The sequence below is a fragment of the Nocardia carnea NBRC 14403 genome (genome assembly GCF_000308515.1).
GTDB lineage: Bacteria > Actinomycetota > Actinomycetes > Mycobacteriales > Mycobacteriaceae > Nocardia > Nocardia carnea.
In genome coordinates this window covers 1-57,671 of the sequence record NZ_BAFV01000071.1, presented here as the reverse complement: position 1 = coordinate 57,671, position 57,671 = coordinate 1, and the positions used below count along the sequence as shown (strand labels likewise).

The following is a 57,671-nucleotide window of genomic DNA, read 5'->3' as shown; positions in this document are numbered from 1 at the left end:
ATCACCGAGGGTGGACAGTTCCCAGTCGACCACCGCGCGCACCCGGCCGGGGTCGGCCGAGTCGAGAATGGTGTTGTCGATACGGAAGTCGCCGTGCACGATCGAGGCCGCCGATTCCGCGGGTACTGCGTCCACCAGTGCCGCGTGCAGGGCCGCGACATCGGCGAGTTCACGGGTTTTGACCCGCTCCCATTGGGAGGCCCACAGATTCACCTGACGGGTGAGAAACCCTGCGGGCCGGCCGAACTTTTCCAGCCCCACCGCCGCGGGATCCACCGCGTGCAACTCGGCGAGTACCCGCACCAGCTCCGCAACGGCAGCACTCACCTGCTCATCACTGAGCGCGGCGAGGTCGTCCTGGTCGCGGATCACGGTCCCGTCGACGAATTCGACGACCGTCATCGGTGCGCCCAGCGCGGTACCTTCCGCGTCGAACGCGATCGTTTTCGCCACAGGTACCGCAGAGGTCTGTAGCGCGTCGGTCACCGTGTATTCGCGGGCCATATCGTGTGCCGACGGGGTGAGTCCTGATACAGGTGGGCGGCGGACCACCCATCGCGATACGTCGTCGGCTGCGGTAAAGGTCAGATTCGACCGGCCACCGCTGATCAGCTCCACCCGCAGGTCACCGCGCACCTCGATCCCCTGCGCGCGCAGGTACCGCTCGAGTGCGGCGACATCCATACCCGGTAGGTTCATTCGCTGTCCCGCAGCGCGCGTTTGGCGGCACCGACCGTGCGTTTGGCGATCGCCCACCGATGCACCTCCGAGGGGCCGTCGTAGATACGGAACGGGCGCACCTCACGCGAGAGCCGCGCCAGTGGCAGGTCACCGGAAACCCCGAGACCGCCGCACATCTGCATACTGCGGTCGACTATCCGGAAGATCGCCTCGGCCGCGTAGGTCTTCGCGATCGAGGTGGCGTTACCGGCGGATTCGCCACGGTCGAGTTCCCAGCAGGCGCGGGTGAGCAGGGCACGGGTGGCGGCGATATCGATCTCGTTGTCGGCGACCATTTTCTGGACCATGCCGAGATCGCCTAGTTTCGATCCGAATCCTTCACGCCGGGCCACCTGGGCCACCGCCACATCGTGACCCCGGCGGGCGGCACCCAGCCAGCGCATCACATGTGTCATCCGGGCCGGTCCGAGGCGCACCTGAGCGTATTCGAAACCCCGGTCGACCTCGCCCAGGACCGCCGAGTCCGGGACCAGCAGATCCACGAAGAACACTTCGCAATGGCCGCCGACCATCGACCGGTCCAGCGTGTCGAGATGACGTCCCACCCGGATACCCGGGGTATCGGCCGGGGCCAGGAACATCGTCGCACCGCCCCGCTCCCCCGGTTCGCCCGAGGTGCGCGCCATGATGATGAAAAAACCAGCACCGTCCGCGCCGGTGATGAACAATTTGGTGCCGTTGATCCGCCAGCCGCCTTCGGCCCGGACCGCGCGGGTGGTCAGCGCGGAGGGATCCGACCCGGCGCCGGGGGCGGGCTCGGTCATGGCGAACGCCGAACGCACGTCGCCGTGCGCGAGCGGTGCGAGGTACTGCGCCTTCTGCTCCGGGTTCGCGATATGCGCGAGCATATGTACATTGCCCTCGTCCGGCGCGGCGATATTCAGTGCCGTCGGACCGAACAGGGAATAGCCGGCTTCCTCGAAGACCGGCGCCCGGTCCGACATCCCCAGACCGTGCCCGCCGTACTCGACCGGCGCGTGCGGCGCGAACACTCCCGCGTCCCGCGCCGCCTGCTGCAACTCCACCCGGAACTTGTCACCGCCCGCCGCGGCGATATCACCGTCGTGCGCGTCCTCGAGTGGAACGACATGTTCACGAACGAAGCTACGGGTCCGATCGACGAGTGCTTGCACCTCGCCGGGAAGGGACAGATCGATCGCCACGGGTCGGCTCCTCCATCTCGTTTGCCGAACGCTCGCTCGGCCACCAACATGCAAGCAGAGTGACATGCCTCCATTTACGTTGTCAATCGCAGGTCAGACAGGAGAGCCAACGTTCAGATAAGCTGAACAATATGCGTAAATCGATCGGGGATCGGCACAACGCCGGGGCGAGAGTACGGCAGGCGAGGGTCGCGGCAGGTCTCTCGCTGCGGGCGGCCGCACAACAGCTGGAGATCAGCCCAGCCACCCTCAGCGCCGTGGAGAACGGTAAAACCGGCATATCCATCCCGCGACTACACGCGCTGGCGACAGTTCTCGGCACCACCGTGTCCTGGCTGGTCGGCGAACACGAATCGCCCACCGGCGGAAAACTCCGACCGCGTGACCGGCTCGGGTCTCCGGTCGAACCGGGCACCGAGTCGCCCAACGCTTGGCGGAAGTTCCCGCCACTGGACATCGACCCGGTACTCGCCGCGGCGATCTCCGCCTTCGTCGAAACCGGCTACCACGGTGCGACCATGCGTTCGATCGCACGCCGCGCCGGAATGAGCGTGCCCGGCGTCTACCACCACTACCGCGACAAACAACAACTGCTGGTACGAGCGCTCGACCTGACCATGAACGAACTGCACTGGCGGGTACGCGCGGCACGGCGCGACGCGAACACCGGACGCGACCGCGTATCCCACGTCGTCGAAGCGCTCGCCCTCTTCCACACCCACCACCGCGAACTCGCGTTCATCGGAGCAAGCGAAATGCGCAGCCTGACTCGAGACAATCGGCGACGGATCACCCACTCCCGCAACGAACTCCAGTACATCCTCGACGAGGACATCGACACAGCCCTGAACGAGGCGAACCTGACCACCGCCCGAGCGCGAGTCGCGGGCCGGGCCATCACGACAATGTGCACCTCACTACCACAATGGTTCCGGCTCGAAGGGCCCGCAACACCCGAACAGATCGCTATCGAGTACGCGGATTTCGCCCTCGCCCTACTCGGAATTCGAGCGCTTGGAGCCGAAGACCGTCCCGGACTGTCGCTGTCACAGCTCCGTCGCACCATACAGCGGTGAGCACAGAGAACCCGCTTCATAGGTTCGTTCGCCGTAGATATCGTCCAGCCGACCGCGGGACCGCAGTCGATGCCGATGGTGACCGAGCATCAGGGATTCCCATCGAGCCGGCGATGCAGAGGTGAAGTCGCGGTGCGGTCCGGCCGCTTTCATGGCCTCTATCGGGATCGAGGGGATCAGCCCCCGCACCTTCAAGGTCACGACCACGGTGGTCGACCCGCGGGCGTCGTTCCCGCTGGATCTGGCCTGTGGCCGACCATATGCGCACCGATGCCGGAAATCGCCGATCCCGACCACGCACCGCGGCCCGGGGTCGGTGTCCAGGTCGATTCCGTGCCCCCCCGACGCGCAGGAGTGCCACCATGGGGAGAGCACACTCGGTTCGGAGGCGGTCATGACACTAACAGGCAGCGCGGCGTCCACACGACCCCATCATGAGGTCGATATCTCCAGTTACAAGTTCTGGGAAAAGGATTTCGACGGCCGGGAGGCGGCGTTCGCCCGGTTGCGCGGGGCCGAGGGCCTCACCTGGCATGCCCCGCCGGATTCCCTGATCTTCGCCGATCCCGATCCGGGTTTCTGGGCTGTCACCCGGTACCGGGATATCGTGCAGGTCAGCCGGAACCCGGAGATCTTCTCCTCGGAAGACGGCACGACCCTGGGGTATATGCCGCCCGATGTCGAATACAGCACCAAATTCTTCATCGCCCTGGATGCGCCCCGGCACACCCGTTACCGGAAACTGATCAGTTCGGCGTTCACTCCGCGCCAGATCCAGCGGGTGGAAGAGCAGGTCCGCGCCAATGCCACGCGGATCGTCGACGATTTCGTCGCCGATCTGCGGACCGGTGAAACCCTCGATTTCGTCGACGCGGTATCCCGGAAACTGCCCATGCAAACGATTTCGCAGATGATCGGCATCCCCGAGGCCGACCGCGAGGCGGTCGCGTTCGCCACCGAAGCCCTGTTCGGCACCACCGACCTCGAGTACACCAGCCTCGAGGAGCGCGCCGAGTTCTTCTACAAGCAGATCGGCATCCTCCACTCCGCCGGCACCGACCTGGCCCGGCGGCGCCGTGCGGAACCGCACAACGACCTCATGACCGCGATGATCGCCGCCGAAGTCGACGGGCATCGCCTCAGCGATGAGGATATCGGCGCGTTCATGGTGCTGATCTCCGCCGCCGGCAACGACACCACCAAACAGACCACCTCCCATGCCTTCAAAGCGCTTGTGGAGCATCCGAGCCAAGTGGACCGGCTGCGCGAGGATCTCGACGGGCGTATGAACACCGCGATCGAGGAGTTCATCCGCTGGGGCAGCGTCGTGGTGCACTTCGCTCGCCGGGCGACCCGCGATACCGAGATCGCCGGAACCCCGATTGCGGCAGGTGAGAAGGTCGTGATGTTCTACAGTTCCGCCAACCGCGACGAGTCGGCGTTCGACAATCCGCACGCGTTCGACGTCACCCGCGACCCGAACCACCACGCCGGCTTCGGTGGCGGCGGCCCTCACCACTGCCTCGGCGCCTGGCTGGCCCGCATGGAATTGAAGCATTTGTTCCGGGAGCTGATCACCAAGGTTCCGCCGGTCGAACTCGGTGAACCCGAATACGGGCACAGCGCACTCATCCACGGCATCAAACGCATGCCGGTCCGGCTGGCCACCCCCTGACCCGTGGTTTCGGTGGCCCGGTCGGTGAGGGCCGCTTCACCGACCCGATCGCGCTGATCGCCGAGGGCGTGGATTCGACCGAGACACCTCGGTCGAACCGCCGCCCATATGTTCCGAGCTCACTTCCCTTGCGCTCGAACACGCCCAACACGCAGCCCCCGCGATCACGCACCTGAGGTGGGAAGACACCGGCCTGACCGCCGTCCGCCGGCGTACGGGCACCCCCGGGCAGCGTCTGGCCGCCGAACTCGCCGAATCCACCGCCCACCTGCTGGCCGATCTCGCGGTCACCACGATCCGGCAATGCGACGCCTACGACTGCGTGATCTGGTTCCTGCCCACCAACCCGCGCCGGCGCTGGTGCTCGGCCGCTCTCTGCGGCAACCGTATGCGCGTGGCCCGGCACTACCAGCGCCGTAGATCCGAGAAACTCCGGACACCTTCGACCCACTGCCGCGGATAGTGCCGTCAAGCGGAATGAAGCGTTATCACCGTGATTTCACTGGGCGCGAAGATACGGAAAGGAGGGCCCCAGAAACCCGAGCCCCGGCTGGTGTACAGCTGTGTCCGTTCGCCGTGCCGGCTCAACCCGTGAACGGTGGGTTGATCGAGGCGGACCAGGTAGTTGAACGGCCAGATCTGCCCACCGTGGGTATGGCCGGCGATCTGGAGGTCGACACCGGCGGCCGCGGACTCGACAACCTGCTTCGGTTGATGCGCGAGCATGAGCACCGGCAGCCCGGGATCGACTCCCGCCAAGGCATTTTCGAAGTCCGCGCCGTGACCAGTCAGTTTCGCCGACTTCGCAGTGGCGTCGTCGACGCCCGCAAGGACGAGGCGGTCGCCGCCGCGCTCGACGACAATATGCTCGTTGTGCAGAGTTTTCCAGCCGATCGACTCCATGTGGTCGAGCCAGCCCTGCGCCTCTCCGAGGTACTCGTGGTTGCCGGTGACATAGACCCGGGCGAGCCCGGCCTCCATGGTGCCGAGCGGGGCCGCCTGCCCACGTCGTAGCGCCACGGGGCCATCGGCGATATCACCGACATGGGCCACGATATCGGGACGTAGTTCGTTCACGGCCGCAGCGACACCGAGCGACCACGTCGTCCGGTTGATCGGACCGAAATGGGTATCGGTGACGGCGACGACCCGGGTGCCGTCCAGGCCAGGGCCGAGTCGCGGCAGGGTGACGTCCACATGCTTTATCCGAGGAATTCGCATCGCCTCCCGGTTGCCCCAGATCAGGAGAGCTACGGTGACGAGAACGACCGCTGTGGCCACCGACCGTGAGCGAACCGGGTCCTCGACGCCTACGAACGCGAGTACGAGCCGCGCGATGGTGCCGATCACCGACCACGCGAAGAGCACCCACACAATTCCCAGGATGGAGTCGCCGATCATGCCTGCCCAGTCGAGATGGCGGCGGCCGTGGCTCAGTACCAGCGTCACGGGTAGAACCACGAGGGTTATCACGAAGGCCGCTGTTCCCAGTGCGACCACGGGTGCCGGCCACCGAGTTCCGGACATCACCAGCGTCCACCACGGGACAGCGAAGAGGACCAGCAGCACGGCGACGATCGTCGCCGTGACCGCGAGTGCCCGCACGGGCCCGGATGAGGTACGCGAATCCGATCGGATCGCCGTATCCGGCGACGGAGTGCTCACCACCTCGATACTAATTCAGTTCTCGAGGTGCTCCGTCGATGTCAGCGAAGTCGCTCGGCAAGCCGGGACAGCAATGGCCGCTGGCCGGTGGTCAGCTTATCGTGCGCGGTGGTCAGATCGAACCATTCGACCCGATCGACCTCGGGGAAAGCGCGGTACTCGCCGGACCGCGGCGGCCACTCCATCTCGAATGTCCCCGGCACCACCCGAGCCGGATCGAGCTCGCCCTCGACCGCCCACACCGTGACCTGCTTCTTACTCCGACCGCTGCCGTACCGCACTTCACCCAACGCGATCCACTCCCCGTCGGGCACCGGCATACCCAACTCCTCGTCGAATTCGCGGGCCGCGGCGGCGCGAGCCTCCTCGGTCGCCGGTTCGTACTCCCCCTTGGGAATCGACCACGCCCCCGAATCCTTACGCGCCCACAGCGGCCCGCCCATATGCCCCAGCAGCACGTGCACCTCGGGCGCACGACGAAACAGCAGAACTCCAGCGCTGTACTTCATGGCGTGAAGTTTGCCCGAATACCTCCCGGCAAGCCGAACCACGGTCGGTGGCGGAAGCTTCAGCCACCATCCATGTCCGCCGGGCCGCCGCTGCTCGCGCCGGCCGGCGGCCGCGGGCACAGAATCAGGCCGATCGGAAACGTTTCTCGTTCGGTTACCGCGGCGGATGATCGCACCACGGTCTTGCCCCGTATTCGGAGGGAATATCCATGACGACAGCCGCGACCTCGGCCGATATCTTCACCGCCGAATGGCGGGACTGGCATCGGCAGCAGGAAACGAACCTGGCCGATCCGCACGGCTTCCTGGCCGTCACCGGCCTGCACTGGGTCACGGTGGCACCGCAGCGTTTCCCCGATGCACCGGGTATCTGGTCCACCGGACCCGGCGGGGTCAGGGTGGTCCTCGGCGACGACGAGGAGCTGCTGATCGAGGGGAATGCGGTCCGTGGCGACCATCGCTTCGGCGTCATCCCGGAACGGGGCGGGATCAACGCGGTCTGGGGTGACGCCGTGATCGAGGTCGCCACACGCGGCGGGCACGATATCGTCCGTCCGCGGCATCCGGACAACCCGTTGCGCACCGGTTTCCGCGGCACCCCGGCCTATGCTCCTGACCCGAAGTGGGTGCTCGGAGGACGGTACACCGCTTTCGCAGAGCCACGGCCCACCACGGTGGGCGCCGCGGTGGAAGGGCTCGAGCACGTCTACGACGCGCCCGGGCAGATCGAGTTCGAGGTGGGCGGGCACGAACTGCGGCTCACCGCGTTTCCCGGGAAGGCGGCGGGGCACCTGACGGTGCTGTTCACCGATGCGACCTCCGGTGTGACGACCTACGCCGCCAACCGTGTATTGCAGCTCCCGCCACCCGCTGCCGACGGCACGGTGACCCTGGACTTCAACCGCGCGGTCAACCTGCCCTGCGCGTACACCGATCTCGCGACCTGCCCACTACCGCCGGCCGAGAACCGGCTGCCGGTCGCGATCGAGGCAGGCGAGAAGATCCCCTACGAGCGCGGCTGAATCCGATGGGCGCCCGCGAACCGTCGATCAGGAAACTCTCGCTGCTCACCCCCGGTAACTATCCCGACGGGGATCCCGCTGCCGGGCTCGAGGACACTCTGCGGCTGTTCGAGTACGGCGAACGCCTCGGTATCGACGGGGCCTGGATCCGGCAGCGGCATCTGGAGCACGGCGTGGGGTCGGCGGCGGTGTTCCTGGCCGCCGCCGCCCAGCGCACCAGCCGGGTCGAGCTGGGGACCGCCGTGATCCCCGTCGGCTACGAGAGCCCCTTCCGGCTGGCCGAGGACCTGTCGATGGCCGATGTGCTGTCCGGTGGGCGGCTGCAACCCGGTTTCAGCGCGGGTACCCCGCCGCACGCAGACCTGATCGGTGATCTCGTCTTCGACGGCGACTGGCGCACCTACGACCTGTCCTACGGACGGATCGCCCGCCTGATGGACAATCTGCGCGGCAACTATCTGGGCGGCCCGGATACGGTGATCCATTCCCCCGGTAACAGCCAACGCCCCCGCCTGCAACCGCACAGCCCCGGGTTGATCGACCGGCTCTGGTACGGCGGCGGCAGCACCCGCTCGGTGCGCTGGGCCGGGGAGACCGGCCTCAACCTGCTCATCGGGAACATCGTATTCGGCGAACACAGCGACGATTTCGCCACCACCCAGCTGAGTTTGCTCGACGAGTACCGCCGCCGCATCGATTCGTCCCGGCCGGCCAGGGTGGCGGTCGGCCGGGTAATCGCCCCCTTCGACAGCGCCGGCCGCGCGACCCGGGAGCGCTACCGGCAGTATGCGGCCGCCCGGCACGACCGGACCCTCGCTCCGCAAGGCGAGCGGCGAATCCTGTTCGCCTCGGATCTGGCCGGTCCCGCCGAGCAGATAGTCGAACGCTTACGCACCGATCCGGTGCTCGCCCACACCACCGAACTGCGCCTCGAACTGCCCTACGAATTCCATCGCGACGACTACGAGCAGATCCTGCACGACACCGTCGAACTCATCGCCCCCGCTCTCGGCTGGAAACGCGCGGGAACGAACCCCCGTCCGGACCTCCCGGCCACGCAGCCGGGCAGAAACGAATCACGCTGAGCCAATGCCGTGAGCGCCCAGTCGAATCAACTTATGTTTCTACGTCGGAAGCCCTCGATACCGACGGAAAGTATGCGGCCCAGTGCGTAGGAACAAGCGCTACACCCTTCTCGCGGCAGGTTTGGCCGCCGTGGTCCTGCTCACCGGTTGCTCGGCCGGCGGGAACGGCGGAACCCCGGTGGACGGCGGCGAATTCATCAGCGGCCTGTATCTGGAACCACGCGGGCTGGACCCGCACCGGCAGACCTTCTGGGAGACCTACCGGGTCTCCCGCAATATCTTCGAACCGCTCGTCGGGGAAGACCTGACCGCCACGACAGGTGTACCCGGCCTGGTTCCGGTGCTGGCAACGAAATGGGAGCACAGTGCCGGTGGTCGCGTCTGGAATTTCCAGCTCCGCGAAGGTGTCACTTTCCACGACGACTCCCCGTTCGACGCGGCCGCGTTGGACAAGAATGTCCGGCGGGTCTGGGATCGCTCCTACGAGTTCTTCGACGAGGAGAGCGCGGGCCGGGTACAGGTGTGGTTCGACAATCTTCGTGCTGCCCGCCCCACCGGTACACACAGCTACACCTTCGAATTCGACAAGCCCTTCCTCGGCTTCCCGCGCATCCTGGCGCAATCCATGTACACACTTCCCATCGGGAACCCGGCGGTGTGGGAAAAGTACGGGAACAACGGATTCGCCGAACATCCCGAAGGCACCGGCCCGTACCGGTTCGAATCCCGCGCGATCGGCGATCGCATCGTGCTGCAACGCAATCCCGGCTACTGGGGTACTCGACCGCGCCTGGATACGCTGACCTTCCGGGTGATTCCCAACAACCAGACCCGGGTCGCCTCCCTGCTGAACGGTGAAGTGGACCTGGTCAGCTACGTCCCGCCCGACGATGTCGAATCCCTGGAGAACGCGGGCTTCGACGTCCCCGCGGGCACCGGCGCCGAACTCGTGTACTTCTCCTTCAACCGGAAAAATCCCGTATTCGACGACGCCCGCGTACGCAAGGCTCTCATCCACGGTTTGAACCGGGATGCCCTGGCGAAAGAGGTCTACAACGGGTATGCCACACCCCAGTATTCGTTCCTGCCGCCGGGCAACGAAGCCTTCGACCCGGCGGTGCGGGATTTCCCCTACGACCCGGACCGCGCCCGGCGGCTGCTCGCCGAAGCAGGTTACGGCCCCGGGGAACTCCGGTTCGGCCTCGTCATCGATGTGGCGAACGAGAATGTGGGCCAATGGCTGCAAGCTCATCTGAAGGAGATCGGCGTCGAGGTCGATATCGTCAGCCTCGACCGCGTCAACTACTCGTCGCGCATCCGCAACCCGCAACCGGGCGACGGCCTGAGTATCGACGAGTTCGGTGAGACGAACGCCGAATGGCTGCACAACGGGTACACCGGTTTACAGAACCGCGGCTTGGACCCGGCCGAACATCCTCAGGTGACCGCGGCCATCGAAACAGCCCTGCACGCTCCCGACGAGGGTGCGCGGATCGGGTTGTGGAAACAGGCCGAGCAGAAGCTGCGGAACGAGGCCCTGGTGATTCCCGCAGTGAACCTGAACCGCTACTACGCGACCGGTCCGAACGTGGAAGGTTTCGTGTTCCCGGCCACGAACTGGTACGACCTTTCCCCGGTCTGGTTATCGGGTACCCGATGAACCGGTTGCGTCATATCGGGTTGCGGGTCCTCAATGTGCTGCCCATCCTGTTCCTCGTTTCGGTGCTGGCATTCCTGCTCGGCGCGCTCACCCCGGGCGACCCGGTGGATCAGTTCGCTCTGCGGTTCACACCCCAACAGCTCGACGACCTGCGTGCCACCTACGGGCTGGACCGCCCGCTGTGGGAGCAGTACTTCGTCTGGCTGAAGAATCTCGCCGCCGACGGCGGCGGATTGTCGCTGACCCTGGGTACGCCGGTATTCGATATCCTCGTCTCGCCCTTCCTCAACACGCTGATACTCACCGTCGCCGGGACCGTGGTGTGCGTGGTGTTCGGCACGCTGATCGGCGCTGTCGCCGGGATCTGGCACGGCACCTGGGTGGATCGCGCGGTGATGCTGGTAGCCCAGATCGGCAGCAATCTCTCGGTGTACTGGTTCGGGCTGGTGCTGATCAGCGTGTTCGCCCTGCAACTGGGCTGGCTACCCGTGGGCGGGATGCAGTCCCGCGGCGGCGGTGGATTCGGCGATCTCCTGCAGCATCTGGTGCTGCCCGCGATATCGGCCGCACTGATCTCCATGCTGGTACTGGCCCGGTTCGTCCGGATCGGCATCGTGCGCGAAACCGGCACCGAGTATGTGCGCACCTTCCGGTCGCAAGGGATGCCGCGACGAAAGATCTACGGCAAGAATGTCTTCCGGAATATCCTGCCGAGTCTGGTCAATATCACCGGCCTCGAAATCGGCACCTTGATCACCGGAGTGTTCTTCGTCGAAATCGTGTTCAACTGGCCCGGTATCGGCACCCAGCTGGTGAATGCCGTGAACGGTAAAGACTATCCGGTGATCCAGGGCGGGATCGTGCTGGTGGCGCTGTGCTATCTGGTGGTCAATCTCGTCACCGATGTCATCGTCGACGCGCTCGATCCACGATTGCGAGGCACGTGATGGTCTCCGTCCGAGTGTCCCGTCCGCCGCTGGCCGCCGGTCGGCGAGAAATCCGCGGGCGGCGCTACAGCGCGCAATTCGTCGCCGCCGTCGTACTCATCGGCGCCGTGGTGGTCGTTTCTCTGTTGGCGCCCGTACTCGCGCCCTACGACCCGCTGGTGACCGATCCGTCCGCCAAGTTCCTGCCGCCCGGCAGCGCCGGGCATCTGCTGGGCACCGACGATCTCGGCCGGGACCTGCTGAGCCGGCTGCTCTGGGGTGGCCGGACCTCGCTGCTGCTGGCGGTTCTCGCGGTAGCCGCGGCCACGGTGGCCGGGTCCGGAGCCGGGCTGCTCGCCGGTTTCGCCGGCCCGAAGGTGAGCGGTGCCGTGATGCGGGTCGTGGACATGTTGTTCGCCTTTCCGGTGATTCTGGTGGCGGTCGCGCTGGCCGCCGTCCTGCGCCCCGGGCCCGTGGTCGTGGTGGCGGCGATCGCGTTCACCGTGGTCCCCTATGTGACCCGCGTGGTGTTCACCGAGGTGAAACAGCAGGTCCAGCGCGAGTACGTCGAGGCCGCCACCGCGCTCGGCGCCACCCGGTGGGAGCTGATGGTGCGCGAAGTACTGCCGAATGTGCGCGGCGCAATCGTCGTCTACGGCACCGGCATGGTCGCCACCATGGTGGTGTTCTCGGCGAGCCTGAGCGCGGTAGGAATCGGCGTGCAGCCCCCGACCCCCGATTGGGGCCAGATGATCGCGTCCGGCGCGAAGGTCGTGCTATCCGGGCATATGCATGTGGCGGTGATCCCGGGCCTCGCGGTCGTGGTCGTCGCCCTGGCCTTCAACTGGCTCGGCGACGCCCTGCACGACCTGTCGAACCCCCGCACCCGAGGAAACCGCCGATGACCACGCTGTCCACACCGCATACCCGCCCCGGCGAAGCCGGTGCCGCAACGCGCACCGTCCTCGAAGTCGACAACCTGAGCATCGCCTACCCCGGCGACGAACCCGGCGACCCGACGGTCGCGGATATCCGGTTCACCCTCACCGCCGGCGAAGTACTGGCCCTCGTCGGGGAATCCGGTTCCGGGAAGAGCCTCACGGCGGCCGCGATCATCGGCCTGCTGCCACACGACGCACGGATTACCGGCGGGGCCGTCCGCTTCCGCCCCGATCCGAACGATGTCGTCGAGCTCACCGCGCTCCCCGACCGCCGGCTCCGCACCTACCGCGGGTCCGGGATCGGCATGGTCTTCCAGAACCCGCTCGGCGCCCTGGATCCGGCGCACCGCATCGACACCCAGCTCGACGAGATCATCGTCCACCATCGCCCGGAGCTGCGGCGGTCCGCGCGTCGCACACTGGCGGCCGGCTGGCTCACGCAGGTCGGTTTCGATGCTCCGGACCGCGTTCTGGCCTCCTATCCGCACGAACTCAGCGGCGGAATGCGCCAGCGGGTCGCGCTCGCGCTGGCCGCCCTGGCCGAACCGCTGGTACTGATCGCCGACGAACCGACCACCGCGCTCGACACCATCGTCCAGCGCCAGATCCTCGATCTGCTCCGCGATATCACCCGCGCCACGGGATCGGCGCTGCTGTTGATCACCCACGATTTCGACGTGGTCGCCCATATGGCCGACCGGGTGGCCGTGCTCGCCCAGGGCCGGATCGTCGAAGCCGGAGCCCGGGAGAAGGTGCTCACCGCGCCCGATCACCCGTACACCCGGCGGCTGCTGGATGCGGTGCCCCGGCTGGGTAAACGCGCGACCCTGCCACAGTGGGACGGACCGCGTCGCCTGGCGTCGCCACGCGTCCGGCCCGTGTCCGCGACCGGTGCCGGCACCGGGAACACCGTACCGGTCGTGCGGCTCGATGCGGTCTCCAAGCGATTCCGGGTGGGTGGATTCGGAACCGGGGTCACCGCACGGGAATTCGTCGCGGTGGACAATGTGTCGCTCACCGTGGCGCCCGGCGAAATCTATGGGTTGATCGGGCCTTCCGGCTCAGGGAAGTCGACCCTGGGCCGCGTACTGGGAGGACTGCTGCCGGCCACCGCGGGTTCGGTGACCTTCGACGGAAATCGGGTCACCGGTGCGGCACCGGCCGAACTGCGCGCGCTGCGGTCGCGACTGCAATATGTCTTCCAGGACCCGGTCGGCGCGCTCAACCCCGCGCTGCGTGTCGGGGAGCAGATCGCCCGGCCGCTGTACCGCTTCGGCCGGGTGCGGAACCGGAAGCCGGCGGCGGAGGCGGTGGCCCGGTCGCTCGCGCTCGTCGGCCTGGCCGCCGATTTCGCCGACCGGTACCCGCACGCACTGTCCGGTGGCCAGGCGCAGCGGGTCTGCCTGGCGCGGGCGCTGGCGCCGGAACCCGATCTGCTGATCCTCGACGAGCCGACCTCCTCGCTGGATGTCTCCACCCAGGCCGAGATCATCGACCTACTGCTCGAGCTGCGCGGACGCCTGAACCTGACCTGTGTGTTCATCGGTCACGATCTGGGGCTCGTGGAATGGGTCAGCGACCGGATCGGTGTACTCACCGGTGGCCGGCTGGTCGACGAATTCCCCACCGCACACCTGTACGACAGCGCGCGCTCCGCCGAGACCCGCGCACTACTCGACGCCGATCTCGGCCGACGGAAAGAACAGGCGGCATGACCTCTGCACGCTCCGGCACCCCGATCCTTGCCTTGGCGGTGACTACCGCCGAAGCCGCGGCGATCCTCGCCGACAACACCCTGCGCACCGCGTGGGAGCGGCAGCCGGCCGCGTTCGCGGTGATCGGAATCGACCGGCTCACGGGCCCCACGGCCACCGATCTCGACCCCAGCCTCCTGGCCACGGCACTCGCCACCTACGGCGGACCGCCCGCACTCTTCGCCGCTGCCGCCCATATCGACCTGCCTTACAACCTCGCCCGGCGGGCGCTCTCGCTGGATCACCTCACCCGGGGCCGGTCCGGAATCCTGCTCGGCGACCGCGATTCCCGCGGCCGCACCGGTGATGCCTGGAGCGGAGCGGGTCTGGGCAGCAGCGCCGAACTCGGGTCGGAGACCACCGCGGATACTGCCCGCGCCCTGATCGGGTTGTGGCAGAGCTGGCCCCGCGACAGCATCATCGGCGACAAGGACAGTGGGATCCTGGTGCGGTCCGACCTGATTCGCCGGGTGGACCACCTCGGTGCCGCCCGCACGGCCGGACCACTCAGTATTCCGGCCTCGCTCCAGGGCACACCGGTTCTCGCCCGGTTCGTCACAGTTCCGGAATCGGGGACGTCCCGACCCGATACGGGCGAGCTCGCCGTACTCGGCGGCTTCCCCGACCGTGGTTCCGTCGCCGCTGCCCTGGAACACAGCACCACTCCAGTTGTCGCCGAGGCCGCGGATATCGATACCGCCGCCGGCCTGCTGACCGCGGGCGCCCACGGAATCCTGCTCCGCACCGGCACCGGCGGCTCCCCCGCCGAGACCGCCACCGACCTGCTGCGCACTGTGGCCGCATTCGTGGCGGACCACGGTGAACTCGGCGCTCTCGACCCCCATACGACCCTGCGGGCTGTGCTGGGCCTGGCGCCGCCCGTCGATCTGCCGGCCGGCGCCCCACCGGCGTTCGCCGAACCATCGCCCGCCGTCTACCGCTGAAACCGCGCGCAGTGCACCGACTTACCGAAGGGACCCCATGACAGCCTCCACCTCGACCGATCGGAGATCGCTGCCGGCGGCCCCCGACGCCGGATACGAATCCCTCAGCGCGACCTATCAACCCGTCTTCGATCGTATCGCCGAAGGCAACCTCGCCCGGGAACGTGCCCGCGAATTCCCCTACGAGCAGGTCCGTCACCTGGTCGACGCCGGATTCTCCCGATTGCGGATCCCCCGCGAACTGGGCGGCGACGGCGCGACCCTGCAGCAATTGTTCCGCCTGCTCGCCGATCTCGGCGCCGCCGACGCCAATGTGGCGCATATCTTCCGCAACCATCTCGCCTTCGTCGAGGACCGGCTGAACTCACCGGAGCATCCGGCCACCGGGATCTGGCTCGAACGGTTCCGTCGCGGCGAGTTCGTCGGCGGCGGCTGGACCGAGGCCAACAACGCGAAATTCGGCGATATCGGCACCCGGATCAGCACCGTCGACGGCGTCACCCGGGTCACCGGCGAAAAGTTCTATGCGACGGGCAGCCTCTACGCGGACTGGCTCGATGTGATCGGCAAGGACGCCGACGACCGCCTGGTCACCGTGCTCGTCCCACGGGAGCAGCCCGGAGTCACCCTCGTCGACGACTGGGCCGGCTTCGGCCAGCAGACCACCGCCAGCGGATCGGCCCGGTATCGCGACGCGGTGGTGGACGAACACGGCCTGTTCCCCGCCGAGGAACGCTTCGCCTATCAGGGGCTCTTCTATCAGACTGCGCTGCTGTCGGTGCTGACCGGCATCGCCCGGGCGGCGTTCCGTGACGGCACCGCCGCACTGCGCCGCCGGCCCCGCAACTATCCGCTGGGCCTCGACGAGGTACCTGCCGGCGACCCCCTGCTCCAGCAGCGCATCGGCATCCTGGCCACTCGGGTGTTCGCGGCGGAGGCGGCGCTGGAAAAGCAGGCGGCCACTCTCGACGCCGTTGCCGAAGCCCACTTCCAGCAGGACGCGGAGTCCGAGCATAGGGCACTCGTCCAGGCGACCGTGCGCACCCACGAGGCGCAAACGGTCGTCATCGAATCCGCGCTCGAGGTCACCGGTACCGTGTTCGACGCCCTCGGCGCCTCCGCGACCGCGGTCGACGCGGGCCTCGACCGGCACTGGCGCAATGCCCGCACCCTCGCCTCGCACAACCCCCGCGTGTTCAAGGAACGAGTACTGGGTGACTACTACGTCAACGGCACACCACCGGCAGGCGGATCGAACTCCTTCCTGCGCCCGCAAGGCCAAGGAGCGTGACCGGATGACCGAACCCCGCACCGGCCACGTCCTTCTCGGTGTCAATGTGCTCGTCTACGGCTATATCCCCGCCGCGTGGCGGTCACCGCTTCTCGGGGCCCAGGATTTCGTCGAACCCGCGTACTGGGAGCGGATCGGCCGGCTCGCCGAACGCGCCCGGCTCGACGCGGTATTCCTCGCTGACGCACTGAGTCTCGGTGATCCTGCCTACGACGCCAACCCCATCCGGCTCGACCCGGCGGTCGTGTGGGCGCATATCGCCCGGACCACCGAGCATGTCGGCCTCATCGCCACTGCGTCCACCACCTTCAACGACCCCGTAGACCTGGCCGCCCGTATCCTCACCCTCGACCACGTCTCGCACGGCCGCGCCGGCTGGAACCTGGTGACCACCCGCGACGACCGGTCCGCCGCCAATTTCGGCCTCGAGCAGGTGATTCCCCGCAGCCGACGCTATGAACGCGGCGCCGAATTCGCCGAACTCTCCCGCGCCCTGTGGTCGGCCGCCGGAACCGGTTCCCGGGTCCGCCATCACGGCACTCATTTCGACTACGACGGCGAATTCCGCGCACCCGCCTCACCACAGGGTATGCCGGTCCTGTTCCAGGCCGGCGGATCCCCCGGAGGCCGCGATATCGCCGCCCGCTACGCCGACGGCGTATTCACCGCCGAGATCACACTCGAGACTGCGCGCGAGCACTACCGGACCGTGCAGGCCGGTGCGGCGCGGGCCGGCCGCGACCCCCGCGACATCGCGATCATGCCCGGCCTGCTACTGACCCTCGGATCCACCGAGGAAGAGGCTCGGCGCCGCGTCGACGAACTGTACGAGTCGAGCCCCAGCGCGTATTCGGCGGCCTGGCTCTCCCATGCCATCGGGGTCGATATCGCCACCCTAGATCTCGACGAGCAGTTCCCGGACGAGGCACTGCGCGGCCCCGCCGATCCGGAGATCTTCACCGGCAGTATCGGTTTCCGCGAATCCATTCTCGAGCAGATCCGGCAGACCCGCCCGACCGTCCGGGAGTACCTGCGCGAGACGCGCTACTCCGGTTCCGGGCACGGCGGTTTCGTGGGCACCCCGGAGCAACTGGCCGACCGCATCGAGCAGTGGTACCGCAGTTACGCCTGCGACGGCTTCAACCTGCAACCCGATATCCTCGTCGACAGCCTCGAGGTGATCGCCGACGAACTGGTCCCGCTGCTGGTATCTCGCGGCCTCTTCCGCGCCGACTACGAAACCACCACGCTGCGCGGTCATCTCGCCGCCGCCGCAGCGCCTCGGGACCGCATGGTCTCCGCGCCCCTGCCTCGCTGGCAGCGGCACTGCGACGGGTAGTCGGGCTGGCGGCGCCGGACAGGGCCCCAGTGGCTCGCGGTGCCGACACATGAATCGTATGGCGTTATACCGCTGACTCCGGTCATCGTCGCTATCCGGCCGGTCGCGGCGGATACGGCACTCACCGCACCGATCGGTTGCGCTCGACCCTGACCCGCGGCGGCGCGTCCTGACCGGGCCCGGTCAGGACCCGCGGGCACCCTCGAGTCCCCATTCCCGGGCGAGCAGGCGGTGCGAAGTCAATCGGTCCGCGTGCCGGTGGGTGACGCTCGTGATCACCAGTTCGTCGGCGCCGGTCAGCTGCTGTAGTGCAGACAATCGCGCAGCCACGGCGGCCGGCGTTCCGACGAACTGAGTGTTCACCCGGTCGTCGACCAGTCGGAGCTGGTAATCGGTCAGCGGCGGCGCGGTCTCGGGATCCGGATATTCGGTCGCTCCCGCGCCGCTGCGGATACTGGCCACCCAGTGCCCGTAGGTGGCGGCGAGATGGCGGGCCCGGGCTTCGTCCTCGGCAACGACCACATCGGCCGAAACCACCAGATAGGGCTCCCGGAACTGCTCCGACGGCCGGAACGCCGCGCGATAGGCCGCCACGGTTTCCAGGATCGTCCCCGGCGATACGTGGTAGTTGGCCACGAACGGCAGCCCGAGGCACCCCGCCAGCTGCGCGCTCTCCCCGCCGCTGCTGCCGAACAGCCACACCTGCACATCGGCTCCCTCTCCCGGGACAGCCCGCAAGTGGATTCCGTCGGCGGTCGTGTACGTCCCGGCCAGCAGGGCACGGATCTGCGCGATCTGTTCGGCGTAGTCCGGCGGTTCGGCGCCGGGCAGCAGTAGCGCCTCGAGCGAGGCCGCGAGCCGGCTCGTATCCCGGATCTGCGCGGGTGCGAACGGGGGCGGGACGACCACCCCGTCACGCACCACGGTCGGTCGTGGTGAGCGCAGGGACGGCGGAGTCCCCATGGCGCGCAGTTGTGGCAGGCGATGCGCCGAACGTCCCAGCCCGAGATCCAGCCTGCCCGGGTACAGCGCATCGACGGTGCCGAAGGCCTCCACCACCGACGCCGCGGTCCGATAGCCCGCCTGGACAGCGGCGGAACCGACCCGGATGGTCTCGGTGGCGGCGGCGATGAGCGCGATCAATTCGGTCGGCGCCGACGAAGCCACCGCTACGAAGTGATGTTCGGCGACCCAATACCGCCGGTATCCCCAGGCTTCGGCGTGCCGGGCGAGATCGATGGTGTTGCGAATCGCCTGCCGCGCATCCGACCCCGTGCTGATAGGGGAAAGGTCCAGGACAGACAAGGGTGTGGTCATGATGCGCGCATCTGCTCTGCGGCGCCGTGCGGATGGCGCATGCCGAGATGTTCGCGCAGCGTCGTTCCCTCGTATTCGGTGCGGAAGCTACCGCGGTCCTGTAGTTCCGGCACCACCGTGTCGACGAATTCGTCCAGGCCTGCGGGAGTGAGGTGCGGTACGAGTATGAAACCGTCGGCCGCGTCCGCCTGTACGTAGCGATCGATCTCCGCCGCGATGGCGGCGGGTGTGCCGACGAACTGCTGGCGGGCGGTGACCTCGATGACGAGTTCGCGGATACTCAGTTTCTCCGCGTCGGCACGTGCCCGCCACTGGCGCACCAGGGCTTCGGGGTCTCTGGTGTGGCGGACCCGGCCGCGGGTGATGGTCACATCGTCGAGCGGTTCGAGCTCCGGCAGGGGGTCGTCGGGATCGTAGGCGGAGAGGTCTCGGCCCCACACCTGTTCGAGGAAGGAGATCGCGGTCTGCGGGCTCACCTGCCGCAACCGGATCTCCCGGGCCCGTTCCTCGGCGTCGGCGGCGCTGTCACCGATCACGAAGGTGGCGGCGGGCAGGATCAGCAGGTCACCGGGGTCGCGGCCGTACTTGGCCAGCCGTTTCTTCATATCGGTGTAGAACTGTTGTCCCGCTTCGAGTTCCCCGTGCCGGCTGAAGATCGCGTCCGCGGTGGCGGCGCCGAATTCCCGGCCCTCCTCGGAGTCACCGGCCTGGAGCTGTACGGGATAGCCCTGGGGGCTGCGTGGCAGGACGAAGGGGCCGGAGATATCGAAGTGTCCGCTCCGGTAACGCACCTCGGGAAGCTGCCGGGTGAAGACACCGCGGTCGCGGTCGACGACCAGTGCGTCGCCGGACCAGCTGTCCCACAGCCTGCGAGTGGCGGCGACGACCTCGGCGGCACGCGTATAACGCTGGGAATGATCGAGGTAGCCGCCACGGCGGAAGTTCTCCCCGGTGAACGCATCGGACGAGGTCACGGCATTCCAGGCGGCCCGCCCGCCCGAGAGATGATCCAGTGTGGCGAACTGCTTCGCCAGTTCGAACGGTTCGTTGAAGGTGGTGTTGATGGTGCCCGCCAGCCCCAGCCGCGTGGTCACCCCGGCGAGCGCGTTGAGCACTGTGAAGGTGTCGGGCCGGCCGACGACGTCCAAGTCGTGGATCCGGCCGCGGTGTTCGCGCAACCGCAGGCCCTCGGCGAGGAAGAAGAAATCGAACAGTCCCCGCTCGGCCGTGCGGGCCAGATGGACGAACGAGCCGAAATCGATCTGGCTCCCGGATTCGGGATCGTTCCACACCGTGGTGTTGTTGACGCCGGGGAAATGGGCTGCGAGATGAATTTGCTTGCCGGTCACACCTGTCGACACGTTCATACTCCTTCGGTCACATAACGGTTCAGAGGCCGCGGCAACCCCAGGCGGCCGCGCAGGGTCGGCAGCGGTGCGGGAATGCGGTCCAGGAACGCGGCCTGTGCCAGTGGTTTCAGGACCAGCCCATCGGCAGAGCATTCGCGGTGGGCCTGCCCGACGAGTTCACGCAGCGAGGCCGGAGTGCCGATGTGGCGCAGCGAGGCCGAGGCCGGACCGGTGCTCCAGGAATCCAATTGCGCTACCTCCGCTGCCGCCGCCTGGTCCGACGCGGCGAGATGGACCTCGATATCGAGCAATATCCGGACCAGGTCCGGATCCCGGCCCGCGGCGGCGGTGGCCGCCCGTAATACCGACCTGGTCTCGGCGGCCGTCGCGAGATCCGGCGCGGAAATGCGGAGCAGATCTGCCCGGTGCACGGCCACGCGGGTGGCGTGCGGGCCGTCCGCCCGGATCGCGATCAACGGCTGCCCCTGGGGCGGCCGCGGGGTGATCGAGGGGCCCTTCACCGAAAAGTTGTCGCCGGTGAAGTCGATGTAGTGCAGTTTGCCGCGGTCGATGAACCGGCCGGTCGGCGCATCGCGGATCTCCGCGTCGTCCTCCCAGCTGTCCCACAGCCGGGCGACCACCTCGATCGCCTCGTCCGCTTCATGCCACAGCGCGCTGTCCGGCTGTTCCGGTTTGCGCCCGAACAACCGGGCCTGTTCGGCGCCGGGCGAGACGGTCACCTCCCAACCGGCCCGGCCGGACGAGGCGAAGTCGAGACTGGCGACGGCCTTGGACAGATGAAACGGTTCGGTATGGGTGACAGGCCCCTGTGGGATCAGGCCGATACGGGTGGTCGCCGGCGCGACTCGCGCGGCGATCCCGACCGCGTCGAGCCGGCCGCGTGCACCCCCGGATTGCAGTGCGAAGGAATCCGGTAGGAACACCAGGTCGAGTCCGGCCCGTTCGGCGGCGGTGACCGCGTCCACCCAGAAATCGGCGGTGAACAGGTCCTCGGCCCGCGAATCCGGGCGCCGCCAGGATGCGGGATGCGCGCCGGTGCCGTCCAGTTCGACGGCGAGCAGCAGCGATGCGGCGGGTGGCATCACATGGTCCTTTCCTTCTGCCGGTGGCGCCGTGCGGCGCCGGGAATCGCGAGCAACAGCTCACGGGTGTACTCGTGCCGCGGTGCCTCGAACACCGCTGCGGTACGCCCTGTTTCGACAATTCGCCCGGCAAGCATCACGGCGACACGATCGCTGACATCGCGCACTACAGCCAGGTCATGGGAGATGAACAGATAGCTGAGGGCTAGGTCGGTTTGCAGTTCGCCGAGTAGCTCCAGGATCTGTTCCTGGACCGAAACATCCAGCGCGGATACGGGTTCGTCGAGAACGACCAGGTCCGGGCGAAGCGCCAGTGCCCGGGCGATGGCCACCCGCTGCCGCTGTCCGCCCGACAATTCCGCCGGCCGTCGCCGCGCACTGGAACTCGGGAGGGCCACCCGGTCCAGTAGTTCGGTGACCTGCTCCCGGCGTATCGCCGGGGAACCGATACCGAACGCCTGCAGCGGCTCGGCGACGATCCGTTCGACAGTGAGCTTCGGATTCAACGAGCCGTAGGGGTTCTGGTACACGATCTGGACGCGTCGCCGCCATTCCCGCAGCCGCGAGCCGCGCAGCGTGCCGATATCGGTGCCGTCGAACACGACGGTGCCACGATCGGGCGCCTCGAGCCGGGCGATGATCCGCGCGGTCGTGGATTTGCCCGAACCGGATTCCCCGACGAGGGCCAGCGTTTCCCCGCGATCGATCGTCAGGGCGGCATCATCGACAGCCGTGAGGCCGGCACCGCGGCCGACCGGAAAAGTCTTGTGCAGGTTCCGGGCCGACAGCAGCGGTGTGGCCGCGCGCGGACGGGTGGCCCGCTCGGGGCGGCGCGCACCCGACGCCGCGTCGAGCAGGCGGCGCGTGTACTCGTGGCGGGGTCCGGTGAGCACCTCCGCGGCCGCGCCGCTCTCCACGATCCGGCCGTGGCGCAGGACCACGATCCGGTCGGCGCGATCGGCCGCAACACCGAGATCGTGGGTGATCAACAGTACCGCCGTCCCCGATTCGGCGGTACGGCCCGCGAGGTGATCCAGGATGCGCCGCTGCACGGTGACATCGAGCGCGCTGGTCGGTTCATCGGCGATCACGAGACGCGGCCGGCACGCCAGCGCGATCCCGATCAGCACGCGCTGACGCTGGCCTCCCGAAAGATCCTGCGGAAACTGCCTGGCGCGGAGTTCGGGCCGGTCGATCCCGGCCTCGTCCAGGATGCGGACCGCCTCCGCCCAGGCCGTGCGCCGGTCCGCGCGCCCGTGGATCCGCAAGGTCTCGCCGACCTGATCGCCGATCCGCAGTACCGGATTGAGCGATACTGCCGGATCTTGGGGAACGAGCCCGATTTCGGCACCGCGCACCCGCCGCCACGCCCGCTGCGTCAGCCGGTCCAACCGCCGGCCACCGAATGTGACGGTGCCCGCCGTAATCGCGCCCCCGCCACTCAGCAGACCGATCACCGCGTGGGCCAGACTGGATTTCCCGGACCCCGACTCCCCGACGAGCGCGACGGTTTCCCCGCGGTGAATCATGAGCGACACACTGTCGACCGCCGTGGTGGCGGTGCGGCCGGTGCGATAGTCCACCCGCAGATCTCGGACCCGCAGGACCGGGTCCCCGGCCACGGCACCGATCCCGTTTCCGGCGAGCACGGCCGCTCCTGTCACAGTGACCATCCGGCGAAGTACGCGCGCGGCATCCGTTCGGCCAACCGGGTGGTGAACGACCATCCTTCCCGGAGGAAGCCGGCCGTGCGGCGCACCGCCGTAATAATCGGGTCCGGCGCCGGATCGGGTGCTGTATCGCTGTGCGCGGACCGTTCGCCGGTCCCGTGCATTGCTCCGGCCACCGGCTCGGCGGCCGTACTCGTGGTCCGGCGGTTGTCGTCTCGGTTCATCGCAGTCCCTCCTGGGCGAGTGCCCGGCCCAGGCGCTGGGTCGCCAGTACCAGCGCGACGATCACGAGGCCGGGCAGGGTGGTGAGCCACCACGCGGTGGCCAGATAGTTGCGTCCTTCCGAGATCAGCGAGCCCCACTCCGGAGTCGGCGGCGCAGCACCGTATCCGAGGAAACTCAGCGAGGACACGGCGAGCACCGCGAGCCCGAATTCCACGGCGGCCAGCGCCGCCACCGGTGCGTAGGCATTGCGCAGTACGTGCCGTACCAGCACGACATACCAGCGCACACCCGAGGCATACGCGGCCTCCACATAGGCGGCCCGGCGCACCCGGAGCACCTCCGCGCGCATCACCCGGGCGAACCGCGCGACGAGCGCGAGACCCACCGCGAGCGCCACATTGCCGGTGCCGAATCCGAGAACGGTCACCAGAGCCAGCGACAGCAGCAGTTCCGGAATGGAGAGCAGAACATCCACCCCGCGCATCAACGCACTGTCGAGGACGCCGCCCACCGCACCCGAGAGCAGACCGAGGAGCGAACCGGCCACCAGGCCGATCGCGACCGCGAGCACCGTCGCGGTCAACGACAGGGCCGCCGCGTGCACTACCCGGGTGTAGAGGTCGCGGCCCAGGTTGTCGGTCCCGAACCAGTGGTCGAGGCCAGGACCCTGGAATTTCTCGCTCGGCACCCCGATCAACGGGTCGCGGTCGGTGAACGGCCCCGGCACCAGCGCCCAGCCGAGCACGAGCACAACGAAGCCCACCGAAACCGCCACACTCACAGCCGGCCATCTCGTGCGCTCGCGGAACCGTGCGCGGCTCCCGCCCGGGGCCGGCCCGGCGGCACCGTTTGTTTTCGATTGCGCGTCCTCGCCCACATCCGCCGCGGCTTCTCCGCGCACACCTCCCGCAGCCGCGGTCGACTCCCCCACCTGCTCCGCGTTCACTTTCGCCGCAGAGTCTCCGTCCGCCGCAGCGTCCACATCGCGCGCGGCCCGAATGTCCGTGGGCGACGATCGCACGAGGTCCGGGCGCTTCGCCGCAGCGCCGTTCCTGCGGAAGTCAAGCACGAGCCGGCTCCTTCCCTCGGTGCCGCTCCACCACGCGCGCGTCCACCAGCGGATACACCAGATCCACCAGCAGATTCACCAGCACGTACGCCGCCGCCCCGAGCAGCACGATCCCCTGTACCACCGGAATGTCCTGGTTCAGCACCGAAGTCTGGGTGAGCCGGCCGATACCCGCCCGCGCGAAAACCGTTTCCACGATCACCGATCCGGCGAGCACCGTGCCCACCCAGATGCCGGCGACGGTGAGCGCCGGACCGACCGCCGCCCGCAGCACGTGCCACCACAGCACCCAGGCGCGAGAGGCGCCCTTGGCGAAGGCGATCGCCACGAACGGCTGCTGCCAGGTGGTGATCAGATTGCTGTACAGCACCTGTGCGATCACCGCCCCCACCGGCACGGCCAACGTCAGTGCGGGCAGCACAGTCCCGGCGAAACCCGTGCCACCGAAGGCCGGAACCAGGCGGAGCTGGAAGGAGAACAGCTGCAACAGCAGCAACCCCACCCAGAAGGTCGGCATCGCCGCACCCACCGACGGCAGGGCCGTCAGCAGTCCGCGCAGCCACGGGCGTTCCGTGTAAGCGGCGGCCGAGGCCAGCCCGGCACCGAACACCACCGCAAGCGCCAGGGCGGATCCGGCGAGCGCCAGGGTCGACGGCAGTGCCTCGCCGAGGGCGGCCGTAACGGATTGACCGGTGGTCAGGGAGAATCCGAGGTCGCCCTGAACGGCATGGGTCAAGGCGGTCCAATACTGTTCCCACACCGGTCGGTCCAGCCCGTACCGGGCCTGCAGTTCGGCGACCGCGGCGGCGTCGAGCGGTGTTCCCGGGCTCGCGTCCACCGCGAGTTGCACCGGGTCCGCCGGCAGGAGGAACAGCACCGCGAAAGTGACGGTGAACGCCGCCCACAGCACACCGGCCGCCTGGAGCACCCGGATCGTCATATAGCGGGCCATCGTTGTCACCGGCCGCTCAGCCAGGTGTCGTAGAACTGCAACCGCGCCGAGGCCTCGAACGACAGGTCCTGCACCGCACCCGTGACGCCGATGGCCTGCGAAAGCTCGATCGTGGGGATCCACAGCCCTTCGGCGAGCAGCAGCCGCTGTGCCTCGCCGATCAACCGGTTGCGCTCGCCGGTGTCGAGGGTGCGCAACTGTCCGGACAGTGGCGCATCGAGCGCGGGCATCGCCCCGCGCGCATTGAGGTTGCGGCCGTCGAGCCCGAAGTTGGTGCGCAGGATGTCGCCGTCGGCGCGAGTGGTGTTGTAGTAGATCGTGTCGAAATCCTTGGTGTTCTGCCGCACGGTGTAGTCGGCGTTGGAGGCAAGTTCCAGCCGCAGATCGACTCCCGCCGCCCATAACTGCTGCTGAAGCAATTCCAGAATTGCCTGGTTTCCGGCGAATACCTGGCTGAAGAGCACGCCGAACGACAGCCGCTGCCCGTCCTTCACACGGATCCCGTCGGCGCCGGCGAACCAGCCGGCCGCGTCGAGGATGCGCTGCGCGGCGGGCAGATCGAATCCGGTATCTGCCGCCAGGTCCGCGTACCCGGGAGTTGTATGGGCGAGAGGGCTGGTGGCGGCCCGGAACTGCGGGCCCAGAACGGTATCGACGAGTTCCTGCCGGTTGATCGCCGACACCAGCGCGGCACGCACCGCCCGGTCCCGCAACGGACCGCGGGTCACATTCGGCTGCAGCCCGAAGGTGATTCCGGGATTCGAGGCAGTCGCCACCCGCCCGCCGGCGGCCTCGATCTGCGGAATGTCTTGGGGCAGGGCATCGCTGATCGCGTCGAGCTGACCCGATGCCAGACTGCCGGTGCGCACACCCGATTCCGGCACGACGGTGAACTCGATCCCGTCCAGATACGTTTCACCCTGATGAGCGAATACCGCCGAGCCCCAGTTGTATCCGGCCCGTTTCGTCAGCGTGACCTTATCGCCCTGGCGGTACTCGGCATAGGTGAAGGGCCCGCTGCCGATGACATCCCCGAGGCATCGCTGCTCGGCCGGCTTCGCAGTCGTCGCCGCCGCCAGGATGGCGAGCTGCGGTGTCGAGGTCGCCTGCAGGAATTGGGCGTTGGGTGTGCCGAACCGCACTCGCGCGGTGAGCGGGCCCACTACGTCGGTCCCGGTGTAGTTCGCGAGGTAGGTCGTCGCCAGCGGCGCCTTGGCACCGCCGAGGGTATGCACGATCGAATCGAATGTGGCCCGCACCGAGTCCGCGGTCAACGGGGTGCCGTCGCCGAAGGTCACACCGTCGCGTAGATGAAACGTGAAGGTGGTGGCATCCGGGCTCACCTCCCAGCGCTGCGCCAGCCACGGCCGGATTTCGCCGGTGGCCGGGTCCTGATCGGTCAGCGAATCGGCGATCTGCCGGGTGACGTAGAGGGTCTGATTGGTGCCGCTCTGCGCCGGGTCGGAACAGGTCGGCGCCTGGGACAGGCCGTACCGCAGCGTTCCTCCGGGTTGCGGCGGCCCCGTAACCCCGCCCTCGGGCCCGGAATCCGCACAGGCACCGAGGGCAAGTGTCACGGCCAGTATCCCCGACAGGGCAACGGTTCGTTTCATCGCGCACTCCGCATCGCGCCGTTCCGCACTCGGACCGGTCTCGTCTCGCCGGGATTCCTCCACCGCGGACCCGGACGTAGGGAAACGGTAGGCAGACAGCGGCGGTGAGTCGCCGGTCTCGCTCAGGCTGAATCCAACTCCCCCAGCGCCGGGCACGTCGACCGCCGACCGGCGCTACTTCGCGGTGCTCTCCTCCGTCGTCGCATACATTCGGTCCCCGGCGGCGCATCACGTCGATGGCCGAACCTTGGCGGCGATATCTACCGTCCGGCTACGACAGACCGGGCTCAGCGCGGGCGTGTCACGTTCTGGGGGAACTGACCCTCAACGTTGCCGTGTGGGCTGTAGAGAGCGACGCCGACTGTGTAGCCGTCCTCCGAAGCGTGGCCGATACCGAGCCGGGTGCTGGCCTTCCACACCATCTGCGTGAAATGACCCGTTGCCATGCTGAACCCAGGGTTGTCGAAGTCGTAGCTCTGGATCTCGTCGTACCACATCTGGGTGCCCATCTGCACAAAGGAGACGGCGTCCCAGCTGCCCTCTCCCCCGACGAGGTTCTCCCCGGCGCCGTTCTTGTGGGGGCAGCTGTGATCGATCGTTCGCTTGGCGGCGTAGTACTGCGCGCATTGCTGGGCCAGGCTGTTCAGATTCTGGGTCGAGGTCATGGCCGGAGAACCGTGCTCGGCCCGGTACTGGTTGTGCAGGGTGAGCCCCGTCTGCGCGTAATCGTCCTGTGCGGCAGCCGGGCCGCCGGAGACGAGCGCGGCGAGCATCACCGCGGCAACAACTGGTACGAATCGGCCGAAACGCACGACGACCTCCCGAGGCAGAGCAGGACACAACAGAAACCAACCACGCGCACCTCGGAACCCTCACAGAGCCAGAGCGTTTCGGGATCCAGTCAGCATACCCGGACTCGCCGATGTGCTGCTGAAACCCACTACCTGTGGTCGAAGCATTGGTCCACGGGACGAGTCGATCGCGGACCTCGCTGCCCGCCTCAGCTATTCCTGAGCCAGCGCCTTTCGCCGGGCATTCCGTCGATGGACCAGAAGTGCTCCGATCGACTACCGAGGAACCCAGCTCCGCGCTTCGTCCATGCAGTTGACGTATAACAGCCACTGCGGCAAGCTCCTTCGTCAACTGCTGCTGGAGATGCCGGGCGATGCATGCGACCCGCATGACGCGCCGGAGGGGAACAGTCGATGAGTGCGGAGAACGGCGACCGGGTGCTGCTGATCAGGGATGTCGTCCGAGACGTCATCGCCGATATCGCTCCCGACGAGTTGCCCTTTGTCGACCGGTTACGACAACTGGACGACGAGCGGGTCGTTCGATTGCTGAGTCGGCGTCGCCGTGGCCGCGACCTGCTCGGATTCGGCCTCGACGAGATGGTCGTCCTGGCGAGCCCCGTGGTGTGGATAGTGGTGAACGAGGCCGCGCAGCGATTCACCAACAGCGCGATCACCGGCGGCGGCAAGGCGGCACGTTTCGGGCTCCGCAGACTGCTCGGCCGTACCGAAGCCGCATCGGCCGTCCCCGAGATGACGCGGGACCAGATCGCCGAAGTACGGGCACGAGTGCTGCAGTCCGCCACCGACAGCGGAATGGATGAGGAGCGGGCACGGCTCGTTGCCGATGCCGTAGCAGGCCGGCTGGCACTCGGCGCGGCGCCCGATCCCGATCACACACCGGAAGATGGCCGGAGTTCCGCGGCCGGTTCGGAGGCAGGGCCGGACAGTGACGCCGGTGTGCCGCACTGATCGGCTGCGTAGGAAGGCCTCACCATCTCCGGTGATTCGAACACAAACGTAACGTCCGCCCACACCAGGGTCTTTGCGGCGGGCACCGCGATTCGGTTCGCACTCCTGCTGTCGTTCATCGTCGTCGACAGCCTGTCACTGCTGTCGTCGGCCGCGGCGACGTATCGCGGAGGCGACCGAACCTGGTCCGAACTCTGCCGCCTGGCGGTCGGTTACGATCTGACGCAGGCGTACAAGTCCACCGAAATGCTCGGCTCTCTCGCGTTCATCGAGTCGTGCGAGGCCTCCCACGGTGTCCAGCCGCCGGTCTGGTGGATGGCATTCGGCACCGCGGCGGTATTCGTGGTCGCGGCGGTGATCTACCTCTTGTTGCCGGCGTGGCGGCACCGGCGCGGTGGCCCGCTACTGGCGGTCGATCTGGACTCGTCCGACGAACTGGCTTGTCAATTACGGGAACTCGTAGCAATCGCCGCTCTGCCGAAAACTCCGCGGTTCGTGATCGATCCGCGTGCCGACGCCGTCAGTGCCGTCGTATTCGGACGGCTGGGCCGGTATACGGTGTGCCTCACCGCTGGGCTGGTCGCGCGCAGCAGCACCGATCCGGGTGTGCTCCGTGATGTGGTCCTGCACGAACTTGCGCATATCCGCAACCGCGATGTCGACATCACCTATGCCACGGTGGCACTCTGGCGATCCCTGTTGATCTGCGTGGTGCTTCCCTACGTGATCGGCGACTTGGTGTCGCTGGCCATGCACCCCGACGTCTGGCGTGCCCATTGGGAACTAGGCGTACGCAGTGTCATTCGCGTAACCGTCCTGCTGACTGTGACCTTCCTGGTCCGGGCCGACATCCTGCGCAACCGCGAGTACTACGCCGACGCCGACGCCGCGCGCCTCGCCGGACCCAGCGCGTTCGCGTGGCGGAATCGACAGCAGCAGAGGTCACGGCCTCGATTCGAGGGCTGGCAGCGGTTCCTCGGGCTATGGCGTACCCATCCCGGATGGCCGGAACGCGAACGGTCGCTGAACGACCCCACCGGTCTGTTCGCCGCCACTGCCTTGCCGATGTTCCTCACCGGACTCACAGCACAGGTCGCAAACCTCGCAATCCCCACCATGTCGGCGGGATTCGGGTGGAACTGGAGTTTCGGCCTGATCGACGACCTGTCGGTGTGGCTGACCGCCTCGCTCGTGGTCGGCATCGTGGGATATATCCTGTGGCGCGCAGTCGGTTACGCCGTGCTGACCGGACGCCCGATGCCTTCCGGCTGGGGCGCGGGAGTCTGGCTCGCCGCCGGAATGGCTGTGGGCGAGCTGGTCTCATTCAGGACTGCGGGCGACGAGTTGTTGCCGCCGAACCCGCAGATTTTGCTTGTCTTCGCCGTGACCGGGCCGGTGTTCGCCTGGTGGGTCACGCAGTGCGCCGAGTTGTGGATTCGCGGATGTCGCGGACGGTCTGTTCGTTCGGTGCAGATACTCGGATTGTCCGCTGCGCTCGTCGTTTTCGGCACCTGGTACGGCTATTGGATGAGCGGGCCGTTCCTGCTGCTGATCGGGCCGATTCGTTCCGAGCAGCTGACTCTGCCGGGCACTCCCCACTGGTTCTTCTTACTCGCGGATCTGGCGAACCGCCCGATGGTCTTCGTGGGTGCGGCCGCGCTCTGGGTGTTCCCGTTGCTGGCCGCCGTGCGCAGGCCGGTGACCGAGACACCGACGTGGGTTCGACGGGCAGCCCATGGCCTCGAATCGCCGGATAACTATGCGAAGACGCAAGACACGATGTCGATTCGGCGGGTGGCCGTGGCCTCCGTGGCCGGTGGGGTGCTGTGCATCTCGGCCATCGTGTTGGTCATGGTGGGCCTGCACCCTGGCCAGCCACCGTTGGGCCAGATGACCGATGAGTGGATATTCACTTATCCGTTGCGGTTGACGGCGGGCCTGGGGACCGCCCTGGTGTTGACGGCAGCCACGGTGGCCGCGATAACCAGCCGGTTCCGGATGGTCACCGCGTTGGCGGCGACCGGTGGAGCCGGCCTCATCGGACTACTGGGACTTTTCCTGCTGGCGGCGCTGGACGGTTGTATCGAACCGATGCAGGTCATGGGGCATTTCTGCCACTGGCGGCCGGACGCAGCGTGGGATGTTGTCACGCTACAGGTTCCGTTCGTCCTGGGACTGAGCATCTATCTCGCCGCGATCGGCGCACTGGCCGGCGCCGTCGTTGCCGACGGTGTCCGTCGCCTGGTCGCTCGGCGCGGCCGGCCGGTAGCCGACGATGAGGTTCGCCGACCCGAATCCCTGCTGGTACGCAGGCTCGTCGTAGTGGCCGCGTGCGGATCCGTGATCGCTCTCGGTGCCAACACGGCGATCAATTACTACAACCGCGAGGAACCTCCACCCGGTGCGGAAATGACCTTCGGCACCAAGCCTCCGCGCACACCGGACGTGATCCAGCAGCAGGTCTGGGCGTGGCTGCGGGTCGGCGGCTACGACAGGGTCGCCAGGTTCGGCGTGGGTTTCCGGCAATGGGCCACTGCTTCCGGCGACGCCCTCCGCGCAGCCGAGCAGGCAGGGTTGCCGTCGGTACCGATCGAGCCCGCGATTTTCGTACCGGTGTGTTCCGCCGTCGTTCGCGACGCGGAGGAGTCGATGGCATTCGTCCCGATCCCGGATGACGAGGCACAGCGCGCGTGGTCGGCGAGTTTGGCCCTGGCCGCCGCCGCGGGCACCGACTGCCGCAACGGCATTCAGGACGGCAATGCCGAACTGTTCAACGGATCGATGTCCAAGGGCTTGGCCGCCCGCACCGCGTACGACGCACTCATCGCCCGTCTGAATGCACTCGACGTACTCGACAAGGACCGCTGATTCCTCGATACGAATCAGGTGTCGCCGATGGAGGAAGTGGTCGTAGTGGCCCGCCCTCAACGGCGTGAACTGCAATTTCCCCCCGGGCGGAGGCGGAAATCGCGACCGATGACATCCTGCGCCCGCTGCTTCCCTCGTCAATGTCCCGGCCCGGAGCAGCTCAGAGGCCGGGATCCGAACTAGGGCATGTTCCAGACGCGCACCGTTTTGTCCTTGCCGCCGGAGACGATGACAGTCCTGCCGTCGCGTTGCGCGGTCGTGACAGCCGTGATCCTATCGGTATGGCCGGAGAGAGGCTTGCCCACTGGTTGACCGGTGGCGAGGTCCCAGACATGGATCTTGTTGTCGAAGCCGCCGGCGATGATGACGGTGCGGCCGTCGCGCTGCGACGTCGTCAGGGTCCACGAGAGGGCCGCTGATCCGGTGATGGGTGTACCGACCGGTCGACCGGTGGCGAGATCCCAGATGCGAATCGTCTTGTCGGTGGCGGCGGAGACGATGACGGTACGGCCGTCGAGTCGGGCGGTCGCGACGCTGTAGACGGTATCGGTGTGACCGGTCAGCGGCGGGCCCACGGGGTCGCCTGTGGCGAGGTCCCAGATGCGAATCGTCTTATCGTTGCTACTGGTGACGGCGACCACGCGGCCCTCGCGTTCGGCGGTGGTGATAGCGGTGGCGTAATCTGTGTGCCCCTTTTGGGGTGTGCCGACCGGTTCGCCATCGGCGAGGTCCCAGGCCTCGAGATAGTCCCAGCGGGCGCCGACGATCACGGTACGACCGTCGAGTCGGGTCGTGGTGAGCGCATCGAGGTCGGTGCCGCGTTGGCCGGTCAGTGGATGTCCCACAGCTCGGCCGGTGGCGAGATCCCAGAGCCGGATTGTGTCTCGGCACGCGGCGACGATGACTGTGCGGCCGTCGCGTTGGGCGGTGGCGATGGCTTCGACGCCCTCGTCGCCGGTCAGGGGCGTGCCGACCGGTTGGCCGCTCGCGAGGTCCCAGGTGTGGACAGAGTTGTCTGCGCTGCCGGAAATGATGACCTGGCGGCCCTCGCGTTGGGCGGTGGTAATCGTGGTCACCTCGCCTGCGGGGCCGGTCAGCGTGGCGATGGAATCGTCGTCATCCCCGAGCCGCACGGCAAGAGTGGTGCCGACCGCGAGGGTGATGACCGCGACGACGATCGCGGCGACGATCCACAGCCGGCGGCGGGCGCGGCCTGGGCGGCCGCTGCCCGCGCCGGGGACCGCGCCAGGGACCACGCCGGGCCCACGTACGACAGTCGCCGCGGTGGCCGGTGTAGCGGTGAGCGCGGCGCGTGCGGCAGCGGCCAGCTCACCGCAGGTGGTATACCGATCGGCAGGGTCTTCGGCCAGTGCGCGAGCGATCACCGGGTCGAACGCGACCAGGGCGGGATGTGTCACTCGGTTGCGGTGCAGGCTGATTCAAGTGGGCGTTGATGAGTGCACCGAACTCCCCATACGGGTACGGCTTCACACCTGTGAGGCACTCGTACAGCACGCAACCCAACGAGTAGACATCGACAAGCCGATCGACCGGTCGTGCGCCGAACCGCTCCGGCGCCATGTATTCGAGGCTTCCGATGGTGTCACCGGTCATGGTCAACCGCGACCTGGTAGCCGAATCCACGATCTGTGCGATGCCGAAATCGGTGAGGTAGACGAATTCCGGGACTCCGTTGGTGACCATCGCATTGGCCGGTTTCACATCACGGTGGATCAGCCCCGCGTCGTGGGCGTCGTCGAGTGCCGCCGCCAGCTGTTCCACCACGGTGACTGCCCGCGCCGGAGCGAGCGCTCCGGTCACCGAGAGCACCTCGGCCAAGTCACGTCCCTCGACGAGGCGCATGTCGATGAACAAGCGGCCGTCGTATTCCCCGAACCGGTGAATCGGAACGATATGCGGATCGGTCAGCCGCGCCGCGACACGGGCTTCTCGCTGGAACCGCGCCACATACTCGGCATCACCGGACAATGCCGGCGGCAACAACTTGACCGCGACCTCACGCTGCTGCTCGGTGTCGAAACACCGCCACACCTCACCCATGCCCCCGCGGCCGAGCAGTTCCTCGAGCCGGTACGGGCCAAAACTATCGACCACGAGCGAAACCTACCCGAAACTGTTCTCGGTGGTTCGATCGCGACTTGCTCCAGAGGTTGATGCAACAGCATGATCAGGGCGTCCGCGAGATAACGGTTGTTCCGCGCGGACGCCGGCGGCCCGAGGCTACCTCGGGCCGCTGATCTCCGGACCACCCCCGCCGACCGTCGGCGGGAGGGCGACAGAACTCCCGACGACGATCCATCTCCGGACTTCGAATATGGACGTTACTTGACCGCGTTGGCCAGCCGATCGGCATAAGGGGCGGTGAATTTTCCGACAATGGGAAGTTCCGCACGGACACCGCCGGTGTTGTTCGCCTCGACCATGGCCATAACCCAGACGACAACCGCGAAAACGACGACTGCGAGGCCGGCGAGGCCGAAGATGATCCCCAGGGCTCCGAGGAACGAGCCGATGATACTCAAAACAATATTGACCGCCGAGACCGCCCCGAAAAAGACAATCGATTGCGAGGCGTGGAATTTCACATCGGAATCGTTCTTGCCGACGAACAGGAAAATGATTCCGGTGAGCCACCCCAGTGCGTAGGACAGGATCGCACTGGTCTTCTTGTCCATACCGGCGGACTGCGGCTCGTTTGCGGGAGGCTGCGTAGATGTCATGCAGTGAGTAGATGCCGTATTCGCCGCCTACCGATCCCAGGTTTCTGCATGAACCCACAGGTCGAGCGGGGCCGGAGCACGGCGCGACGCCGGCGTGGCGAATCGTTCTGGAATAGATCCTGCGCGACCGGCCTTCCCACACTCGGCAACGCGAGCGGTGGCGGCGGGGGCGGTTTTGCGCGAGTCTGTTGCGGCAGTCGCCGGACAAAAACAGTACTCGGCCGATTATGCCGCACACAGGAGTCGCATGTGAATACGAGCCGAGAACAAACGATCGCCGACCCAGCAGAATTCCTGGCTGCTCACCCCGACTACGAGACCACCGGCGCCTTGGATCTGCTGCGCAGCACCGAGTACCGGTATCTGGACGACGGTGGTGTGGTGTATCTCGACTTCGCCGGCGCCGGGCTCGCCGCAACCGCTCAGCATCAGGCCCACGAAGCCAGGCTGGCCGAACAATGTTTCGGCAACCCGCATTCGGAGAATCCGACCTCGCGGGCCGCCACCGATTCGGTCGAGCAGGCCCGCCGCGCGGTGCTGGCGTATCTCAATGCCGACCCCGCGGAATACTGTGTGATCTTCACCGCCAATGCCTCCGCGGCCTGCCGCCTCGTGGGCGAGGCGTATCCGTTCACCCGCGGTTCGCGATACGTGGTGGCCGCCGATAATCACAACTCTGTGATCGGTATCCGCGAATTCGCCCGGGCACGCGGTGGGCGGGTGGTGTACGCGCCTATCGACACACCCGACCTGCGCACAACCGACGAAGCGGTCGACGCGGCCCTGCGCCCTGGCCGCATCACCACCACCGGAGGTCGTGGACTGTTCGCGTACCCGGCACAGAGCAATTTCACGGGCGTCCAGCACCCCCTGGACTGGGTGGAATTCGCGCACCGACGCGGCTACGACGTACTACTGGATGCCGCCGCCTACCTCCCGGCCAACGCACTCGACCTGAGCGTGGTGCAGCCGGATTTCGTCCCGATCAGCTGGTACAAGCTGTTCGGCTACCCCACCGGCGTCGGCTGTCTCGTCGCGCGCCGATCGACGCTGGCCCGGCTGCGCCGGCCGTGGTTCGCGGGCGGCACCATCGCCGCGGCGAGCCTGCAGGGCAATTGGCACGTCGCGGCCGACGACGAGTCGGCATTCGAGGACGGGACACTGAACTTCCTGTCCATCCCGGATGTGACCTTCGGTCTCGATTGGCTGCGCGAAATCGGCCTCGATACGGTGCGCCGCCGCGTCACCTGCCTCACCGGCTGGCTGCTGGACCGGCTGAGCTCGTTGCACCACGACAACGGGGCGCCGATGATTCGGATTTACGGTCCGGTGGATACCGCGCGCCGCGGGGGCACCGTCACGTTCAACTTCCTCGACCCGGAAGGCATCGTCATCGACGAGCGCCTGATCGCCACCGAGTCGGCGGCAGCCGGTATCTCCCTGCGTACCGGCTGTTTCTGTAATCCAGGGGCAGGCGAGGCCGCTTTCGGGATCAGCCTGCCGGTCCTGAGCCGCCTGTTCCGGACGCGCATGGCCACCATGGAGGAATACATCACGGCACTCGGTCTGCCCAGCGGCGGCGCGATCCGGGTCTCCTTCGGTCCTGTCTCCGACTTCGCGGATCTGCAGTACTTTCTGCGGTTCGCGGAGGACACCTACCGCAACCGCCCCGCCACGCAACAAGGACTGCGGCCACGGGAACGCTGCTGACCGGGTAGCACGGCCGGCCGGCCCGGGCGATCGGCCGGGCTATCCGCGCCGGAACAGGGATCTACCGCACTATCACCGTATATTTTGGGGAACTATGCCACTGTCCAATGCCTCGGAGCATGACCAGCACGCTGCCCCGCGGCGCCGGACGACCCGCCGCCTCGTCGGCGGGATCATGCTGGTCTTATCCGCACTGGCCTTGTTCGTCGTCGGGATCCAGGCGATTGTCGATCCGAGCTATGTCGTCGCCAACTCCTCGAACTCCGCACGTAGTCCGGACACCGACGCCGAGGCGCAGATAGGCGGCCTGCTGCTGTGTTTCTTCGGGATCACCGTATTGGGCTTCGGTATCACCCTGTTCAAGAAGAAGCCTGCCGCGGGTACGCCGCCCGGTAGCTGATCGACGCAGCCGACGGCAAACGTTGCGCGAGCCGGTGGCGTCGTGTCGTCTGCCACCAGCGGAGCCACGATGCCGGTCCGGCTCATCAGTTTTCGTCCGGCCCGGCCGCGCTACCCCGACTGGTCCTCGACGACCCGTGTCCCGGCCGCGAAGCGATCGTGCCAGCCCTGTTTGGTGGGGCTGGAGCCGATGGTCACCGCTATGCCCAGGGCGGCGAAGAACCACAGCACGCCGCCGATACACGGGATGAGATTGAGCAGCATGTAGGAGTTGCGGAACGCGGATTCTTTGAGACCGGGCTCGGCCGCCCCGCCCGCCCCTTCGACATGCAACCCGAGCAGCTTCTTGCCCGGGGTGGCCCCTGTGGTGACCTCGAAGCCGACGAAGTACAGGAAGCCGAATCCTGCGCCGGGCAGGATAGAGACCCACTCGGGAATGCCGGTGGATTTGTTCAGTAGCCAGAACAGGATTGCCCCGACAACGCCGGCGACGATCCAGTCGATGAAACGGGCGCCGGCACGTTTACCCAGACCAGCCGGTGCGGTCCCCACAGGGGTTCCGAGTCGGGGATCGTATCCGTCTGTGCTCATTGATTCTTCCTTGTGATAGAGACCGGAACTGATCGACCGGACCGGGTTCCGCCTGCCCGGTGGCAGGTCGCGCTACTTGCGACCGGGGCCGCGGAAACCCCACTGGTAGGCACGGTCGAGGTCGGCTCGGCCGGCAAGCGACGCTTTCGGCGAGATCAGATGTTGACGCCGTAGTCGCGGGCGATTCCGGCCAGCCCGGAGGCATACCCTTGGCCGATGGCGCGGAACTTCCACTCCGTACCGTGGCGGTAGAGTTCCCCGAACACCATGGCGGTTTCGGTCGAGGCATCTTCGGTCAGGTCGTAGCGGGCCAGTTCCGAACCCGTCGTCCGGTCCACGACCCGGATGAACGCATTGCGGACCTGCCCGAACGACTGCTGCCGCGCATTCGCGTCATGGATCGAGACGGGAAAGAAGATGCTGGTGATCGTGGGTGGAGTGGCGGCCAGGTCGACATTGATCACCTCGTCGTCGCCGTCACCCGCACCGGTGAGGTTGTCGCCGGTGTGCTCGATACTGCCCTCGGGCGAACGCAGGTTGTTGTAGAACACGAAGTGCTGATCCGAGAGGACCTTCTGATCGGGCCCGGTCGCCATGGCGCTGGCATCGAGGTCGAACTCGGCACCCGTGGTCGACCGCACATCCCAGCCCAGACCGACCGCGACCGCGGTCAGATGCGGTGCCTGTTTCGACAGCGATACATTGCCACCCTTCGCGAGGGTTACGCCCATCCTGTTGCACTCCTTCTCATGGTGAACGGCCGCGGCCATGGTGCCCGGCGAATGCTTAAGCCAGCATTAACGACAGGTCGCAGCGCCTAACTGCATCGACCTCGGTGTGCGAACAGCACGGTTGAAACGGGCCCACGGTGTCGATTCATACTGGATGCCGTGCGCATCCTGGTGGTCGACGACGAGAGCCGCTTCGCCGACGGGCTGAGGCGGGGGCTTCAGGCAGAGGGTTTCGCCGTCGACCTCGCCTACACCGCGACCGACGGCCTGTGGCGGGCGCGTGAGGTGCGCTACGACGCGCTCATATTGGATGTGATGATGCCGGGTATGAGCGGGTACGCGGTATGCCGGACCCTGCGGGACGAGGGAAACTGGACACCGATCCTCATGCTCACCGCGAAGGACGGTGAATGGGACCAGGTCGAAGGCCTCGATACCGGTGCCGACGACTATGTCATCAAACCCGCCGATTTTCCGGTGCTCGTCGCCCGGCTCCGCGCGTTGATCCGCCGCGGCCGCCCGGAACGCCCCACCTCACTGCGGGTGGGGAGTCTGAGGCTCGACCCGGCCACACGTGAGGTCCGGCGCGGTGACACTCCGGTACGGCTGACTGCCCGGGAATTCGCGGTACTGGCGTTCTTCGCTCGCGAGCCCGGCGTGATCCGCTCCAAAAGCGATATTCTGGCCGGAGTCTGGCACGGCGAATTCGACGGTGACTCCAATATCGTCGAGGTCTATATCGCACACCTGCGAGCCAAGATCGACAAACCGTTCGCTCTCGATACCATCCGCACGATCCGCGGCGCTGGTTATCGGCTGATGCCCGATGTCTGACCTGCGCCTACCGTCGCTGCGGGTCCGGATCACGGTGACGACTACGGCCATCGTGCTGGCGGTTCTGGCCTGCGGTGCGGTGAGTTTTCTGGCGTTGTTCCGCCACACCCTGATCACCGGGCAATCGAAGGCCGCCGATATCCAGGCCGCGCAGATCGCCACGGACGCGCAGCACCGGCTCGAGAGCGCCGCAGACCCGGTATTGCTTCCGGTGTCGGAAGTCGACGATGTCATCATCCAGCTCCAGCAGGACGGTCGCGTGATCGCCACCTCCGAGGGGGATTCCGCCGCGGGACCGACCCTTCCGGTGCCGTTCGCGGAGCGCTTCGTCATCGGCGGAGACAGCTACGTCGTGCAATCGGCGTCGATCCCGGTGGAGTCCGCAGCGGTGCAATCCGTTGTCGTCGCACGCTCACTCGAGGATGCCGACAGCGCGGTGCAGTCGGCGGCTGTGCTCCTGGCCGCCGCGGTGCCCGCCGTGAGCGCCTTCGTCGCAGCACTGATGTGGGCGGTAGTCGGCCGCTCACTGCGACCGGTCGAGCGCATCCGGCTCGATGCCGAATCCATCGGTGCGGATCTTTCCCGGCGGGTGGATCCACCCCCAGGGAAAGACGAGGTCGCGCGGCTGGCCGCAACCATGAACCGGATGCTCGACCGGCTCGAGTCATCGCACCGGGCTCAGCAACGGTTCGTCTCGGATGCCTCCCACGAACTGCGCTCGCCCGTGGCCGCCATCCGCCAGCACGCGCAGGTCGCGTTGCAGCATCCCGGGGCGACCGATCTGGCATCGCTGGCCGGGGTCGTCGACAGCGAGGCCGCCCGTTTACATGATCTGGTGGATGATCTGTTGCTGCTGGCACGTCTCGGGGAAGGCCGCGGCCACAACCGCGGCGAAGTCGATCTCGACGATATAGTCCTCGCCGAAGCGAGCCGGTTGCGCCAACTCGGTGTCACCGTCGATATCGCGGCCGTGGGGCCGGCCCGGGTACTCGCCGACGAAAGGCTACTGGCCAGGGCGGTGCGCAATGCGACCGATAATGCGCGCCGCCACACCCGCAGCCGCATCGACTTCACACTGCGCTGCGAGAACGAACGGGTTGTCCTCTGGGTCGACGACGACGGCGACGGTGTCCCGGTCTCCGACCGTGACCGGCTGTTCCGCCGCTTCGAACGCAGCGACGACAACCGCAGCCGCACCCGCGGCGGCGCCGGCCTGGGCCTTGCCATCATCGCCGAAGCCGCCCGGCACACCGGCGGCAGCGCACGACTGTCGAGCTCGCCCCGCGGCGGAGCCCGCCTCGAGATCAACCTGCCCGAATACGCCGGCGGCGGCTACCGCCCGGGCACGGTGAGGTCGCCCGGATTGTAGGGACTGCGCCGGGTCCAGCGCGAACCCGAGGAAATCCGGCCTCGCCGACGCTCGAACCAGGCGCGCTTCTACTCCACGGCGAAGTACCACCCGCCGCCGCGGAACTGCTGTGCGGGCTCGATTCATTCGTGGCCGGATAACGTTGCCGGTGTTGTCAGATCATGCCTTGCCTGCTCGCGAAGCAGCACCCGCCCGGACAATCTCGTCAGAAGCACCGCGGTCACGATTATCACGAGCGTTCCGGTGGTGACAGCGGCGATCGTGGTCGGTGTGTCGGGAGGGTCGATAAGCACCATGAGGACCATGGCAGCGGTGTGGCCGACCAGGGCGCCACCGACCAGCCAGATCAGATGTCGGTCAGTCCAATCCGAGGAGCTGGACCATCGGCGGATCAGCATCGAGACCCCGACCGCCACTGCGGCAGCGGCCGCCATCGAAAGGTAGACGGACACGCCCTCGCCGAGGGCCGGACCTTCCGGCGGATTACCCCGTGGGAACAGCAGACACAAAAAGGCCAGCGTTGCCACACCGGCGACCGGACCTATCACAATCGTGGCCGGCGCCCGGTGGTTGCCGGACACCTGCAGGAGAGGGCCGGCAGGCAATACGCGGTTCGAAAGAATCCGCAGTGCGACGAAGGACAAGATGATCATGACGATCACGAGCCCGATCGAAAACCCTATCGGTGCCTGATAGCCGGGATCTTCGGTGGCAGAGAATGTCACTCGCGCCAGCGCGAGGCCTGCGAGCGCGGTGAGCGAGACCCCCACGAGACCACGCCGCCGCAGATAGGAACGCTGTTTCAGTTCAGGGAAGAGCAGGTCGGTGATCACGATGGGGATCATCACGCTGAACACGATGTGGTAGCCGGCCTGGGTTTCCCAATAGGTCGCGTTGAAACCGAGTAACCGCGAGCCCCATTCGTCGGCGTTGTACATCGTCGTACTGGTCAGCGCCTGTAGACCGAAGCCGTCCTCGGCGAGTTCGTACACCAGCCCCATCAGGATCAAACTCGGCCAACCGCCTCCGGCCCGGACCACCAGCTCGCGCACGAGCAGCACCCCCGCCCCGTACATCGGGATCAGCGCCGGAAAAACCAGCCACATGATCGGCATGCCCACTGCCGAGAACGTCAACTCGCCGCAGATCGGCGCCAGCAGGAGCAGCGTCCAGGCCGCCTTGCCGCGACGCCGCCGCACCGCCGGGGCAACTTCTGATTGTTCCACGCACCCAACTCCCCTGGTAGTTTTACTCAGCTGAGTAAAACTCTAGGCTGCATCCAGCGACAAGACAAGATCGGTGCCGAGAGGGAGTAGAAGTCAATGGCCGGGACAACAAACGACCAGTCGTCGGCGACGCGGTCGAGGCGGGCGCAGATCATCGAGGCGACGATCGAATCGATTGCAGAATTCGGTTTCGCCCGAACGACATTCGCCAAGATAGCCGCGCGCGGCGGATTGAGCAGCACCCGGCTCATCTCCTACCATTTCGCGAGCAAGCGCGAGCTGATGAACGCGGTCATCGACGATATCTACCAGTCGATCGATCAGTTCCTATTCGACCGTATGGCCATCGATCCGGCCACTCGGCCGATCTCGCAACGGCCGGATCGGCCCGAGGATCCGGAATCTGCGGCAGCGGAGTTGCGTGCCTACATCACCGGCGTCGTCGCCTACATCGACAAGCACCGGTCGCGGATGCGAGCAATCCAATCGATCTTCGCCGCAGAACACGACGAGATGCCCAATCCGGCGGTCACTCAGGCCGACCCACACGGTGTGGTGATGACCAACCTGCAGAGCATTCTGCGACGCGGACGGCGCGACGGCGAGTTCCGCGATTTCGACCCGGTGGTGATCGCGACCATGATCCAACGTCCCCTGGAAGCACTGCCGCTCCTGCTGGCCGGCCGGACTCGGATCGATCTCGACAAGTACGCCGCGGAACTCGCCACCGCTGTCGATCTCGCAACCCGGCACCCGGGCCACCGGTGAAGGCCACCCGGAATGCGACCGCCACCGGTCGGCAAGATCAACCCGACTGCGTCCAGCGTCGCCACGTGCAGCACGGCCGGTCCCACCCGGCGCTTCGAGTGGGATCAGTTGCTGTTGCCCGATGAAAGACCCCTCGGTACGACCACTTCTGCTGCGCCAAACACATTCCCAGCAGGACGGCGACGACAACGGGGAGGTGAGGACGCCGGTTTCGGACTCGAGGGGTCAGCCGGTGGTAGTCGGGCCGCTCGGTAGCTGTCCGGAGTCGAGACCGAACGCCGGCACGACCTGGTCGGGATATCGGGCAGGCAACATGCGTGCGGGCTCACTCCCACCACCCGCACCGGATCCGCGGGATGGTGCCGATTGAAAGCGCGCGCCCACCGAACAAGCGCAAGGACCTCCTCGGTCGCGGCGAAGGCATCGGCATCGGCATCGGCATCGGCATCGGCATCGGCATCGGCGAGTATTTCGCGGGGATCTCCGACCCCAGTACACACGAACGCGTCCAACCGAAGACCCAACGTCCAATCCTGATCGCAGGCGATGACCCGGAACCCTGCCTCGACAACGAGCAGACGGGCGACACGGTCCTGCAGCGCAAACACTTCGTGCGCCCCGCGCGTGCCGGCCCCATAACCGACCACCGACGCATCCCCACCATCGTCACCAGCGGCCGTAGGTCATCGCGGGGTGCCGGCGGTTGTACCGTCACCAACGGGCGAGCAGCCCGAACAATCCACTGCCTGATGGCCATATCCTCCGGCAGAACCGCTAATTTGTCGCCGCCTCCGCGCCCGTGCCCGATCCACAACGTGGCAACCGACCGGACCACACCGGCAGCCACCGCAGTAATGCGACGCTCGCCGGTGCGAGGGCCATGATCAGCCCGGCCGGCCATACGGTTCCGCTCGCCGTTCTGGTTCGTGACGTCCACCGTCTGTCACGGCCGGTGCGGGTGTTCAACGGCGGCCGCCGGTCTCGCCCGGTTCAGGCTGCGTGGCGGGGCCGGGGTAGATGTGCGCCGTCCATGACCTCGGTCCACCACCGATGCAGCGGGCTGGGATCAGGCCAGTGCACATCGGCGGAATTGTCGTCTGCCGCGTCCCCGGCAGAGTCTGTAGTGCGGCGCCGCGCGGCTGCGGGTCCGAGGCCGGGTGGTGCGACAGCCGGCCTCGGCGTCGTGGGCTGTGCTCCCGGCTTGTTCGATACGGCCGGCGAGGGCGGGTTGGAGGCCGATGCGATCGAGGCCGGGCCGGTTGCGGGTATGGTCATGGCGGCATTCCTCTCTCGAATCATGATCAGGGGAAGGGCCGGCCGGAGCGCACGGCCCAGCCGTGTCGGGCCACGTGCGGTGGCAGTGCGGACGCGCCTCGGTGGGCACCTCGCTGCTCGCAGTGCAGGGCTGCGCGTTCGGTATGTTCCGCCGCTCACGGCCGGCCCTGTGCCGAGTGTTCGGGAACGGACATCACCTCCCTTCATGGCGGTTTCGTCTAGGCGTCGGGACGCCTGCGAGATTCGGCGGACCGCGTTCGCGTGCCCGGAACCGTTCCGGCCGTCGGCTCTGTGGCCGCAACGCCGGACGGCTGGAGCCGATGGTCCGCGGCCGTGGGGCGACGGTCGTGCGCAGTCGCGGTTTCCATCGGACCAGGGCCGCACACAACGTCTCGTCGACCTCCACGAACAACTGCTCGAAGCCCGGGTCCAGTCCGATCAGCCGGGCCTCGACCCCCGATAGCCTCTTGTCTGTGGTGCAGGTCGATGAGGCCATGGTCGGCCACCGTCTCGGCGTCGCCCCGGAAGGTCAGGCGGTGAGGGCCTGACGCTCGTGGTCGTGGCGCGTGACCTCGATCTTGCGGGGCTTGGCCTGCTCCGACACCGGGATCACCAGCCGCAGCACGCCGTCGCGGTAGTCGGCGCGGATTGCGTCGGTATCGAGGTTCTCCCCCAGGAACAGCTGCCGGCTGAACACACCGCGGGGGCGCTCAGCGGCCAGCATCGCGCGATCGGTATCCAGTTCCGGGCGTGATGCCCGCACGGTCACCACATTGCGTTCGACATCCAGATCCAGGGAGTCCGGGTCGATGCCGGGCAGGTCCAGCTCGACGAAGAAGTCGTCACCCTCGCGCCAGGCGTCCATCGGCATTGCCGCCGGCCGGGCCGGTGTGCCGAAGACCTGCTGGGTCAGACGATCCAGATCGCGGAAGGGATCGGTGCGCATCAACATGGTCGCCACCTCCAGTTCACTCCTTCACTGTCAAAGAGAAACCAGATAATCTGTGCCAACTGACACATATAATTTATTAGCACTCGATGCAGTCGAGTGCAAGTAGTAGCGGCAGATCATTGACGAGAGGGTGGTGAGAACCAGTGGGTAGTACGGGTGACCAGGGCCACCACCGGCCGAGAGACGGGCACGGTGTGTACGCAATATCGGTGGCCGCGGAACTGGCCGGCGTCGGAGTCCAGACACTGCGACTCTACGAGCGCCACGGGCTGGTCACCCCGGAGCGAAGCTCCGGCGGCACCCGCCGCTACAGCCACAACGATCTGGCACGGCTACACCGCATCACCGAACTGAACGGTCAGGGGATCCCGCTCACCGCGGTCGGGCGCATTCTCGAACTCGAAGATGCCAACGCGATACTTCGTGACGTCAACGCGGCACTCACCGCCGAACGCGACCAGCTCCGCGAACACCGGCAATGAACCCGTAGCCCTCCGGAGCTCTCCGCGGCCGGTCGACCACTGAGCACCAGTTGCCGATGGCAGCGTTTCGGCTCGCGCCCGCGAGGAGGCTGCATCATCGACACAATGCGCGGCAGCCGCGAGCCGTAGACGCAGAGGCGCAGTTGTTATAACGACATTATGTATAGTTTCGTTCATGGCACCGCCGACCGGTCCCCCGCTGTACACCCAGGTCGAGAACGCCCTCGCGGGGCGCCTCGGCGTCGACCTGCATCCAGGCGATCGCCTGCCCACGGAAGATGAGCTGATCAAGCAGTTCGGCGTCAGCCGGATCACGGTGCGCAGGGCCATCCAGAACCTCGTATCCCGCCGATTGGTGGTCACGAAGCAGGGACGGGGGACGTACGTCGCGACACCGAGGATCATCCAGCCCCTCACGGCGCTGACCGGTTTCGTCGAGGATATGAGAAGTCAGGGACTCCACACCCGCGCTCGCGTACTCCGCATCGAGGATCGGGCGGCGGAACCCGAGGTGCGGACCGCGTTGGAGCTCCCCCTGGGGGCATCGGTCACCCGTATAGACCGAGTCCGCCTGGCGGCAGGCGTTCCGGTCTCCTTCGACCGCACTTATCTCCCTTCGGATCTCGGGCGGCTGGTCGCGCAGGACGACCTCGAAAACGAGCCGATCTTCGCGCTGTTGGAGCAGCGACACGGCACACCTCTGGTCGAGGCGTCCTACGCGCTGCAGGCGAGCACCGCCGACAAGAGCATTGCCGATGCGCTCGATATCCCCGAGGGCAGTGCGGTGTTCAGGATCGAGCGCACCTCGTACACCACCGGAGACCGGCCGGTGGACTACGAGGTGCTGCACTATCGCGGTGATGCGATCACGTTCACCACGCGGCTACCACGCGCTGCCACCGCGCCCGAGGGCGAACAGTGACACCCGAGCAGTTCACCGTTCTTCTTGTCGGCGCCCTGGCCGCGGGCGGGGTGGGCAGCGCCCTGGGAATGGCCGGGGGCATCTTCGTCGTGCCGATGCTGACCCTGTACGCCCATGTACCGTTCCCGGCCGCGGTCGCCGTCGGACTGGTCTCGGTGATCGCCTGCTCCTGCGCCGGCGCGCCCCGATTCCTCGAAGCAGGATTGACCAATCTACGGCTCGCGGTCGTGCTGGAATCGGCGACCGCCCTCGGCGCCGTCGTCGGTGTCCTCATGATCGGGACTGTTCCGGAAAGTGTTCTGTACGGAATCTTTGCTGTCGTCCTGCTGGTTTCAGCCGTACAGATGTTCACCGGCCGGCGAGCCGGTTCGCGGGCTCCGGCCGGCGTATCGAACGATCACCGATCCTTGGACGCCGCCTATACCGACCACGACGGATCGATCGTGGTCTACGGGGTGTCACGCCTGCCGCTCGGAATGACGTTCATGTTCGGTGCCGGCACACTGTCCGCCCTCTTGGGCATCGGGAGCGGAGTCCTGAAGATCCCGGCAATGGACGCGGCCATGCGGCTGCCCATCAAGGTGTCGTCCGCGACGGCCAACCTCATGATCGGCGTCACCGCGTGTGGCGCCGCGGCGGCATATCTCGTCTCCGGGACGTTGGACCTCACCCTCGCGGCACCGGTCGTTCTCGGCTCGATCGCCGGATCGATGCTGGGTGCGCGCATCCTGGTGCGTGTTGCCGGTCCCGGGCTCCGTGTCGTGTTCACCGTGGTACTACTCGTCTCGGCTGTTCCCATGGCACTCAACGCCTTCGGAGTGAGCTGGGCGGTGCCGGCATGAACGGCAGCGCGGCCTCGACTTCGGATCATGATGCTGCTCTTGCCGAGCGGCTCGCAACACTCATGCGCGTAGGAACCGCGTCGACTACGGCGTTCCTCGTCCTCGGCGTCATCCTCCGCGCCGCCGGCGCACAGCAACCGTCCACGATCGCGCTTGCCACAGGATGCAGCCTCCTCGTGCTGCTACCTCTTGTCCGTCTGGTCATCATGCTCGGCGACTATGCCCGGCAGGCGGACCGGCGGTTCGTCGCGGTAACGGCAGTCGTGATCGGCCTCGTGATCGCCGGTGGCGCGACGGGCCTTCACCTGTAGCCGGCGGCAGCGGTCCGGAACTCCGGGCTCCAGGTCCCGGCAGTCCCGGGACACGATCTCGCGCTGTGATCGTCGTCTGCCGCCACTCAGCGCGCCGACGGAGCGACGTCGCCCGTAGGCGGACGATGACGCCGTGGAATTTTCTCGACAACGAGCTCGTAGGAGCCGTTGACGAGATCTTCCACCAGCTCCCGGGTGACACCCGGGCCTGCCGCAATCGTCGACCAATGACGTTTGTCGAGATACCGGCCGGGCTGGATACTGCTGTGAGACCGCTGCAACGCCGAGCCGTGCGCCGGATCGACCTTCAGGGTTACGACGGGTTCACCAGGGTCGTCGGTGACGATCAAGAACACTTTTCCGACCACCTTGTACACGTCCAGTCCCGGTGTGAACGGGTGACCGTGATCGACGCCGGGCAGCTGCTGCGCCGTGCGCCGCGCGAGCCGCTGTATCTCGGTGCCGGAAATTGTCATTGCTCACCTCGGCCGAATCGGTTCGGGTCCAACGGCGGTACCTGCTCCCGCCACTTGTGTGGGAACAGTGACGACAAGAGTCTGTTGCGGTCCACGATCCCCTCGGCCGTGGCGTTGCGGCAAGAGCTTACCGGGCGCTCGGTGCGGACACGCCCGGCTCAGCCGGCACGTTCGCCGGACTCCGGGCCGGCGGTGCCGGCTGCGTCGAGTAGGGCATCGAGTTGCTCCGATGGCATCCCGAACAGGGCCAGCCGGTTCAGCGGGATGGAGGCGATCATGCGCATCATGTCCACGCCGAGCGCGTCACCGCCGCCCATGGTGTCGGCCATCTCGCCGAACACCGCACTCAGCGCGGCGGCGGCGCGCGGATCGGCCATCGCCTCGCCGAGCGTCGAATCGATGGTGATCGGTACCCGCAGTGCGTCGCCCGCCAGTTCGATATCGGTGTCGGCGCGCAGATCCCGGCTGGAGGCGCCCGCCCAGATACGGTAGGTGCCCGGCTCGAGCACCCACTGTTCGACGCGGGTTTCCCAGTAGGCAAGGTCCTCCCGCAGTACCTCGATCGTGACCTGTTCGCTCGCACCGGGTGCCAGCTCCCCGGTGACAGCGGCACCGGTCAGCGCACGGACCGGGCGCTGCACGGCCGAGTCCGGGACCCCGGTGTAGATCTGTACGACCTCGCGGCCCGGCCGGGAGCCGGTGTTGGTCACGGTGAGCTGCACGGTGAATCCGTCGCCCGCCGGTTCCGCGGAAAGCCCGGAATAGTCGAAGGTGGTGTAGGACAGACCGTGCCCGAAGGGATAGCAGACGTCCAGGTCGCGGGCGTCGTACCAGCGGTAGCCGACGAAAAGACCCTCGCCGTAGCGCACATGCGAGTTCTCGCCGGGGAAGTTCAGGTAGGCAGGAGTGTCCTGCAGGCGTACCGGGACCGTCTCGGCCAGCCGGCCCGACGGGTTCGCCGCACCGAACAGCACATCGGCGAGCGCACCGCCGCCGGCCTGGCCGAGCAGTGCCCCGTCCAGCACCGCAGGTGCCAGGCGGGCGACCGGCTCCAGTCGCAGCACGCCGCCGTGCGCGAGCACCACCACTGTGTCCGGCTGCTCGCGCGCGACCGCGGCGAGCAGATCCAGCTGTTCGGCGGGAAGCTCCAGATGGTCGCGGTCGAAGCCCTCGGATTCCTGGTCGGCAGCCAAGCCGAGGAACACGACCGCCACCTCGGCGTCCCGGGCCGCTGCAACGGCCTCCTCACGGAGGGCCGCGGGGTCTGCGTCGCCGGCCGCGACCGTGAAGCCGGGGTGGTAGGTCACGGTGTCGCCGCCGAGGGTTCGGATCTCGTGGAGCGGGGATTCGACGTGGGTCGCGGTGACATGGGAGCTGCCGCCACCCTGGTAGCGGGGTTCGGTGGCGAAGGGGCCGATCACCGTGATCTTGCGTCCCGGGGTCAGCGGCAGCAGGTCGCGGTCGTTCTGCAGCAGGACCACGCAGCGGGCCGCGACCTCCCGGGCCAGGCGATGGTGGGTATCGGCGAGGTCACCGGAAACGGCGATGCCCTCCGAGTGCGCACCGGGGCCCGCCTGCTGGGATGCCGCGGCCGTCGCGTCCGGCTCGACCGCGGTCCGAGTACGCGCCGCGTGGATTCGTTCAGCGAGCCCGGCCACGTTCGTGGCGGCGGCGGTCACCGCGGCCTCGTCCAAGGTGCCCGCCTCGACCGCGGCGACCACCCGATCGTCCCCGGCACCGGGCCCGCCGGGCATCGCGAGGTCCAGCCCGGCGGCCACCGAGGCGGGGCGGTCGACCACAGCACCCCAGTCGCTCACTACGACACCGTCGAAGCCCCACTCTCCACGCAGGAGATCGGTGAGCAACCAGCGGTTCTGCGCGGCGGACACACCGTTGATGCGGTTGTAGGAGCACATGACCGTCCACGGCCGCGCGGTGCGCACGATATGCGAGAAAGCGCGCAGGTAGATCTCGCGCAGCGGGCGCGGGTCGATATCGGAGCTGGCGCGCATCCGGTCGTGTTCGGCGTTGTTGGCCGCGAAATGCTTGAGTGAGGCGCCGACTCCTGCGCTCTGCACACCCCCGACCCAGGCCGCACCGAGCCGGCCGGTGAGCAGCGGATCCTCCGAGTAGTACTCGAAGTTCCGGCCGCCGCGCGGATCGCGCTTGATGTTCACACCGGGCCCGAGCAGCACATCCACGCCGAGGGCACGCGCCTCCAGGCCCAGCGCTTCGCCGACCCGGCGTACCAGCTCCGGATCCCAGCTGTTCGCCAGCCCGACCGCGGGCGGAAAGCAAGTGGCCGGCTCACTGCCCGCCAGGCCGAGGTGATCCGTCGCGCCGGTCTGGCGGCGCACCCCGTGTGGGCCGTCGGTCAGCGTCAACGCGGGAACGGGGCCGATCGCCTCGGTGGTCCAGAAGTCGGCGCCGCTACCGAGGGCGGCCTTCTCGGCGAGGGACAACTGGGACAGATCGGTACGGCTCGTCATCGAGACTCCTCCGGTCGGATACCAAAAACAGTACGCCATTCGGTTTTCATTGACAACGGGATGCCGGGTACAGTCACGCCGTGGCGCGACGTGGTTCGTATTCGAAAGGGGTCGCCAAGCGGGAGGAGATCCTGGAGGCGGCGCCGGCGATCGTCGCGCGGGTCGGCTACGGCCGTACCACCGTCCGCGAACTCGCCGACGCGGTGGGTCTCAGCCAGACCGGGCTCCTGCACTACTTCGGCAGCAAAGAAGATCTCTTCACTGCCATCCTCGCCCGCCGTGACGCCACGGACCGGCTCACATTCGTTCCGCCCGCCGATCCCGCTCCCGATATCCCCAGCAGTTTGATGCAGGTGCTACGGCACAATGCCGAGGTTCCCGGCCTGGTCGAGCTCTACACCCGCTTCGCCGGCGAGGCCGCCAGACCGGAACACCGCGCGCACACCTACTTCCGCGACCGCTATCAGGATATTCGCCGCCTCGCCGCCGACGCCGTCGCCGACCTGCAGCGCGACGGCCGGCTCCCTGCCCACCTCGACCCACAGCGCTTCGCCGTCCTCACCGTCGCTCTCATGGACGGCCTGCAACTACAGTGGCTCTACGACCCCGAGATCGATATGGCCGACCATGTGGCCTACCTCTGGGAACTCCTGTCAGCGCCCACGCCGCCGAGTGCCGGGTGAATCCCGAATGGCTGCGCGACCTCGTCACCGGACCGATGCTCACACGCACTGGTACCCGAACTCGAGCCTGTCGACGAGTTCGTGCAGCGAATAGTGCGATCCGCGCTCGACGCGGTGGGCCCTCGAAGCACCGGAAGCACTGAATTGACGTCGTAACACCCACAAGGGTACTTTCGTTACGCAGCGGTACGTAACGAAAGGCGTTGTCGATGCGGAATTCCGCAGTGGCGGACTCACCTCCGACGGGTGGCTGCACCGGCCGGAAGCTCGTGGCGACTCCGTATCACTGGTGGTGATGACGCGTGGATTCGGCCATCCCGGATTCGGCCCCTGCGACGGCCGCCGCGCTTCGAAGTGGACCCAGCCGTTCGGATTCCCGGTGGTCTCTATCACGCAGCACGACAACCGATTCCACCAGACGTCCTCGACCGTGGCTCCCTCCCGGCGGCAATTCCCGACTCGTGACGGAAAGAACAGGTTGGCCGCGTGCTGCACGGGCGTGATGATGTAATCGAACAGATCGCAACACTCATCGACGACAGCCGAGACGGTCGCGGCAATTCGGTGCTGATCACCGGCGGGCCCGGACAGGGCAAGACCACACTCCTGGACCATGCAGCGAACTCTGTGGGCGAAGACTGGATTGTTCTGCGTTGCTGCGGAACCGAGCAGGAAGCAGGCTTGCGGTACGGCGGGCTGCACCAGTTGCTCGCACCGATACCGGACGCAGCAAAGGCAGTACCGGAACCGACCCGCGAAGCCTCACCTCCGGTGACGGGAACCGGCCCGCTCGAGGAGGACGACAACAGCCACCGGGTCGGCCTCGGATTACTCACGCTGTTGTCGAGACTCTCGGCCGAACGCCCGGTGCTCTTCCTGATCGATGACGCTCACTGGTGGGATCAGCCTTCGCTGCACGCATTGGCCTTCGCCACGCGTCGGCTCACCGCACACCGGGCAGCGGTCCTCGTGACTTCCCGGGCCCGGGGCAATACCTGCGGACTGCCCGAAACAGAGCTGATGCCACTGAGCAGAGACGATTCGAAAGCCCTGCTGACCGAGCAGGTTCCCGGGCTCGCGGCCGACACATGTGAGCGGGTTCTCGACACCGCGGCCGGCAACCCGTCGGCCCTGCTCCAACTGCCCGGTGCGAACAGCGGTCTGCCGCCCCTGGGACCGCTGGCGCTGACCGACCACCTGCAACGCGAGTACGAACGTGAGATCCGCGTCCTGCCCGAAGAGACCCGGATCGCCCTGCTGGTCGTAGCCGCCGATTGCAGTGGGAGTCTCATCGTCGCCGTACGTGTACTCACCGCACTCGGCTCGACCACCGCGGCGCTGGATGCCGCGGAACGAATCGGTGTTGTCACTATTTCGGGCTATTCGATCACTTTCCGGCATCCGCTCGAACGAGCCGCCGCCTACCGGATGGCTCCCTACAGCATGCGACTGTTCATACACGCCACCATCGCGGCGAGCATCGACGATCCCGAGTTACGGGCTTGGCATCTGGCCGCCGCCGCGACCGCACCCGACGAAGCCGTGGCAGCCGCTCTGGACGCGGTCGCCGACAGTGCACGGTGGACCAACGACTACCGGCGTGCGGCGATCGCCTCCGAATATGCGGGCCGGCTCTCCCCCGCCCAGGATGATCGTCACCACCGGCTTCTGGTGGCGTTGGAAGCCGATATCGAAGCCGGGCAGGCAGATCGGGCCCTCGAACTGGCAGAGGAAATCGCTTCGGAAGACGGCGGTTTCGCGGATGCGGCGCGCCTTTCCGCGGCACGCGGTCGGATACTCTCCGCCCGGGGCGACCCGCGCGGCGCGTACGACGCATTCACCGAGGCTGCCCACCTGTGTTCCGCAAATCCGGATGCCGCAGCACGTATGCACATCTACGCGGCAGGAGCTGTGTGGCCCGACCCCGATCCGTCCCGGATACTCACCACCCGGGCCGCAGTGGAAACTCTTCCCCCCAGCGCTCGACGCGAAGGGTATCTGGCCGTGCTGGACGGACAGCTCGCTCTCCACAACGGTCGTGGCGACCGAGCGCAGGCGGTTCGTACCGTCCGCGATGGAATCCGCCTCGGCCGGGCTCGATTTCCCGAAGACCATTCGGTCCAGTTCGTTCTCGCCGTGCAGGCGATGAGCGCGGGTGAGGTCGATGATGCTCACGCCCGATTCTCAGAAGTGCACACGATGTACCGCGAGCGCGGAATGGCGGGGCGTCTTCCCCTCGCCGGTATCGCGCTGGGCGCCGCCGAAACACTGCTCGGCCAGTTCCGGAAGGCCGAAACAGTATTCTCCGAGAGTCTGCGGACGGCCCATGAGATCGGCCAGCCCGACCGCGCCGGTCGCGCCGGGGCCGGCCTGGCTGTTCTCGCTGCCGTGCGCGGGGAGCACGACCTGTGCCGACGACTGGCCGAAGAGAACCTTCCCGGTGCGGCTTCGCTCTTCGACACGACCAGCTCGGTCAATGCCCGATGGGCACTGGGCCTTCTCGATCTGGGTTACGGACGTCACGAGGCGGCGCTGGCCCACTTCGAAGCAGCGTCCGACCACCGAGACCAGGCTATCGGCTGCTGGATTCCCCTGATCAGCGATCATATCGAGGCGGCAGCCCGGTGCGACCCGGAACAGGCCGGCGAACCGATGTCACTGCTGGAACGCTGGCATGCCGCGAACTCCGCATCCTGGATCGAGGCACAGCTGCTCCGTTGCCGCGGGTTGCTCGAGCAGGATGGGGCCGCTTTCGCACAGGCTCTGGCCCTGCACGCCGATACGCATCGCTGGTTCGACCACGCCCGCACCGGCCTCCTGTACGGCGAATGGCTGCGTCGTGAGCGCTTCACATTGAAGGCACGCACCGTACTGCACACGGCGATGCGCACTTTCGTACGTCTCGGCGCCCTACCGTGGGCAGAGAGGGCGCGTACGGAACTCCGTGCGGCAGGCGAAGGGACACCCGCCCACGCAGGTGCCGTATCGGCACGGCTGACTGCGCAGGAACTACAGGTCGTACGACTCGCAGCCGGCGGAGCAACCAACCGGCAGATCGCCGCCCGGCTGCATATCAGCCCAAAAACCGTCTCTCATCACCTCTACCGCGCCTTTCCCAAACTCGGAGTAAGCAATCGACGAGCATTGGCTCGGCTTCCGCTCGACCTCGACGACCCCTCGGACGTCTGAGCGCGGGGCCGGTCAACAGTCCGATACGACCGATCCGGCAACCGGGCGAATGACCGATACCGCCGCCGGAGTTCCCGCCGTAACGTTACCGATGGGATGGGCGCCACATCGCAGACGCTCGGACACCGAAAGGATTCTCCCGGGCCGCCGATGGGCCTCAACCGATTCACGGGCAGCCCCCACCTGCTTCTGCGCCGGCCGGTAGACGGCTGTGCGGTGCACGGATCAGCGCGGGGCCGTCCGGCAGATCCCACAGAAAGGCACATCATGTCCCTCTCCACCCTCCCGACCGGCGCCACCGCCGGAGCGGGCCTCGCCGAGCTCAGCGACCAGTGGACCGGATCGACATCCGTACCCGATGTCCTGCGGGCACATCTGGTTTCCTCGGATGCCCGCAAACGTGGCAACTTCAGCTCATTCATCGAGAACAAGGGCAACTTCAGCTCGTTCATCGAGCGCAAAGGCAACTTCAGTTCGTTCATCGAACCGGGCGCCTGAACCCTGTACATCCTGTCCCGGCGCTCACCCGCGCCGGGACACGGACGCCTGGAAACGGCGAGGAAGTCGGTATGAGCACGAGCGTGGAATTCACCCAGGGCCCACCGGCAGAGGAGTGGCCGGCCGGCGAACGGCATGCCCGAGAACTCCGCGAGGCCCGGCGGCAGAGCCTGCCGTTCACGCAGTACGTCGTCAAGATCCACAGCCGCTGCAATCTCGCCTGTGACTACTGCTACGTCTACGAGATGTCCGATCAGAGCTGGAAAGACCAGCCCAGAACCATGTCGGATCAGATCTTCGACCACGCCTGCACGATGATCCGCGACCACGCCGCACGATTCACGCTGCCCGAAGTGAGCCTGGTCTTCCACGGCGGTGAACCGCTGCTCGTCGGGCATACGGCGCTGGATCGTTTCGCACGACGCGCCCGCGAGATCGTGGAACCGGCCACGCGAGTCCGGCTGGGAATGCAGACGAACGGTGTCCTCCTCGACGCGGACTTCCTCGATATCTGTGCCCGGCACAATGTGCAGATCGGCGTAAGCCTCGACGGTGACGAACGCGGCCACGACCGGCACCGGAAATACCGGCGGGGTGCCGGTAGTCACGCCGACGTCAGCGCCGGACTCCGGCTCCTGAACCAGCCCGCATATCGGCACCTGTACTCGGGCCTGCTCTGCACGATCGATATCGACAATGATCCACTCGACACCTATGAGGCGCTTGTCGGCTTCGAACCGCCCGCCCTCGATCTCCTCCTCCCCCACGGCAACTGGACCACGCCACCCCCTGCACGCACCACCGACCGAACCCGGACGCCGTACGCCGACTGGCTCATCGCGATCTTCGATCGTTGGTACGGCGCCCCTGCCGCCGAAACCCGCATCAGGCTTTTCGACGAAGTGATCGAGTTGCTGTTCGGCGGCACCGGCTCCTCGGAATCGGTGGGACTCGCGCCGGTCCAGCTCGCCGTGATCGAAACCGACGGCAGCCTGGAACAGGTCGATGCCTTGAAATCCGCCTTCGCCGGCGCCGCCCGGATCGAGGGTGGCACCGGCGGGAACGCGCTCGACCGGGCGGTACACGAACCGGCGGTGATCGCCCGGCAGATCGGCGCCGACGCATTGGGTCCCGAATGCCGCGCCTGTCCGATCCACCGTGTCTGCGGTGCGGGACATTACGCTCATCGATACCGGGCCGGAAGCGGGTTCCGGAACCCATCGGTGTACTGCGCCGACCTCGAAAAGTTGATCCGGCATATCGAATCCCGGATCCGGGCCGATCTGCAGGCCGCGACGGGCCGATGACCCGTTCCGGCGTCTTCGGAAACCGGAATTTCGTACTGCTGTGGTCCGGTAACGCGATATCGCTGATCGGGTTCCACGGGGTCCGCATCGCCTACCCATTACTGGCACTTGCGATCACCGGGTCGGCGGCCCTCGCGGGCTGGGTCGGGTTCGCGATCTCGTTACCTGCCCTGATATTCCAGCTGCCCGCGGGAGTTGCCGCCGACCGGTGGGATCGCCGGACCATCATGATCGTCTGCCAGACAGCCGGCCTCGCCGCGGCGTGCTGTGCTTGGCTGGTCGTAGTGCTCGATCCACCCGAGCCGGGACTGCTACTGATAGCTGCTGCCTTCGTGGAAGGCACCGCGTTCGTATTCTTCGGAATGAGCGAACTGGCCCTGATCCGCGATATCGTCGATACCTCGCAACGACCGGCGGCGTTCTCACTTTTCGAGGCCGAACAACCCATTGCCCTGGTTATCGGCCGGGCCGTCGGCGCGGCCGCATACGGTCTCGCCCGATGGGTGCCGTTCGTTGCCGATGCCATCACCTACCTCGTCTGCCTGTGCACCCTGTCCTCGATCAAAGTTGCCCCGGCACAGCCACGCCGCGATACCGAATCGCCGGAATCCGCCCCGGCAACGCTGCGGACCGGGGCTCAGCTGGTTCTCGGCGAGCCGTTTCTCCGCAGTTCCACGGTGATCAGCGGATTGTCCAATATCGTGATTCAGGTCGTCATCCTGCTGATCATCGTCGATATCGAACGGTCGGAGCGGCCGGTCTGGGTGGTCGGCGTGGTGCTGGGCGCCGCCGGAGTAGGCGGCATCCTCGGATCCGCCGTAGCGGCCGGACTGGCAACCCGATTCGGCGCCCAGCAGCTGTATCGCTGGTCGCTGTGGTGCTGGGCAGGATTGATGATCCCCATCGCGCTGAGCTCGCACCCGCTGGTGGTCGGTGCGGCGTGGTTCGGTATAGGCGCGGTCGGCGTGGTGGTGAATGTGGCACTGACACTGTTCCGGGTGGAACGGATTCCCGAAGAGGTCCTGGGGCGCGCGGTCGGCATGGTGTCGATGGTGACCGACGGCGCGGTCGCCTTCGGTGCCATGATCGCAGGCTATCTGCTCAGCGTTTTCGATACAGCCGCCATCGGATGGATGCTGGTGACAGCTATGTTCGCGCTCGCAGTGGCCGGCAGTTCGACGGGTTCGGCTCCCGGCCCTCCGCCTGCCCGCCGGCGAGGCGCCCGGCAGAAAGAATCCGGACTTGTGGCGCCGTCGGAATAACGCAGGTTCCCCGTGTCCATGCGCTGGCCGCGACTGTGGATCACAGCCTACGCAACGAGATAACGCTCGAGGTCAGTCGATGACCGCCGCGGAGAACACCGGCGGATCCCCGAGGAACGGCCGGTGCGAGGGCGGATGCTGTCCCTGCGTGTCCTCGACGCCGAGTTCCTGCGCGATCTCAGCGCCGATCAGTACCTGGCCGTTACGGTTCATCAACTCCGGGTCGCACGCGAGAGCATTGATCACGCGGCCGGTGAACTCCGGCGATTCGGCGGTCGCGGCGAGCCCGTCGTAGGCGCCCGGGTCCGCAGCGAATGCGGCGAGCGTGCGCTCGGTCGCGAGCAGACCCATCCAGATCGAGACGACCGCCACGTTCCACGGACGGAAATCCACAGCCATATCGTGTGCCATCTTGTCCACCGCCGCCTTGCCCGCACCATAGGCGGGTCCATGCATGTAGCACGTGCCCCCGAACGAGGAAGTGTTCACGACCAATCCCGCGCCGTTGGCCACCAGTAGCGGTGCAGCGTAATAACTGGCGACATAGCTCGAGCGCATCCCGACATCCAGCAGGTCGAGCAGAGACAGCGGCTTCTCCCAGAACGGCCCTTTCCGGGTCAGGGCGTCGGGCACCGCGAGGGCGTTGTTCACCAGGATGTCGAGGCGGCCCTGCTCTTCGCGAAGACGAGCGAACAACGCTTCCACCTGCGCATCGTCTCGATGATCGAGCACTACGGGCACACCCCGGCCGCCGCGCCGGGTGATTTCTTCGGCGGTAGCGAAAACTGTGCCCGGAAGCGGGGCGTCCCCTTCGTTCTGTGTCCGCCCGGTGACGTACACCGTCGCCCCGGTTTCGCCCAGGGCCAGCGCGATCCCTTTGCCCGCCCCGCGACT

At 67.0% G+C, this 57,671-nt stretch carries 52 protein-coding genes (1 of these 52 running past the window's edge); 28 read left to right on the top strand and 24 right to left on the bottom strand.

Going from position 1 to position 57,671, the window contains the following annotated elements; all coding sequences use genetic code 11:
• Both ON22_RS25160 and ON22_RS25155 read right to left on the bottom strand, forming a co-directional pair.
• A protein-coding gene (locus tag ON22_RS25160; protein ID WP_081595827.1) for a phosphotransferase family protein crosses the window boundary here: on the bottom strand, positions 1-684 show its 5' portion. Its footprint begins 324 nt before the window's first position; the window shows 684 of its 1,008 coding nt (coding positions 1-684); its start codon is at positions 682-684; its stop codon lies off the left edge, out of view.
• Positions 685-695: 11 nt separating this feature from the next.
• Positions 696-1,904 carry an acyl-CoA dehydrogenase family protein gene (locus tag ON22_RS25155; RefSeq protein WP_033247244.1) on the bottom strand — a complete coding sequence of 403 codons (1,209 nt, stop codon included), beginning with the start codon at positions 1,902-1,904 and terminating at the stop codon, positions 696-698.
• A gap of 131 nt (positions 1,905-2,035) precedes the next feature.
• Here ON22_RS25155 and ON22_RS25150 point away from each other — a divergent pair, with 131 nt between their 5' ends.
• The 3 genes from ON22_RS25150 (at position 2,036) to ON22_RS38630 (ending at position 5,118) form a co-directional block, all read left to right on the top strand.
• On the top strand, positions 2,036-2,980 hold the full coding sequence (locus tag ON22_RS25150; RefSeq protein WP_063820655.1) for a TetR-type transcription factor C-terminal domain-containing protein: 945 nt from the start codon (positions 2,036-2,038) through the stop codon (positions 2,978-2,980).
• Between the two features lie 394 nt (positions 2,981-3,374).
• Positions 3,375-4,655: a cytochrome P450 gene (locus ON22_RS25140; RefSeq protein ID WP_033247242.1), complete on the top strand. Its 1,281-nt coding sequence runs from the start codon at positions 3,375-3,377 to the stop codon at positions 4,653-4,655.
• A 106-nt stretch (positions 4,656-4,761) separates the two neighbouring features.
• Positions 4,762-5,118: a CGNR zinc finger domain-containing protein gene (locus ON22_RS38630; protein ID WP_081595823.1), complete on the top strand. Its 357-nt coding sequence runs from the start codon at positions 4,762-4,764 to the stop codon at positions 5,116-5,118.
• A gap of 5 nt (positions 5,119-5,123) precedes the next feature.
• On the opposite strand, the gene ON22_RS25135 is transcribed toward ON22_RS38630, so the two are convergent.
• Positions 5,124-6,320: a metallophosphoesterase gene (locus tag ON22_RS25135; RefSeq protein WP_231508777.1), complete on the bottom strand. Its 1,197-nt coding sequence runs from the start codon at positions 6,318-6,320 to the stop codon at positions 5,124-5,126.
• A gap of 41 nt (positions 6,321-6,361) precedes the next feature.
• A complete protein-coding gene (locus tag ON22_RS25130; RefSeq protein ID WP_033247241.1) occupies positions 6,362-6,829 on the bottom strand; it encodes an NUDIX hydrolase in 468 nt (155 codons plus the stop codon).
• A 209-nt stretch (positions 6,830-7,038) separates the two neighbouring features.
• On the opposite strand from ON22_RS25130, the gene ON22_RS25125 reads away from it, so the two are divergent.
• The 9 genes from ON22_RS25125 to ON22_RS25085 all read left to right on the top strand — a co-directional run bounded on the left by ON22_RS25125 (position 7,039) and on the right by ON22_RS25085 (position 17,791).
• The gene (locus tag ON22_RS25125; protein WP_033247240.1) at positions 7,039-7,851 is read left to right on the top strand and encodes a DUF1684 domain-containing protein; all 813 of its coding nucleotides are present in this window, start codon (positions 7,039-7,041) and stop codon (positions 7,849-7,851) included.
• Positions 7,852-7,856: 5 nt separating this feature from the next.
• Positions 7,857-8,936: an LLM class flavin-dependent oxidoreductase gene (locus ON22_RS25120; RefSeq protein WP_051158062.1), complete on the top strand. Its 1,080-nt coding sequence runs from the start codon at positions 7,857-7,859 to the stop codon at positions 8,934-8,936.
• Positions 8,937-9,018: 82 nt separating this feature from the next.
• Positions 9,019-10,596 carry an ABC transporter substrate-binding protein gene (locus tag ON22_RS25115; protein ID WP_033247239.1) on the top strand — a complete coding sequence of 526 codons (1,578 nt, stop codon included), beginning with the start codon at positions 9,019-9,021 and terminating at the stop codon, positions 10,594-10,596.
• Entirely contained in the window at positions 10,593-11,543 is a 951-nt protein-coding gene (locus tag ON22_RS25110; RefSeq protein WP_033247238.1) for an ABC transporter permease, read from the top strand. The genes ON22_RS25115 and ON22_RS25110 overlap by 4 nt, the downstream gene beginning before the upstream one ends.
• Entirely contained in the window at positions 11,543-12,427 is an 885-nt protein-coding gene (locus tag ON22_RS25105; RefSeq protein WP_051158061.1) for an ABC transporter permease, read from the top strand. Before ON22_RS25110 ends, ON22_RS25105 begins: the two co-directional genes overlap by 1 nt.
• The gene (locus tag ON22_RS25100; RefSeq protein WP_051158060.1) at positions 12,424-14,178 is read left to right on the top strand and encodes an ATP-binding cassette domain-containing protein; all 1,755 of its coding nucleotides are present in this window, start codon (positions 12,424-12,426) and stop codon (positions 14,176-14,178) included. The genes ON22_RS25105 and ON22_RS25100 overlap by 4 nt, the downstream gene beginning before the upstream one ends.
• Positions 14,175-15,161, top strand: a complete 987-nt coding sequence (locus ON22_RS34915) for an LLM class oxidoreductase (RefSeq protein WP_051158059.1) — start codon at positions 14,175-14,177, stop codon at positions 15,159-15,161. Before ON22_RS25100 ends, ON22_RS34915 begins: the two co-directional genes overlap by 4 nt.
• Positions 15,162-15,198: 37 nt before the next feature.
• Entirely contained in the window at positions 15,199-16,452 is a 1,254-nt protein-coding gene (locus ON22_RS25090; RefSeq protein ID WP_051158058.1) for an acyl-CoA dehydrogenase family protein, read from the top strand.
• 4 nt (positions 16,453-16,456) lie between these two features.
• On the top strand, positions 16,457-17,791 hold the full coding sequence (locus ON22_RS25085; protein ID WP_033247237.1) for an LLM class flavin-dependent oxidoreductase: 1,335 nt from the start codon (positions 16,457-16,459) through the stop codon (positions 17,789-17,791).
• Positions 17,792-17,974: 183 nt separating this feature from the next.
• Here ON22_RS25085 and ON22_RS25080 read toward each other — a convergent pair whose 3' ends face one another.
• The 9 genes from ON22_RS25080 to ON22_RS25040 form a co-directional block, all read right to left on the bottom strand.
• A complete protein-coding gene (locus ON22_RS25080) occupies positions 17,975-19,108 on the bottom strand; it encodes an LLM class flavin-dependent oxidoreductase (protein WP_033247236.1) in 1,134 nt (377 codons plus the stop codon).
• Positions 19,105-20,475: an NtaA/DmoA family FMN-dependent monooxygenase gene (locus tag ON22_RS25075; protein WP_033247235.1), complete on the bottom strand. Its 1,371-nt coding sequence runs from the start codon at positions 20,473-20,475 to the stop codon at positions 19,105-19,107. The genes ON22_RS25080 and ON22_RS25075 overlap by 4 nt, the downstream gene beginning before the upstream one ends.
• Positions 20,472-21,560 carry an LLM class flavin-dependent oxidoreductase gene (locus ON22_RS25070; RefSeq protein ID WP_033247234.1) on the bottom strand — a complete coding sequence of 363 codons (1,089 nt, stop codon included), beginning with the start codon at positions 21,558-21,560 and terminating at the stop codon, positions 20,472-20,474. The genes ON22_RS25075 and ON22_RS25070 overlap by 4 nt, the downstream gene beginning before the upstream one ends.
• The gene (locus ON22_RS25065) at positions 21,560-23,233 is read right to left on the bottom strand and encodes a dipeptide ABC transporter ATP-binding protein (protein ID WP_051158057.1); all 1,674 of its coding nucleotides are present in this window, start codon (positions 23,231-23,233) and stop codon (positions 21,560-21,562) included. The genes ON22_RS25070 and ON22_RS25065 overlap by 1 nt, the downstream gene beginning before the upstream one ends.
• Positions 23,221-23,454 (bottom strand): hypothetical protein, encoded by a 234-nt coding sequence (locus ON22_RS25060; RefSeq protein WP_033247233.1) that lies wholly within the window; start codon positions 23,452-23,454, stop codon positions 23,221-23,223. Before ON22_RS25060 ends, ON22_RS25065 begins: the two co-directional genes overlap by 13 nt.
• Positions 23,451-24,218: an ABC transporter permease gene (locus ON22_RS25055; RefSeq protein WP_373280891.1), complete on the bottom strand. Its 768-nt coding sequence runs from the start codon at positions 24,216-24,218 to the stop codon at positions 23,451-23,453. The genes ON22_RS25060 and ON22_RS25055 overlap by 4 nt, the downstream gene beginning before the upstream one ends.
• 298 nt (positions 24,219-24,516) lie before the next feature.
• Positions 24,517-25,476, bottom strand: a complete 960-nt coding sequence (locus ON22_RS25050) for an ABC transporter permease (protein WP_033247232.1) — start codon at positions 25,474-25,476, stop codon at positions 24,517-24,519.
• A gap of 5 nt (positions 25,477-25,481) precedes the next feature.
• Entirely contained in the window at positions 25,482-27,089 is a 1,608-nt protein-coding gene (locus ON22_RS25045) for an ABC transporter substrate-binding protein (RefSeq protein ID WP_033247271.1), read from the bottom strand.
• Positions 27,090-27,376: 287 nt separating this feature from the next.
• A complete protein-coding gene (locus tag ON22_RS25040; protein WP_156052449.1) occupies positions 27,377-27,901 on the bottom strand; it encodes a CAP family protein in 525 nt (174 codons plus the stop codon).
• 393 nt (positions 27,902-28,294) lie between these two features.
• Here ON22_RS25040 and ON22_RS34910 point away from each other — a divergent pair, with 393 nt between their 5' ends.
• Positions 28,295-28,852 (top strand): hypothetical protein, encoded by a 558-nt coding sequence (locus ON22_RS34910; RefSeq protein ID WP_051158055.1) that lies wholly within the window; start codon positions 28,295-28,297, stop codon positions 28,850-28,852.
• A 246-nt stretch (positions 28,853-29,098) separates the two neighbouring features.
• A complete protein-coding gene (locus ON22_RS25030; protein ID WP_033247231.1) occupies positions 29,099-31,720 on the top strand; it encodes a M56 family metallopeptidase in 2,622 nt (873 codons plus the stop codon).
• A 179-nt stretch (positions 31,721-31,899) separates the two neighbouring features.
• On the opposite strand, the gene ON22_RS34905 is transcribed toward ON22_RS25030, so the two are convergent.
• The 3 genes from ON22_RS34905 to ON22_RS25020 all read right to left on the bottom strand — a co-directional run bounded on the left by ON22_RS34905 (position 31,900) and on the right by ON22_RS25020 (position 34,461).
• Positions 31,900-33,138, bottom strand: a complete 1,239-nt coding sequence (locus ON22_RS34905) for a WD40 repeat domain-containing protein (protein ID WP_081595821.1) — start codon at positions 33,136-33,138, stop codon at positions 31,900-31,902.
• Positions 33,050-33,835 carry a serine/threonine-protein kinase gene (locus ON22_RS25025; RefSeq protein ID WP_051158053.1) on the bottom strand — a complete coding sequence of 262 codons (786 nt, stop codon included), beginning with the start codon at positions 33,833-33,835 and terminating at the stop codon, positions 33,050-33,052. The genes ON22_RS34905 and ON22_RS25025 overlap by 89 nt, the downstream gene beginning before the upstream one ends.
• A gap of 227 nt (positions 33,836-34,062) precedes the next feature.
• On the bottom strand, positions 34,063-34,461 hold the full coding sequence (locus tag ON22_RS25020) for a DUF4870 domain-containing protein (protein ID WP_051158052.1): 399 nt from the start codon (positions 34,459-34,461) through the stop codon (positions 34,063-34,065).
• Between the two features lie 249 nt (positions 34,462-34,710).
• Here ON22_RS25020 and ON22_RS25015 point away from each other — a divergent pair, with 249 nt between their 5' ends.
• Together ON22_RS25015 and ON22_RS25010 are read left to right on the top strand one after the other, a co-directional pair.
• The gene (locus tag ON22_RS25015) at positions 34,711-36,171 is read left to right on the top strand and encodes an aminotransferase class V-fold PLP-dependent enzyme (protein WP_197039739.1); all 1,461 of its coding nucleotides are present in this window, start codon (positions 34,711-34,713) and stop codon (positions 36,169-36,171) included.
• Between the two features lie 94 nt (positions 36,172-36,265).
• Positions 36,266-36,571, top strand: coding sequence for a hypothetical protein (locus tag ON22_RS25010; protein ID WP_033247229.1), 306 nt, complete (start codon positions 36,266-36,268; stop codon positions 36,569-36,571).
• Positions 36,572-36,681: 110 nt separating this feature from the next.
• Here ON22_RS25010 and ON22_RS25005 read toward each other — a convergent pair whose 3' ends face one another.
• Positions 36,682-37,161, bottom strand: a complete 480-nt coding sequence (locus ON22_RS25005) for an RDD family protein (RefSeq protein ID WP_033247228.1) — start codon at positions 37,159-37,161, stop codon at positions 36,682-36,684.
• Positions 37,162-37,316: 155 nt separating this feature from the next.
• A complete protein-coding gene (locus ON22_RS25000; RefSeq protein WP_033247227.1) occupies positions 37,317-37,892 on the bottom strand; it encodes a TerD family protein in 576 nt (191 codons plus the stop codon).
• 159 nt (positions 37,893-38,051) lie between these two features.
• On the opposite strand from ON22_RS25000, the gene ON22_RS24995 reads away from it, so the two are divergent.
• Together ON22_RS24995 and ON22_RS24990 are read left to right on the top strand one after the other, a co-directional pair.
• On the top strand, positions 38,052-38,726 hold the full coding sequence (locus ON22_RS24995) for a response regulator transcription factor (protein ID WP_033247226.1): 675 nt from the start codon (positions 38,052-38,054) through the stop codon (positions 38,724-38,726).
• Complete coding sequence (locus ON22_RS24990; protein WP_051158051.1) at positions 38,719-40,095, top strand: sensor histidine kinase; 1,377 nt, start codon at positions 38,719-38,721, stop codon at positions 40,093-40,095. The genes ON22_RS24995 and ON22_RS24990 overlap by 8 nt, the downstream gene beginning before the upstream one ends.
• Before the next feature lie 122 nt (positions 40,096-40,217).
• Here the strand turns inward: ON22_RS24990 and ON22_RS24985 are convergent, their stop codons facing one another.
• Entirely contained in the window at positions 40,218-41,294 is a 1,077-nt protein-coding gene (locus ON22_RS24985) for an AF_0692 family protein (protein ID WP_051158050.1), read from the bottom strand.
• A gap of 123 nt (positions 41,295-41,417) precedes the next feature.
• On the opposite strand from ON22_RS24985, the gene ON22_RS24980 reads away from it, so the two are divergent.
• The gene (locus ON22_RS24980; protein WP_051158049.1) at positions 41,418-42,089 is read left to right on the top strand and encodes a TetR/AcrR family transcriptional regulator; all 672 of its coding nucleotides are present in this window, start codon (positions 41,418-41,420) and stop codon (positions 42,087-42,089) included.
• A 104-nt stretch (positions 42,090-42,193) separates the two neighbouring features.
• On the opposite strand, the gene ON22_RS38625 is transcribed toward ON22_RS24980, so the two are convergent.
• Both ON22_RS38625 and ON22_RS24965 read right to left on the bottom strand, forming a co-directional pair.
• Positions 42,194-42,697, bottom strand: a complete 504-nt coding sequence (locus ON22_RS38625) for an erythromycin esterase family protein (protein WP_197039738.1) — start codon at positions 42,695-42,697, stop codon at positions 42,194-42,196.
• 1,196 nt (positions 42,698-43,893) lie between these two features.
• Entirely contained in the window at positions 43,894-44,316 is a 423-nt protein-coding gene (locus tag ON22_RS24965; protein WP_033247264.1) for an Hsp20/alpha crystallin family protein, read from the bottom strand.
• Between the two features lie 143 nt (positions 44,317-44,459).
• Here ON22_RS24965 and ON22_RS24960 point away from each other — a divergent pair, with 143 nt between their 5' ends.
• The 4 genes from ON22_RS24960 (at position 44,460) to ON22_RS24945 (ending at position 46,873) form a co-directional block, all read left to right on the top strand.
• Positions 44,460-44,798: a MerR family transcriptional regulator gene (locus ON22_RS24960; protein WP_051158048.1), complete on the top strand. Its 339-nt coding sequence runs from the start codon at positions 44,460-44,462 to the stop codon at positions 44,796-44,798.
• A 175-nt stretch (positions 44,799-44,973) separates the two neighbouring features.
• The gene (locus ON22_RS24955) at positions 44,974-45,720 is read left to right on the top strand and encodes a GntR family transcriptional regulator (protein WP_033247223.1); all 747 of its coding nucleotides are present in this window, start codon (positions 44,974-44,976) and stop codon (positions 45,718-45,720) included.
• On the top strand, positions 45,717-46,562 hold the full coding sequence (locus tag ON22_RS24950; protein WP_033247222.1) for a sulfite exporter TauE/SafE family protein: 846 nt from the start codon (positions 45,717-45,719) through the stop codon (positions 46,560-46,562). Before ON22_RS24955 ends, ON22_RS24950 begins: the two co-directional genes overlap by 4 nt.
• Positions 46,559-46,873 (top strand): DUF1634 domain-containing protein, encoded by a 315-nt coding sequence (locus ON22_RS24945; protein ID WP_033247221.1) that lies wholly within the window; start codon positions 46,559-46,561, stop codon positions 46,871-46,873. The genes ON22_RS24950 and ON22_RS24945 overlap by 4 nt, the downstream gene beginning before the upstream one ends.
• A gap of 86 nt (positions 46,874-46,959) precedes the next feature.
• Here the strand turns inward: ON22_RS24945 and ON22_RS24940 are convergent, their stop codons facing one another.
• A complete protein-coding gene (locus ON22_RS24940) occupies positions 46,960-47,349 on the bottom strand; it encodes an MmcQ/YjbR family DNA-binding protein (RefSeq protein ID WP_033247220.1) in 390 nt (129 codons plus the stop codon).
• Positions 47,350-47,507: 158 nt separating this feature from the next.
• The gene (locus ON22_RS24935; RefSeq protein WP_033247219.1) at positions 47,508-49,838 is read right to left on the bottom strand and encodes a glycoside hydrolase family 3 C-terminal domain-containing protein; all 2,331 of its coding nucleotides are present in this window, start codon (positions 49,836-49,838) and stop codon (positions 47,508-47,510) included.
• A gap of 80 nt (positions 49,839-49,918) precedes the next feature.
• Here ON22_RS24935 and ON22_RS24930 point away from each other — a divergent pair, with 80 nt between their 5' ends.
• The 5 genes from ON22_RS24930 to ON22_RS24910 all read left to right on the top strand — a co-directional run bounded on the left by ON22_RS24930 (position 49,919) and on the right by ON22_RS24910 (position 56,777).
• Positions 49,919-50,521 (top strand): TetR/AcrR family transcriptional regulator, encoded by a 603-nt coding sequence (locus tag ON22_RS24930; RefSeq protein ID WP_033247218.1) that lies wholly within the window; start codon positions 49,919-49,921, stop codon positions 50,519-50,521.
• A gap of 486 nt (positions 50,522-51,007) precedes the next feature.
• The gene (locus ON22_RS24925) at positions 51,008-53,710 is read left to right on the top strand and encodes a helix-turn-helix transcriptional regulator (protein WP_033247217.1); all 2,703 of its coding nucleotides are present in this window, start codon (positions 51,008-51,010) and stop codon (positions 53,708-53,710) included.
• 267 nt (positions 53,711-53,977) lie between these two features.
• On the top strand, positions 53,978-54,208 hold the full coding sequence (locus tag ON22_RS24920; protein ID WP_033247216.1) for a hypothetical protein: 231 nt from the start codon (positions 53,978-53,980) through the stop codon (positions 54,206-54,208).
• 71 nt (positions 54,209-54,279) lie between these two features.
• Positions 54,280-55,515: an FxsB family cyclophane-forming radical SAM/SPASM peptide maturase gene (locus ON22_RS24915; protein WP_033247215.1), complete on the top strand. Its 1,236-nt coding sequence runs from the start codon at positions 54,280-54,282 to the stop codon at positions 55,513-55,515.
• Positions 55,512-56,777, top strand: coding sequence for an MFS transporter (locus ON22_RS24910; RefSeq protein WP_033247214.1), 1,266 nt, complete (start codon positions 55,512-55,514; stop codon positions 56,775-56,777). The genes ON22_RS24915 and ON22_RS24910 overlap by 4 nt, the downstream gene beginning before the upstream one ends.
• A gap of 72 nt (positions 56,778-56,849) precedes the next feature.
• On the opposite strand, the gene ON22_RS24905 is transcribed toward ON22_RS24910, so the two are convergent.
• On the bottom strand, positions 56,850-57,671 hold an 822-nt coding region (locus tag ON22_RS24905), incomplete at its 5' end, for an SDR family NAD(P)-dependent oxidoreductase (protein ID WP_043740600.1).

Excerpts from the sequence above, each read along its gene's own strand:
- ON22_RS25150 (WP_063820655.1), top strand. The coding sequence starts at position 2,036 with ATGCGTAAATCGATCGGGGATCGGCACAACGCCGGGGCGAGAGTACGG.
- ON22_RS24935 (WP_033247219.1), bottom strand. The coding sequence starts at position 49,838 with ATGACGAGCCGTACCGATCTGTCCCAGTTGTCCCTCGCCGAGAAGGCC.
- ON22_RS25030 (WP_033247231.1), top strand. The coding sequence starts at position 29,099 with ATGCTCGGCTCTCTCGCGTTCATCGAGTCGTGCGAGGCCTCCCACGGT.
- ON22_RS24955 (WP_033247223.1), top strand. The coding sequence starts at position 44,974 with ATGGCACCGCCGACCGGTCCCCCGCTGTACACCCAGGTCGAGAACGCC.
- ON22_RS25100 (WP_051158060.1), top strand. The coding sequence starts at position 12,424 with ATGACCACGCTGTCCACACCGCATACCCGCCCCGGCGAAGCCGGTGCC.
- ON22_RS25000 (WP_033247227.1), bottom strand. The coding sequence starts at position 37,892 with ATGGGCGTAACCCTCGCGAAGGGTGGCAATGTATCGCTGTCGAAACAG.
- ON22_RS25105 (WP_051158061.1), top strand. The coding sequence starts at position 11,543 with ATGGTCTCCGTCCGAGTGTCCCGTCCGCCGCTGGCCGCCGGTCGGCGA.
- ON22_RS24990 (WP_051158051.1), top strand. The coding sequence starts at position 38,719 with ATGTCTGACCTGCGCCTACCGTCGCTGCGGGTCCGGATCACGGTGACG.
- ON22_RS25070 (WP_033247234.1), bottom strand. The coding sequence starts at position 21,560 with ATGCCACCCGCCGCATCGCTGCTGCTCGCCGTCGAACTGGACGGCACC.
- ON22_RS34910 (WP_051158055.1), top strand. The coding sequence starts at position 28,295 with ATGAGTGCGGAGAACGGCGACCGGGTGCTGCTGATCAGGGATGTCGTC.
- ON22_RS24915 (WP_033247215.1), top strand. The coding sequence starts at position 54,280 with ATGAGCACGAGCGTGGAATTCACCCAGGGCCCACCGGCAGAGGAGTGG.
- ON22_RS24965 (WP_033247264.1), bottom strand. The coding sequence starts at position 44,316 with ATGTTGATGCGCACCGATCCCTTCCGCGATCTGGATCGTCTGACCCAG.
- ON22_RS25010 (WP_033247229.1), top strand. The coding sequence starts at position 36,266 with ATGCCACTGTCCAATGCCTCGGAGCATGACCAGCACGCTGCCCCGCGG.
- ON22_RS25005 (WP_033247228.1), bottom strand. The coding sequence starts at position 37,161 with ATGAGCACAGACGGATACGATCCCCGACTCGGAACCCCTGTGGGGACC.
- ON22_RS25075 (WP_033247235.1), bottom strand. The coding sequence starts at position 20,475 with ATGAACGTGTCGACAGGTGTGACCGGCAAGCAAATTCATCTCGCAGCC.
- ON22_RS24920 (WP_033247216.1), top strand. The coding sequence starts at position 53,978 with ATGTCCCTCTCCACCCTCCCGACCGGCGCCACCGCCGGAGCGGGCCTC.
- ON22_RS34915 (WP_051158059.1), top strand. The coding sequence starts at position 14,175 with ATGACCTCTGCACGCTCCGGCACCCCGATCCTTGCCTTGGCGGTGACT.
- ON22_RS25050 (WP_033247232.1), bottom strand. The coding sequence starts at position 25,476 with ATGGCCCGCTATATGACGATCCGGGTGCTCCAGGCGGCCGGTGTGCTG.
- ON22_RS25140 (WP_033247242.1), top strand. The coding sequence starts at position 3,375 with ATGACACTAACAGGCAGCGCGGCGTCCACACGACCCCATCATGAGGTC.
- ON22_RS24980 (WP_051158049.1), top strand. The coding sequence starts at position 41,418 with ATGGCCGGGACAACAAACGACCAGTCGTCGGCGACGCGGTCGAGGCGG.
- ON22_RS25060 (WP_033247233.1), bottom strand. The coding sequence starts at position 23,454 with ATGAACCGAGACGACAACCGCCGGACCACGAGTACGGCCGCCGAGCCG.
- ON22_RS25065 (WP_051158057.1), bottom strand. The coding sequence starts at position 23,233 with ATGGTCACTGTGACAGGAGCGGCCGTGCTCGCCGGAAACGGGATCGGT.
- ON22_RS25020 (WP_051158052.1), bottom strand. The coding sequence starts at position 34,461 with ATGACATCTACGCAGCCTCCCGCAAACGAGCCGCAGTCCGCCGGTATG.
- ON22_RS25120 (WP_051158062.1), top strand. The coding sequence starts at position 7,857 with ATGGGCGCCCGCGAACCGTCGATCAGGAAACTCTCGCTGCTCACCCCC.
- ON22_RS25110 (WP_033247238.1), top strand. The coding sequence starts at position 10,593 with ATGAACCGGTTGCGTCATATCGGGTTGCGGGTCCTCAATGTGCTGCCC.
- ON22_RS25130 (WP_033247241.1), bottom strand. The coding sequence starts at position 6,829 with ATGAAGTACAGCGCTGGAGTTCTGCTGTTTCGTCGTGCGCCCGAGGTG.
- ON22_RS24945 (WP_033247221.1), top strand. The coding sequence starts at position 46,559 with ATGAACGGCAGCGCGGCCTCGACTTCGGATCATGATGCTGCTCTTGCC.
- ON22_RS25085 (WP_033247237.1), top strand. The coding sequence starts at position 16,457 with ATGACCGAACCCCGCACCGGCCACGTCCTTCTCGGTGTCAATGTGCTC.
- ON22_RS25090 (WP_051158058.1), top strand. The coding sequence starts at position 15,199 with ATGACAGCCTCCACCTCGACCGATCGGAGATCGCTGCCGGCGGCCCCC.
- ON22_RS25080 (WP_033247236.1), bottom strand. The coding sequence starts at position 19,108 with ATGACCACACCCTTGTCTGTCCTGGACCTTTCCCCTATCAGCACGGGG.
- ON22_RS24940 (WP_033247220.1), bottom strand. The coding sequence starts at position 47,349 with ATGACAATTTCCGGCACCGAGATACAGCGGCTCGCGCGGCGCACGGCG.
- ON22_RS25125 (WP_033247240.1), top strand. The coding sequence starts at position 7,039 with ATGACGACAGCCGCGACCTCGGCCGATATCTTCACCGCCGAATGGCGG.
- ON22_RS24910 (WP_033247214.1), top strand. The coding sequence starts at position 55,512 with ATGACCCGTTCCGGCGTCTTCGGAAACCGGAATTTCGTACTGCTGTGG.
- ON22_RS25045 (WP_033247271.1), bottom strand. The coding sequence starts at position 27,089 with ATGAAACGAACCGTTGCCCTGTCGGGGATACTGGCCGTGACACTTGCC.